The 57468-nt window shown below is 67.8% G+C and carries 50 protein-coding genes and 1 tRNA gene (2 of these 51 running past the window's edge); 23 read left to right on the top strand and 28 right to left on the bottom strand.

From position 1 onward, the window contains the following. On the top strand, positions 1-259 hold the 3' end of the coding sequence (locus tag ACWIHT_RS22625; RefSeq protein ID WP_456169961.1) for an NERD domain-containing protein. Its footprint begins 650 nt before the window's first position; 259 of the gene's 909 nt are visible here — the last part of the coding sequence; the start codon falls outside the window, past its left edge; its stop codon occupies positions 257-259. Positions 260-323: 64 nt separating this feature from the next. On the opposite strand, the gene ACWIHT_RS22620 is transcribed toward ACWIHT_RS22625, so the two are convergent. The 9 genes from ACWIHT_RS22620 to dnaA all read right to left on the bottom strand — a co-directional run bounded on the left by ACWIHT_RS22620 (position 324) and on the right by dnaA (position 13165). Further along, positions 324-400 (bottom strand) — tRNA-Ile (locus ACWIHT_RS22620). A 136-nt stretch (positions 401-536) separates the two neighbouring features. Beyond that, entirely contained in the window at positions 537-1352 is an 816-nt protein-coding gene (locus ACWIHT_RS22615) for a DUF3566 domain-containing protein (RefSeq protein ID WP_456169960.1), read from the bottom strand. Between the two features lie 18 nt (positions 1353-1370). Next, the gene (gene gyrA / locus ACWIHT_RS22610) at positions 1371-3962 is read right to left on the bottom strand and encodes a DNA gyrase subunit A (RefSeq protein WP_456169959.1); all 2592 of its coding nucleotides are present in this window, start codon (positions 3960-3962) and stop codon (positions 1371-1373) included. 42 nt (positions 3963-4004) lie between these two features. Then, positions 4005-6065, bottom strand: a complete 2061-nt coding sequence (gene gyrB, locus ACWIHT_RS22605) for a DNA topoisomerase (ATP-hydrolyzing) subunit B (protein ID WP_456169958.1) — start codon at positions 6063-6065, stop codon at positions 4005-4007. A gap of 352 nt (positions 6066-6417) precedes the next feature. Further along, positions 6418-6954, bottom strand: a complete 537-nt coding sequence (locus ACWIHT_RS22600) for a DUF721 domain-containing protein (protein ID WP_456169957.1) — start codon at positions 6952-6954, stop codon at positions 6418-6420. After that, positions 6951-8072: a DNA replication/repair protein RecF gene (gene recF, locus ACWIHT_RS22595; protein ID WP_456169956.1), complete on the bottom strand. Its 1122-nt coding sequence runs from the start codon at positions 8070-8072 to the stop codon at positions 6951-6953. Before recF ends, ACWIHT_RS22600 begins: the two co-directional genes overlap by 4 nt. Before the next feature lie 62 nt (positions 8073-8134). After that, positions 8135-9010, bottom strand: coding sequence for a phosphogluconate dehydrogenase (NAD(+)-dependent, decarboxylating) (gene gnd, locus ACWIHT_RS22590; RefSeq protein WP_456169955.1), 876 nt, complete (start codon positions 9008-9010; stop codon positions 8135-8137). Between the two features lie 150 nt (positions 9011-9160). Then, positions 9161-10291 carry a DNA polymerase III subunit beta gene (gene dnaN, locus ACWIHT_RS22585; RefSeq protein WP_456169954.1) on the bottom strand — a complete coding sequence of 377 codons (1131 nt, stop codon included), beginning with the start codon at positions 10289-10291 and terminating at the stop codon, positions 9161-9163. A 936-nt stretch (positions 10292-11227) separates the two neighbouring features. Continuing rightward, positions 11228-13165, bottom strand: coding sequence for a chromosomal replication initiator protein DnaA (gene dnaA / locus ACWIHT_RS22580; protein WP_456169953.1), 1938 nt, complete (start codon positions 13163-13165; stop codon positions 11228-11230). Between the two features lie 399 nt (positions 13166-13564). Here dnaA and rpmH point away from each other — a divergent pair, with 399 nt between their 5' ends. The 9 genes from rpmH to ACWIHT_RS22535 all read left to right on the top strand — a co-directional run bounded on the left by rpmH (position 13565) and on the right by ACWIHT_RS22535 (position 20502). Then, positions 13565-13702, top strand: coding sequence for a 50S ribosomal protein L34 (gene rpmH / locus ACWIHT_RS22575; RefSeq protein WP_006381191.1), 138 nt, complete (start codon positions 13565-13567; stop codon positions 13700-13702). Between the two features lie 21 nt (positions 13703-13723). After that, positions 13724-14095, top strand: coding sequence for a ribonuclease P protein component (gene rnpA / locus ACWIHT_RS22570; protein WP_078532680.1), 372 nt, complete (start codon positions 13724-13726; stop codon positions 14093-14095). Then, on the top strand, positions 14092-14445 hold the full coding sequence (gene yidD / locus ACWIHT_RS22565; RefSeq protein ID WP_019073355.1) for a membrane protein insertion efficiency factor YidD: 354 nt from the start codon (positions 14092-14094) through the stop codon (positions 14443-14445). The genes rnpA and yidD overlap by 4 nt, the downstream gene beginning before the upstream one ends. 3 nt (positions 14446-14448) lie before the next feature. After that, on the top strand, positions 14449-15741 hold the full coding sequence (yidC, locus tag ACWIHT_RS22560) for a membrane protein insertase YidC (RefSeq protein WP_456169952.1): 1293 nt from the start codon (positions 14449-14451) through the stop codon (positions 15739-15741). Positions 15742-15756: 15 nt separating this feature from the next. Beyond that, a complete protein-coding gene (locus ACWIHT_RS22555; protein WP_200716169.1) occupies positions 15757-16272 on the top strand; it encodes a Jag family protein in 516 nt (171 codons plus the stop codon). A 135-nt stretch (positions 16273-16407) separates the two neighbouring features. Continuing rightward, positions 16408-17124 (top strand): 16S rRNA (guanine(527)-N(7))-methyltransferase RsmG, encoded by a 717-nt coding sequence (gene rsmG, locus ACWIHT_RS22550; RefSeq protein WP_456169951.1) that lies wholly within the window; start codon positions 16408-16410, stop codon positions 17122-17124. A gap of 263 nt (positions 17125-17387) precedes the next feature. Then, entirely contained in the window at positions 17388-18461 is a 1074-nt protein-coding gene (locus tag ACWIHT_RS22545) for a ParA family protein (protein WP_366433287.1), read from the top strand. Next, positions 18458-19558 carry a ParB/RepB/Spo0J family partition protein gene (locus ACWIHT_RS22540; RefSeq protein WP_399121243.1) on the top strand — a complete coding sequence of 367 codons (1101 nt, stop codon included), beginning with the start codon at positions 18458-18460 and terminating at the stop codon, positions 19556-19558. Before ACWIHT_RS22545 ends, ACWIHT_RS22540 begins: the two co-directional genes overlap by 4 nt. 326 nt (positions 19559-19884) lie before the next feature. Next, positions 19885-20502 carry an N-acetyltransferase family protein gene (locus ACWIHT_RS22535; protein WP_456169949.1) on the top strand — a complete coding sequence of 206 codons (618 nt, stop codon included), beginning with the start codon at positions 19885-19887 and terminating at the stop codon, positions 20500-20502. Between the two features lie 83 nt (positions 20503-20585). Here ACWIHT_RS22535 and trxA read toward each other — a convergent pair whose 3' ends face one another. The 7 genes from trxA to ACWIHT_RS22500 form a co-directional block, all read right to left on the bottom strand. Then, on the bottom strand, positions 20586-20918 hold the full coding sequence (trxA, locus tag ACWIHT_RS22530) for a thioredoxin (protein WP_456169948.1): 333 nt from the start codon (positions 20916-20918) through the stop codon (positions 20586-20588). Positions 20919-20960: 42 nt separating this feature from the next. Beyond that, positions 20961-21929, bottom strand: coding sequence for a thioredoxin-disulfide reductase (gene trxB, locus ACWIHT_RS22525; protein ID WP_456169947.1), 969 nt, complete (start codon positions 21927-21929; stop codon positions 20961-20963). Positions 21930-22100: 171 nt separating this feature from the next. Beyond that, entirely contained in the window at positions 22101-23039 is a 939-nt protein-coding gene (locus ACWIHT_RS22520) for an anti-sigma factor family protein (RefSeq protein ID WP_456169946.1), read from the bottom strand. Beyond that, positions 23036-23761: an RNA polymerase sigma factor SigM gene (sigM, locus tag ACWIHT_RS22515; RefSeq protein ID WP_456169945.1), complete on the bottom strand. Its 726-nt coding sequence runs from the start codon at positions 23759-23761 to the stop codon at positions 23036-23038. The genes ACWIHT_RS22520 and sigM overlap by 4 nt, the downstream gene beginning before the upstream one ends. 27 nt (positions 23762-23788) lie before the next feature. Next, on the bottom strand, positions 23789-25507 hold the full coding sequence (locus tag ACWIHT_RS22510; protein WP_456169944.1) for a serine/threonine protein kinase: 1719 nt from the start codon (positions 25505-25507) through the stop codon (positions 23789-23791). 118 nt (positions 25508-25625) lie between these two features. After that, positions 25626-27878: a murein biosynthesis integral membrane protein MurJ gene (gene murJ / locus ACWIHT_RS22505; RefSeq protein WP_456169943.1), complete on the bottom strand. Its 2253-nt coding sequence runs from the start codon at positions 27876-27878 to the stop codon at positions 25626-25628. Positions 27879-27924: 46 nt separating this feature from the next. Next, positions 27925-30333, bottom strand: coding sequence for a DUF6049 family protein (locus tag ACWIHT_RS22500; RefSeq protein WP_456169942.1), 2409 nt, complete (start codon positions 30331-30333; stop codon positions 27925-27927). 258 nt (positions 30334-30591) lie between these two features. On the opposite strand from ACWIHT_RS22500, the gene ACWIHT_RS22495 reads away from it, so the two are divergent. Next, positions 30592-32058 carry a CCA tRNA nucleotidyltransferase gene (locus ACWIHT_RS22495; protein ID WP_456169940.1) on the top strand — a complete coding sequence of 489 codons (1467 nt, stop codon included), beginning with the start codon at positions 30592-30594 and terminating at the stop codon, positions 32056-32058. A gap of 103 nt (positions 32059-32161) precedes the next feature. Here ACWIHT_RS22495 and ACWIHT_RS22490 read toward each other — a convergent pair whose 3' ends face one another. The 4 genes from ACWIHT_RS22490 to ACWIHT_RS22475 form a co-directional block, all read right to left on the bottom strand. Beyond that, entirely contained in the window at positions 32162-32704 is a 543-nt protein-coding gene (locus ACWIHT_RS22490; RefSeq protein ID WP_456169939.1) for an LppU/SCO3897 family protein, read from the bottom strand. A gap of 121 nt (positions 32705-32825) precedes the next feature. Next, positions 32826-34103, bottom strand: coding sequence for an MFS transporter (locus ACWIHT_RS22485; protein ID WP_456169938.1), 1278 nt, complete (start codon positions 34101-34103; stop codon positions 32826-32828). A gap of 75 nt (positions 34104-34178) precedes the next feature. Next, positions 34179-35261, bottom strand: coding sequence for an inositol-3-phosphate synthase (locus ACWIHT_RS22480; RefSeq protein WP_456169937.1), 1083 nt, complete (start codon positions 35259-35261; stop codon positions 34179-34181). A 44-nt stretch (positions 35262-35305) separates the two neighbouring features. Beyond that, on the bottom strand, positions 35306-35992 hold the full coding sequence (locus ACWIHT_RS22475; RefSeq protein WP_456169936.1) for a helix-turn-helix transcriptional regulator: 687 nt from the start codon (positions 35990-35992) through the stop codon (positions 35306-35308). A gap of 741 nt (positions 35993-36733) precedes the next feature. On the opposite strand from ACWIHT_RS22475, the gene ACWIHT_RS22470 reads away from it, so the two are divergent. Together ACWIHT_RS22470 and ACWIHT_RS22465 are read left to right on the top strand one after the other, a co-directional pair. Next, positions 36734-38980, top strand: coding sequence for a transglycosylase domain-containing protein (locus ACWIHT_RS22470; protein ID WP_456170060.1), 2247 nt, complete (start codon positions 36734-36736; stop codon positions 38978-38980). Positions 38981-39108: 128 nt separating this feature from the next. Continuing rightward, positions 39109-40617 carry a glycosyltransferase family 87 protein gene (locus ACWIHT_RS22465; RefSeq protein WP_456169934.1) on the top strand — a complete coding sequence of 503 codons (1509 nt, stop codon included), beginning with the start codon at positions 39109-39111 and terminating at the stop codon, positions 40615-40617. 81 nt (positions 40618-40698) lie between these two features. Here ACWIHT_RS22465 and ACWIHT_RS22460 read toward each other — a convergent pair whose 3' ends face one another. The 3 genes from ACWIHT_RS22460 to ACWIHT_RS22450 all read right to left on the bottom strand — a co-directional run bounded on the left by ACWIHT_RS22460 (position 40699) and on the right by ACWIHT_RS22450 (position 43428). After that, positions 40699-41730, bottom strand: a complete 1032-nt coding sequence (locus ACWIHT_RS22460; RefSeq protein ID WP_456169933.1) for an alanine racemase — start codon at positions 41728-41730, stop codon at positions 40699-40701. Between the two features lie 83 nt (positions 41731-41813). After that, positions 41814-42935: a peptidoglycan bridge formation glycyltransferase FemX gene (gene femX, locus ACWIHT_RS22455; RefSeq protein ID WP_200713266.1), complete on the bottom strand. Its 1122-nt coding sequence runs from the start codon at positions 42933-42935 to the stop codon at positions 41814-41816. 178 nt (positions 42936-43113) lie between these two features. Continuing rightward, complete coding sequence (locus tag ACWIHT_RS22450) at positions 43114-43428, bottom strand: hypothetical protein (protein WP_456169932.1); 315 nt, start codon at positions 43426-43428, stop codon at positions 43114-43116. 279 nt (positions 43429-43707) lie between these two features. On the opposite strand from ACWIHT_RS22450, the gene rpsF reads away from it, so the two are divergent. The 4 genes from rpsF to rplI all read left to right on the top strand — a co-directional run bounded on the left by rpsF (position 43708) and on the right by rplI (position 45452). Continuing rightward, on the top strand, positions 43708-43998 hold the full coding sequence (gene rpsF / locus ACWIHT_RS22445) for a 30S ribosomal protein S6 (RefSeq protein ID WP_006604399.1): 291 nt from the start codon (positions 43708-43710) through the stop codon (positions 43996-43998). Positions 43999-44075: 77 nt separating this feature from the next. Next, positions 44076-44693, top strand: coding sequence for a single-stranded DNA-binding protein (locus tag ACWIHT_RS22440; protein ID WP_456169930.1), 618 nt, complete (start codon positions 44076-44078; stop codon positions 44691-44693). A 57-nt stretch (positions 44694-44750) separates the two neighbouring features. Further along, the gene (gene rpsR / locus ACWIHT_RS22435) at positions 44751-44987 is read left to right on the top strand and encodes a 30S ribosomal protein S18 (protein WP_006381652.1); all 237 of its coding nucleotides are present in this window, start codon (positions 44751-44753) and stop codon (positions 44985-44987) included. Positions 44988-45005: 18 nt separating this feature from the next. After that, entirely contained in the window at positions 45006-45452 is a 447-nt protein-coding gene (rplI, locus tag ACWIHT_RS22430) for a 50S ribosomal protein L9 (RefSeq protein ID WP_019073380.1), read from the top strand. A 133-nt stretch (positions 45453-45585) separates the two neighbouring features. On the opposite strand, the gene ACWIHT_RS22425 is transcribed toward rplI, so the two are convergent. After that, positions 45586-46923, bottom strand: a complete 1338-nt coding sequence (locus ACWIHT_RS22425; protein ID WP_456169929.1) for an MATE family efflux transporter — start codon at positions 46921-46923, stop codon at positions 45586-45588. Positions 46924-47383: 460 nt separating this feature from the next. On the opposite strand from ACWIHT_RS22425, the gene dnaB reads away from it, so the two are divergent. Together dnaB and ACWIHT_RS22415 are read left to right on the top strand one after the other, a co-directional pair. After that, on the top strand, positions 47384-48862 hold the full coding sequence (gene dnaB / locus ACWIHT_RS22420; RefSeq protein WP_200713270.1) for a replicative DNA helicase: 1479 nt from the start codon (positions 47384-47386) through the stop codon (positions 48860-48862). An 85-nt stretch (positions 48863-48947) separates the two neighbouring features. Beyond that, positions 48948-50333: a serine hydrolase domain-containing protein gene (locus ACWIHT_RS22415; protein ID WP_456169928.1), complete on the top strand. Its 1386-nt coding sequence runs from the start codon at positions 48948-48950 to the stop codon at positions 50331-50333. A gap of 54 nt (positions 50334-50387) precedes the next feature. Here the strand turns inward: ACWIHT_RS22415 and ACWIHT_RS22410 are convergent, their stop codons facing one another. Continuing rightward, entirely contained in the window at positions 50388-50840 is a 453-nt protein-coding gene (locus ACWIHT_RS22410) for an N-acetyltransferase family protein (protein ID WP_456169927.1), read from the bottom strand. A gap of 37 nt (positions 50841-50877) precedes the next feature. Continuing rightward, positions 50878-51336: a MarR family winged helix-turn-helix transcriptional regulator gene (locus tag ACWIHT_RS22405; RefSeq protein WP_456169926.1), complete on the bottom strand. Its 459-nt coding sequence runs from the start codon at positions 51334-51336 to the stop codon at positions 50878-50880. Between the two features lie 141 nt (positions 51337-51477). On the opposite strand from ACWIHT_RS22405, the gene ACWIHT_RS22400 reads away from it, so the two are divergent. Together ACWIHT_RS22400 and ACWIHT_RS22395 are read left to right on the top strand one after the other, a co-directional pair. Continuing rightward, the gene (locus ACWIHT_RS22400) at positions 51478-52686 is read left to right on the top strand and encodes an MFS transporter (protein ID WP_456169925.1); all 1209 of its coding nucleotides are present in this window, start codon (positions 51478-51480) and stop codon (positions 52684-52686) included. Between the two features lie 124 nt (positions 52687-52810). Next, complete coding sequence (locus tag ACWIHT_RS22395; RefSeq protein WP_456169924.1) at positions 52811-53233, top strand: GlcG/HbpS family heme-binding protein; 423 nt, start codon at positions 52811-52813, stop codon at positions 53231-53233. Positions 53234-53302: 69 nt separating this feature from the next. Here the strand turns inward: ACWIHT_RS22395 and ACWIHT_RS22390 are convergent, their stop codons facing one another. Continuing rightward, complete coding sequence (locus ACWIHT_RS22390) at positions 53303-54178, bottom strand: GNAT family N-acetyltransferase (protein ID WP_456169923.1); 876 nt, start codon at positions 54176-54178, stop codon at positions 53303-53305. Positions 54179-54372: 194 nt separating this feature from the next. Between ACWIHT_RS22390 and ACWIHT_RS22385 the strand changes: the two genes are divergently transcribed. Continuing rightward, complete coding sequence (locus tag ACWIHT_RS22385) at positions 54373-55008, top strand: HAD family hydrolase (RefSeq protein WP_456169922.1); 636 nt, start codon at positions 54373-54375, stop codon at positions 55006-55008. Between the two features lie 283 nt (positions 55009-55291). After that, positions 55292-57031, top strand: coding sequence for a globin domain-containing protein (locus ACWIHT_RS22380; protein ID WP_456169921.1), 1740 nt, complete (start codon positions 55292-55294; stop codon positions 57029-57031). A gap of 16 nt (positions 57032-57047) precedes the next feature. Here ACWIHT_RS22380 and ACWIHT_RS22375 read toward each other — a convergent pair whose 3' ends face one another. Beyond that, positions 57048-57468 carry the 3' portion of an NUDIX domain-containing protein gene (locus tag ACWIHT_RS22375; RefSeq protein WP_019073392.1) on the bottom strand. It continues 62 nt past the right edge of the window, so the window shows 421 of its 483 coding nt (coding positions 63-483); its start codon lies off the right edge, out of view — the gene reads right to left on this strand; the stop codon is at positions 57048-57050.

The following is a 57468-nucleotide window of genomic DNA, read 5'->3' as shown; positions in this document are numbered from 1 at the left end:
CGCCAGGGCGAGCAAAGCAGAGGCTGCCTACGTCCAGGGCGTGTTGGAGCGGCACTGCGGTTTCCCCGTCCCGGTGGAACCGGTCCTCGTCTTCGTCGGCGTGACCTCACTGCACCGCGCCGCGACGCAGTACACCGTACGGATCTACCAGGAGCGCGAGGTGTCCGCGCTCGGTCCCCTCACCGGCAGGCTGACGGCCAAGCAGATCGAGCAGGTCTACGCCGTCGCGCGACACCGCCGCGTCTGGCTGCGGTCCTGACCCGCGGTTCAGCGGCCGTAGACGCCAAAAACCCCCAACCACGACTGGCTGGGGGTCTTCGTGCTGGTGGGGCTAACAGGATTTGAACCTGTGGCCTCATCCTTATCAGGGATGCGCTCTAACCAACTGAGCTATAGCCCCGCCGCGCTCTGCGGAGTGTGTCCCGCGCGCTGACTCCTGAAGATTAGCGCACGACATGGGCAGTCCCAAAATCGATAGTCACAGGACCGCCGACGGAGGTTTCAACCCCCGTACACCCGCGTTCTCGTCCGACTTCTCACTCGTCCTCGGCGAGCGTCAGCTCGATGCCGCCGACGAAGCCGGCGGAGAGGTTGTAGATGAACGCGGCGAGCGTCGCGAGGGCCGTCGCCAGGACGACGTCGATGACCGCGATGATCCCCGAGAAGGTCAGGACGTGCGGGAGGGACAGGAAGGACTGAAGGTCGAAGCCGTTCGACTCGTTCGAGCCGGTCGCCTCCGAGATCGTGCCGCCGACCGTCGAGAAGACCCCCATCGCGTCCATGACCATCCACAGCACCGCGGACGCCACGACCGTGCAGATGCCCAGCGCGATGGAGAGCAGGAAGCTGACCTTCATCACCGACCACGGGTCGGCCTTCGCCACCCGCAGCCGCGCCTTGCGGGTGCGCGGCGCGGTGCGCGCGCCCGTGCGCGGACGCCGTACGGCACCGCTCTGGGCGGCGGCGGGCGGCTGCGTGGGGTAGGCCTGCGGCGGGTGGTACGGCCCGGCCGCCTGCTGCGACTGGCGCTCACCGGGCAGCGGCGAACCCGGCAGCGGGGACGCCGTCGGCGGTGCGGGCGGCTGGGGCGCCTGCTGCCCCTGGGCCGGAGCCTTGGCGCCCGCCCCGGCCGACTGCTGCTGCTGCTGCTGAGTGCCCGGACCTCGGGTGTCCGTCACGGTTCCCCCCTGGGATCCCTGGGATCCATGTGCGTCGGGCGCGTGCGAGTCGGCCTTCTTCACGTCGATCGCACGCAGTTGGGTCGTGTGCGGATCTGTCGCGTTCGCGGCGGAGCCACGGCCGCCGCCGTCCGTGTCCGTACCGGTCGATCCGGCGCCCGTGGCTCCGCTCACGATGACTCTCTCCTCGTGCTACTCGACCGAGGGTGCGTCACCCTCGTCAGTGCCGGTGGTCGCGACACCCTCGGCGGTCTCGTCGACGGCTTCGTCGCCGACGACTTCCTCCGCCTCGGATCCCGCCTCGGCGTTACGAGCGATACCTACGACGGCATCGCGCTTGCCCAGGTTGATCAGTTGGACGCCCATGGTGTCACGGCCCGTCTCCCTGACCTCGTTGACTCGCGTACGAATCACACCGCCGGACAGCGTGATGGCGAGGATCTCGTCGGTCTCCTCGACCACCAGCGCGCCGACGAGAGAACCGCGGTCCTCGACGATCTTGGCGGCCTTGATACCCAGGCCGCCGCGACCCTGGACGCGGTACTCGTCGACGGCGGTCCGCTTCGCGTACCCGCCGTCTGTGGCAGTGAACACGAACGTACCGGGTCGAACAACATTCATCGAGAGAAGCTGGTCGCCCTCGCGGAAACTCATGCCCTTGACACCGGAGGTGGCACGCCCCATGGGGCGCAGGGCGTCGTCGGTCGCGGTGAACCTGATCGACTGTGCCTTCTTGCTGATCAGCAGCAGATCGTCCTCGGACGAGACGAGTTCGGCGCCGATCAGTTCGTCGTCGGAACCGTCCTCCGTCTCACGGAGGTTGATCGCGATGACACCGCCGGAACGGGGCGAATCGTAATCCTTCAGAGGCGTCTTCTTCACCAATCCCCCCTTGGTCGCGAGGACCAGGTAGGGCGCCGCCTCGTAGTCACGGATCGCGAGGATCTCCGCGATCGCCTCGTCCGGCTGGAAGGCGAGCAGGTTCGCCACGTGCTGGCCGCGCGCGTCGCGGCCGGCGTCCGGGAGTTCGTACGCCTTCGCGCGGTAGACGCGGCCCTTGTTGGTGAAGAACAGCAGCCAGTGGTGGGTCGTCGACACGAAGAAGTGGTCGACGATGTCGTCTTCCTTGAGCTTCGTGCCGCGTACGCCCTTGCCGCCGCGCTTCTGGGAGCGGTAGTCGTCCGCCTTGGTGCGCTTGACGTAGCCGCCGCGCGAGATGGTGACGACGATGTCCTCTTCGGCGATGAGGTCCTCGATGGACATGTCGCCGTCGAAGGGCACCAGCATCGTCTTGCGGTCGTCGCCGAACTTCTCGACGATCGCCGCGAGTTCCTCGCTGACGATGCCGCGCTGGCGGACCGGGGAGGCCAGGATCGCGTTGTACTCGGCGATCTTCGCCTGGAGTTCGTCGTGCTCCTGGATGATCTTCTGGCGCTCCAGGGCGGCCAGTCGGCGGAGCTGCATCTCCAGGATCGCGTTCGCCTGGATCTCGTCGATCTCCAGGAGGCCCATCAGGCCCGTGCGCGCGATGTCCACGGTGTCGCTGCGCCGGATCAGCGCGATGACCTCGTCGATGGCGTCCAGGGCCTTCAGGAGGCCACGCAGGATGTGCGCCCGCTCCTCGGCCTTGCGCAGCCGGAACTTCGTACGGCGGACGATGACCTCGATCTGGTGCGCCACCCAGTGCCGGATGAACGCGTCCAGGGAGAGGGTCCTCGGCACGCCGTCGACCAGGGCCAGCATGTTGGCGCTGAAGTTCGACTGGAGATCCGTGTGCTTGTAGAGGTTGTTCAGTACGACCTTGGCGACCGCGTCCCTCTTGAGGACGATGACCAGGCGCTGGCCGGTACGGGACGACGTCTCGTCGCGGACGTCCGCGATGCCGCCGACCTTGCCGTCCTTCACCAGGTCGGCGATCTTCTGCGCGAGGTTGTCGGGGTTGGTCTGGTAGGGCAGTTCCGTGACCACCAGGCACTGGCGGTTCTGGATCTCCTCGACCTCGACGACCGCGCGCATGGTGATCGAGCCGCGCCCGGTGCGGTACGCCTCCTCGATGCCCTTGCGGCCGACGACGAGCGCGCCGGTCGGGAAGTCGGGGCCCTTGATGCGCTCGATCAGCGCGTCGAGCAGCTCCTCGTGGGAGGCCTCGGGGTTCTCCAGGCACCACTGGGCGCCCGCCGCGACCTCACGGAGGTTGTGCGGCGGGATGTTGGTGGCCATGCCGACCGCGATGCCCGCCGAGCCGTTGATCAGCAGGTTCGGGAAGCGGGCGGGCAGGACGGTCGGCTCCTGGGAGCGGCCGTCGTAGTTGTCCGTGAAGTCGACGGTCTCCTCGTCGATGTCACGGACCATCTCCATGGACAGCGGCGCCAGCTTGCACTCGGTGTAGCGCATGGCGGCGGCGGGGTCGTTGCCCGGGGAGCCGAAGTTGCCGTTGGAGTCCACCAGCGGCATCCGCATCGACCACGGCTGCGCGAGGCGGACCAGCGCGTCGTAGATCGAGGAGTCGCCGTGCGGGTGGTAGTTGCCCATGACGTCGCCGACGACACGGGCGCACTTGTAGAAGCCCTTCTCGGGCCGGTAGCCGCCGTCGTACATGGCGTACAGGACGCGGCGGTGGACGGGCTTGAGGCCGTCCCGGACGTCGGGCAGGGCGCGCGACACGATGACGGACATCGCGTAGTCGAGGTACGAGCGCTGCATCTCCGTCTCAAGCCCTACGGGCTCGACGCGCTGGGTGATGACGCCCTCTTCAGGCGTGCTGGGAGTGTTCTCGTCGGCCATTGCTGGTGAAGATCCTTCCTGATGCGGTCAGCTGAGACCGACTCAGATGTCGAGGAAGCGGACGTCCTTGGCGTTGCGCTGGATGAACTGGCGGCGCGCCTCGACGTCCTCGCCCATGAGGACCGAGAACAGGTCGTCGGCCTGCGCGGCGTCGTCCAGGGTGACCTGGCCGAGGACGCGGTGCTCCTGGTCCATCGTGGTGATGCGCAGCTCCTCGGCGTTCATCTCGCCGAGACCCTTGAAGCGCTGGATCGAGTCTTCCTTGATGCGCTTGCCGTTCTGTCGGCCCAGCTCGATCAGGGCGTCGCGCTCGCGGTCCGAGTACGCGTACTCGAAGTCGTCACGGCCCCACTTGATCTTGTAGAGCGGGGGGCGCGACAGGAACACGTGCCCGGCCTCGACCAGCGGCCGCATGAAGCGGAACAGGAAGGTCAGCAGCAGGGTGCTGATGTGCTGTCCGTCGACGTCGGCGTCCGCCATCAGGATGATCTTGTGATAGCGCAGCCTGGCGATGTCGAAGTCCTCGTGGACTCCGGTGCCGAAGGCGGAGATCAGTGCCTGGATCTCCTGGTTCTGAAGGATCTTGTCGATCCTGGCCTTCTCGACGTTGAGGATCTTGCCGCGGATCGGGAGGATCGCCTGGTACTGCGGGTTACGGCCGGACTTGGCCGAGCCGCCGGCGGAGTCGCCCTCGACGATGAAGATCTCGCACTTGGTGGGGTCGTTCGACTGGCAGTCGGACAGCTTGCCCGGCAGGGACGCGGTCTCCAGGAGGCCCTTGCGACGGGTGAGGTCGCGGGCCTTGCGGGCCGCCACGCGCGCGGTGGCCGCCTGGATGCCCTTGCGGATGATGTCCGAGGCCTCGTTCGGGTTGCGGTCCAGCCAGTCGTTCAGGTGCTCGTAGACGGCCTTCTGTACGAAGGTCTTTGCCTCGGTGTTGCCGAGCTTGGTCTTGGTCTGGCCCTCGAACTGCGGCTCGGCCAGCTTCACCGAGATGATCGCGGTCAGACCCTCGCGGATGTCGTCGCCCGTGAGGTTGTCGTCCTTCTCGCGGAGCAGCTTCTTGTCGCGCGCGTACTTGTTGATCAGTGACGTCAGCGCGGCCCGGAAGCCCTCTTCGTGCGTGCCGCCCTCATGCGTGTGGATGATGTTGGCGAAGGAGTACACACCCTCGCTGTAACCACTGTTCCACTGCATGGCGACCTCAAGGGAGAGGCTCTTCTCCCTGTCCTCCGCCTCCAGGTCGATGACCGTCGGGTGCACCACGTCTCCCTTGCGGGAGTTGAGGTACGTCACGTAGTCGACGATGCCGCCCTCGTAGTGGTACGTGACGGTCTTTACTTCGTCCTTCTCGTCCGCACCCGCCTCGTCGGCACCGGCCGTGGCCTTGGCCAGCTCGCGCTCGTCAGTGAGTTTGATGGTCAAACCCTTGTTGAGGAACGCCATCTCCTGGAAGCGCCGCGACAGCGTCTCGAAGGAGTACTCGGTGGTCTCGAAAATGTCCGGGTCGGCCCAGAAGGTGACCGAGGTGCCGGTCTCGGACGTGGCCTCGTGCTGCGCGAGCGGGGCCGTGGGGACGCCCAGCTTGTAGTCCTGGGTCCAGCGGTAACCGTCGGTCCTGACCTCGACGGCGACCCTGCTGGACAGCGCGTTCACTACGGAGACGCCCACGCCGTGCAGACCGCCGGAGACCGCGTAGCCGCCGCCCCCGAACTTGCCGCCCGCGTGCAGCACGGTCAGCACGACCTCGACGGCGGGCTTGCCCTCGGACGGGACGATGCCCACCGGGATGCCGCGGCCGTTGTCGATGACGCGCACGCCGCCGTCGTGAAGGATCGTGACGTCGATCGTGTCCGCGTGGCCGGCCAGCGCCTCGTCGACGGAGTTGTCGACGACCTCCTGCACCAGGTGGTGCAGGCCTCGCTCACCGGTCGAGCCGATGTACATACCGGGTCGCTTGCGGACCGCGTCCAGCCCTTCGAGGACGGTGATCGCGCTGGCGTCGTACGAGCCGGTGACCTCGCCGTTCGAGGAGTGAGCCTCGCCGTCGGCGCCGGCGTCGGTGGACGGGATGTTCTCGTTGGGGTTGCCGGAATCGGCCACGAAGCGCCCTTTCTGGCACAGCACAAGCCAGGCTCAGGCTGGTGGCCGGAGCGGCTGCGGCGTGTTGCGTTGGTAAGCCTTAGTCAGCGTTGCTCGGTGTCTGTCCCACAAGTGGGGCGGGATTGCTTCCAGTCTACCGGTAGCGCCGACAGTGATGGGGGTTTGCCGGTACCTGAGTCCGCATGTGCCGCCCTCAACCGGTCTCTCCCGACTCCCCATATGCGGAACGGGGCTCAAAGAGGCTCACAGCGGCACTCAGCGCTTCCGGGTATGAACCCTTTGCTACTCCTGGGTCAGGTCGCTATTCGCAACCGCGTCCGGTCGCCCGCCGACACCCGCGCTGTGATGTCAGTCACCCGTAGGTGTCGCCGGGACCCGTGCTGCCCGGAGCCCGCAGCGGGCCGTAGCGGCGGGGCGGTCCACCGGGGTTGAGCACCTTGATCATCCGTACGGTGCCGTGCCCCAGATCCTCGTTCAGCCTGGCCACGAGCGTGGGCGTGAGGTGCCGCAGCTGGGTCGCCCAGGCCGTCGAGTCGCACTGCACGACCAGCACCCGCTCGTCCTCGTCGTACCGCTCCGGTACGCAGTGCTTGGCCAGGTCCTCGCCGACGATCTGCGGCCAGCGGCCCATCACACCGCCCACCGCGGCCGGTGTCTCCCAGCCGCGTTCGTTCAGCAGCCGGTTGATCGCAGCACCGAGCGCCATCGGGTCGCGGCCGTCGGCGCGCGCGCCGGAGCGCAGGCCCCCGCGCCGCGCCTGCTTCTTCTGCTGCGCCGCGTCCCCACGCGCGCGTGCCTGTTCCTTCGCGGCGCGCAACGCCACGCGCGCGAGGTCGACGCCGGAGGGCTCGACGGCCTTCGGGGGTACAGGTTCGTCCTCGGTGCTCATACGCGCTCCACCGCCCCCTCCGCCACTCTGTACCGCGTCCCCGCCAGTACGTGCGGTACGTCGTCGTCGACCGCGGCCGTCACCAGCACCTGCTCGCCGGGCGCCACCAGCTCGGCCAGCCGCTCCCGGCGGCGCGTGTCCAGCTCGGCGAACACGTCGTCGAGCACGAGCACCGGCTCATTGCCCTCGGCCCGAAGCAGGTCGTACGACGCGAGCCGCAGCGCCAGCGCGTACGACCAGGACTCCCCGTGCGAGGCGTACCCCTTGGCCGGCAACTGACCGAGTTTGAGAATCAAATCGTCCCGATGCGGTCCTACGAGGGTGACGCCCCGTTCGATCTCCTGCTTGCGCGCCTCCGCGATCGCCGCCATCACCTGCTCGTAGAGGTCCTCGCGGGTGTGCGCCTCACCGGGCGCCGACGGCTTGTACTCCAGGGCCACCGGGCCGCCGCCGGGCGCCAGTTGCTCGTACGCCTTGTCCGCGAGGGGCTGCACCGCGGCGATCAGATCGAGCCGCTGGGCGAGCAACTCGGCGCCCACGCGCGCGAGATGCTGGTCCCACACGTCGAGCGTGGACAGGTCCATCGACCGCCCGCCGTGCCGCCGTGCCAACGCGGCCGACTTCAGCAGGGTGTTGCGCTGCTTGAGCACCCGCTCGTAGTCGGACCGCACACCGGCCATACGCGGCGACCGCGCGGTGATCAGCTCGTCCAGAAAACGCCGCCGCTCCCCGGGATCCCCCTTCACCAGGGCGAGATCCTCGGGCGCGAACAGCACGGTCCGTACGATGCCCAGGATGTCCCGGGGCTTGGACGGCGAGGAGCGGTTGATACGGGCCCGGTTGGCGCGGCCGGGGTTCAGCTCCAGCTCGACCAGTTGCTGCCGCTCGCCCTGTCTGACCTGCGCCCGGATGATCGCGCGGTCGGCGCCCACCCGGACCAGCGGGGCGTCGGTGGAGACGCGGTGGCTGCCCAGGTTGGCGAGATAGCCGATGGCCTCGACGAGGTTGGTCTTGCCCTGGCCGTTGGGGCCCACGAACGCGGTGACGCCGGGGTCGAGTGGGACGTCGACCCCGGCGTAGGAGCGGAAGTCGGCCAGCGACAGATGCGTGACATGCATGGTCGTTCACCGACCTCCCCCAGGTTGTGGATCCACGGGCCCGGGGCCTGTGGATCTGTGGATTACTTGGTCTCGACGGCGTGGCCGCCGAACTGGTTGCGCAGGGCCGCGACCATCTTCATCTGCGGCGAGTCCTCCTGGCGGGAGGCGAACCGCGCGAAGAGGGAGGCCGTGATCGCGGGCAGCGGCACGGCGTTGTCGATGGCCGCCTCGACGGTCCAGCGGCCCTCGCCGGAGTCCTCCGCGTAGCCCTTGAGCTTGTCCAGGTGCTCATCGCTGTCGAGGGCGTTGACGGCCAGGTCGAGCAGCCAGGAACGGATGACGGTGCCCTCCTGCCAGGACCGGAACACCTCGCGCACGTCGGTGACGGAGTGGACCTTCTCCAGGAGCTCCCAGCCCTCGGCATAGGCCTGCATCATGGCGTACTCGATGCCGTTGTGGACCATCTTCGAGAAGTGCCCGGCACCGACCTTCCCGGCGTGCACGAACCCGAACTCGCCCTCCGGCTTGAGCGCGTCGAAGACCGGCTGCACCTTGGCGATGTTCTCGGCGTCGCCGCCGACCATCAGCGCGTAGCCGTTCTTCAGGCCCCACACACCGCCGGAGACACCCGCGTCGACGAAGCCGATGCCCTTGGCACCCAGCTCCTCGGCGTGCTTCTCGTCGTCCGTCCAGCGCGAGTTGCCGCCGTCCACGACGACGTCACCGGGCTCCAGGAGTTCGCCCAGCTCGTCGACGGTCGACTGGGTGGCGGCACCGGCCGGGACCATCACCCACACGACGCGGGGGCCCTTGAGCCTGTCCACAAGCTCTCCCAGGCTGTGGACATCGGCGAGGTCCGGGTTGCGGTCGTATCCGATGACGGTGTGGCCTGCGCGGCGGATGCGCTCGCGCATGTTGCCGCCCATCTTGCCGAGGCCGACGAGACCGAGCTCCATCAGTTGTTCCTTAGGGTGCGACGTGGCATGAGGGCACTTGCGTACCTGTGTCCGAGCCTAAACCCGGACGGTCATGCACACCTGTGGGCATACGCGCTCATAAGAACCGGGCGGTATGCCCCGACCTGCGGTTGTTCTCGTCGGTACGGGTCAGCCGCTGAGGCGGACCGGCATGATCAGGTACTTGTAGGCCTCGTCCGCCTCGGCGTCCAGGGCAGGCCTGCCGCTGAGCAGCGCGGGCTTGGTCGAGGTCGTGAAGGACAGCTGGGCCACCGGGGAGTCGATGGCGCTCAGGCCGTCCAGCAGGAACGTCGGGTTGAAGGCGATCGACACGTCGTCGCCCTCAAGGTTCGCGTCGACGCGCTCCACAGCCTGTGCGTCGTCGCTGGAACCGGCCTCCAGGATCAGCACGCCCTGCTCGAAGCTCAGCCGCACCGGAGTGTTCCGCTCGGCGACCAGGGCCACGCGCTTGACGGCCTCCACGAAGGGGGCTGTCTCGATCACGGCGATGGAGTTGAACTCCGTCGGGAACAGCGAGCGGTACTTCGGGAGGTCGCCCTCCAGGAGACGGGTCGTCGTACGACGCCCGGCACCCTCGAAGCCGATGAGGCCTTCTCCCGCGCCCGAGCCGGACAGCGCCAGGATCACGCTGTCGCCGCTCGTGAGGGCCTTGGCGGTGTCCAGGAGCGTCTTGGCGGGCACCAGGGCGACCGCGGACGCCTCCGGGTCCTCCGGCTTCCACAGGAACTCGCGGACCGCGAAGCGGTAGCGGTCGGTGGACGCCAGCGTCACCGTGTCGCCCTCGATCTCGATGCGCACACCGGTGAGGACGGGCAGCGTGTCGTCGCGCCCGGCGGCGATGGCCACCTGGGCCGCGGCCGAGGCGAACACCTCACCGGGGACGGTGCCGGTCGCGCCCGGCATCTGCGGCAGCGCCGGGTACTCCTCCACAGGGAGTGTGTGCAGCGTGAAGCGCGAGGAGCCGCAGACCACCGTCGCCCGTACACCGTCTGTGGAAATCTCCACCGGCCGGTTGGGAAGGGCTCGGCAGATGTCGGCGAGCAGCCGGCCGGAGACGAGGACGGTGCCCTCCTCCTCGACCTCCGCGTCGACCGACACGCGCGCGGAGACCTCGTAGTCGAAGCTGGACAGGCTCAGCTGCCCCTCCTCCGACTTCAGCAGGAGGCCGGCGAGGACCGGCGCCGGCGGACGGGCCGGGAGGCTGCGTGCCGCCCAGGCAACTGCCTCCGCGAGTACGTCGCGTTCCACCCGGATCTTCACTGTTGCCGCCTCCTGCTGTTGCCGGCGCTTCTCGGCCTGCCTGGCTTCGTCGTCTGTCTCGGTGTCATCGGTCCCTGTGAGGGGAAGGACAACCGGGGAACAGTCTGACGCACAGCACTGACAGTAGGTGCCGCTCGGGGTCAAGTCGTGACGAGGGGCGGTCGGGCGACGAAGCGAGAGTTGTGCACAGGCCCCGCTTCGAAACGGTTTCCCAGCTCTCTCTAGTTGCTAGTAGTAGTAGGGGCTGTGGATACCGTGGATAACCCCGTTTTCCCAGCTCAGAGCGGGAATTTTGTCCACCGGTCCTGTGGGTGACGGCGGTGGACAACCTCGGGTTTCTGTGGAGAACGGAAAGTTCTGCACACCCCATGCACAGCCGAGGGCCACTTCTCCCCAGCGCCGTCCCCAGCTTTACCCACCTTTCCCACAGCCCAACCCGGCACCTTCGTGTGACGCCTTTCACTCGACACGGTGAGGTGGCGCGTCGCGTTGCCGAACAGTGGACAGCGGTGTGGAGAAGCTGGAGATCGCTGGGGACAACCGGCCCCAGCCTGTGGGTTGTCGGTGGACAACTCCGTCCCCAGCCTGTGGATCACGGATTTGTCCACAGCCTGTGGAGATCTTTTGTCCACGAATCCACAAGCACCTGACCTGGACTGATGGTCTCTCACCCGCGAGGCCTGTGGACACGTTCTGGACAACTTCGCGGTCCCCAGGATGTGGACGGAAGAAAGTCACCAAATCTGTGGAGGGCGGCCGTAACCCGGCGGGTATTCGAACAGCGGGTGGTCTGCGCACAGCTGTGGATGAGCGACGGACACGTCCGGGATCGGCTCCGGAGGCCTCTGAAAGCGGCTCAGGAGTCGCCTCCCGGCATGACGAAGGGCGCCCAGGGAGAGATCCCGGGGCGCCCTCGGCGTCGTAACTCCGCTGCTGTCAGCCGTTCTTGATGCGGTTGGTCAGTTCGGTGACCTGGTTGTAGATCGACCGTCGCTCGGCCATCAACGCCCGGATCTTCCGGTCGGCGTGCATCACGGTCGTGTGGTCGCGCCCGCCGAACTGCGCGCCGATCTTCGGCAGGGAGAGGTCGGTCAGTTCGCGGCACACGTACATGGCGATCTGCCGGGCCGTGACCAGCTGGCGACCGCGTGAACTGCCGCACAGGTCCTCGACCGTGATGCCGAAGTAGTCGGCGGTGGCGCCCATGATCGCCGACGCGGTGATCTCCGGGGTCGAGTCCTCGCCGCCCGGGATGAGGTCCTTGAGGACGATCTCGGTGAGACCGAGGTCCACCGGCTGCCGGTTGAGCGACGCGAACGCCGTCACCCGGATCAGCGCCCCCTCCAGCTCGCGGATGTTCCGCGAGATGCGGGAGGCGATGAACTCCAACACCTCCGGTGGGGCGTTGAGCTGCTCCTGCACCGCCTTCTTACGAAGGATGGCGATACGGGTCTCCAGCTCGGGCGGCTGGACGTCCGTGGTCAGGCCCCACTCGAAACGGTTCCGCAGCCGGTCCTCCAGCGTCACCAGCTGCCTGGGCGGCCGGTCGGAGGACAGCACGATCTGCTTGTTGGCGTTGTGGAGCGTGTTGAAGGTGTGGAAGAACTCCTCCTGCGTCGACTCCTTGTCCGCGAGGAACTGGATGTCGTCGACAAGAAGGATGTCCATCTCGCGGTACCGCTTGCGGAAGCTGTCGCCCTTGCCGTCGCGGATCGAGTTGATGAACTCGTTGGTGAACTCCTCCGAGCTGACGTACCGCACGCGCGTGCCGGGGTAGAGGCTCCGCGCGTAGTGCCCGATCGCGTGCAGCAGGTGCGTCTTTCCGAGCCCCGACTCCCCATAGATGAAAAGGGGGTTGTACGCCTTCGCGGGCGCCTCGGCGACGGCGACCGCGGCCGCGTGCGCGAAGCGGTTGGAGGCACCGATCACGAACGTGTCGAAGAGGTACTTCGGGTTCAGTCGCGCGGTCGGCTCACCCGGGCCGGCCGCGGGCGCGGGCTTCGAGCCCAGCGGTCCCGGCGACCCCGGTCCGCCGCGGTGCAGATGACCGGAGTTCGACGACGAGCGCGAGTCGGACAGATCGCGGCGCGCGTCGCGCTGGTTGTACTCCGCGCGGGACTTCTCGTACTCGGCCCGCGACTGCTCGTACTCCGCGCGCTGCTGCTCGTACGACGGACGTTCCATCGACTGCGGGCGGTACTCCTGCCCCGGCGGGGCGTACTGGTCCTGCTGCGGCTTGTAGGAGTCCTGGGGCGGTGCGCCGTACTGGTCCTTCGATGGACCTCCGTACTGGTCCGCGGGCGGCGGGCCGTACTGGTCCTGCGACGGTGACGCGTACGGATCCCGCTCGGGGAAGCCGAGCCGTTGCTGCTGCCAGCCGTAGTCGTCCTGCGGCGGCCGCGGCCAGGCGCCGGGCTCGGGCCGCTGGTACTCCGACGGGTAGGCGGGGCGGGCGGTGGGCAGTTGGTCGCCGGGGCCGCCCGGGAGCGGTTCGGCGCGATGACGGCCGTAACCGCCCTCGTAGGGGTCCCGGTTCTGCTCGGGTTCCTCGTAGCGGCGGGGCGGGGCGGGGGGTGCCGGCGGGCCCGGTGGCTCGCCCGCGGAGTCGTCGACGGTGATCGCGATACGGATCGGCCGGCCGCACTCGCGGCTCAGGGTCTCGCTGACGATCGGCGCGAGGCGGCCTTCGAGGACGCCCTTCGCAAATTCGTTCGGTACGGCGAGCAAGGCGGTGTCTGCGACGAGTGCCAGGGGCTGGCAGCGCCGGATCCAGTGCTCGTCCTTGGTCTCGACACCCTGCCCACGCCCCTCACCGAGAAGTTGCTCCAGCACTCGTGGCCACACTGCGGCAAGATCGGCAGGTACGTCAGCCACAGGGCACGCTCTCTCACGGGTCCCACGAACGTGTGGTTCGCGGACGGGACGGGATGTAAATCGGGTGGGACGCAGGGGAAAAAGGCGTCGGGGCAGGGGACAAAGGAACGAATCAGAGTCCAGCCACGGTAGTCAGGGCGACGGGTGCGGTTCAAGTTGTTGTCCCCAGCCTGTGGATAGTGTCTCGCTGTGACCGCTGGTTTGACCGGATGGCGTAGCCCCGCGTACCGTGACCAGGTCGAGTTGTCGATGGCTGCTGCCGCCTGCCTCCGATGGGCACAGATCGCATGTGGGTGATCGGTCAGCGGTGCACTCGGGCGTTACTGCGAGCTACTCGTGGGCGCACGGTGACAGCCAGGACGGCACCCGCAACCACCGATTTATTTCTGGAGCCCTCTCGTGAGCAAGCGCACCTTCCAGCCGAACAACCGTCGTCGGGCCAAGACCCACGGCTTCCGCCTGCGGATGCGTACCCGTGCCGGTCGCGCGATTCTCGCGAACCGTCGTGGCAAGGGTCGCGCCAGCCTGTCCGCCTGATCCCGATCAGGTCATGACGTCGTGCTGCCTACCGAGCATCGGCTGAGGCGGCGCGAAGACTTCGCGACCGCGGTACGACGGGGTCGCCGGGCCGGCCGCCCGCTTCTCGTCGTCCACTTTCGTAGCGGTGCCACGGACCCGCACGCGCCAGGGGAGAGCGCTCCCCCGACGCGTGCGGGTTTCGTCGTCAGCAAGGCAGTGGGCGGCGCCGTGGTGCGCAACAAAGTGAAGCGCAGACTTCGCCATCTGATGCGTGAGCGAGTCGCTCTGTTTCCCCCCGGTAGCCTGGTAGTCGTACGAGCGCTGCCCGGAGCGGGCGACGCCGACCATGCACAGCTGGCCCAAGACCTGGATGCCGCCGTTCAGCGGCTGCTGGGAGGGGGCGCGCGATGAAGTACCCACTACTGGCACTGATCAAGCTGTACCAGTGGACGATCAGTCCACTCCTGGGTCCGGTGTGCAAGTACTACCCGTCGTGCTCCCACTACGGCTATACGGCCATCGACCGGCACGGCGCGATCAAGGGCACCGCGCTCACGGCCTGGCGCATCCTGCGGTGCAATCCGTGGTCGCTCGGCGGTGTGGACCATGTCCCGCCGCGCAAGCGTCCGCGGTGGCACGAGATGCTGCGGGGCGCACGGCGCGCAGACAAGGGCGGGACCTCCGCCGCCGAAACGGCCACTGAAGGGCTGAGTCCTTCGAGCCCGGCCGCAGAGACACCGTCCCATGCCCAAGGAGCATGATTAGTGGACACGATTGCCAGTCTTTTCAGCTTCATCACGACACCCGTTTCCTGGGTCATCGTCCAGTTCCACTCGGTGTACGGGAAGGTCTTCGGTCCCGACACGGGCTGGGCCTGGGGCCTGTCCATCGTGTCCCTGGTGATCCTGATCCGCATCTGCCTGATCCCGCTCTTCGTGAAGCAGATCAAGGCGACCCGGGCCATGCAGACCCTGCAGCCCGAGATGAAGAAGATCCAGGAACGCTACAAGAACGACAAGCAGCGTCAGTCCGAAGAGATGATGAAGCTGTACAAGGAGTCGGGTACCAACCCGCTCTCCTCGTGCCTTCCCATCCTGGCGCAGTCCCCGTTCTTCTTCGCCCTGTACCACGTGCTCAACGGCATCGCGACGGGCTCGACGATCGGCGTCATCAACGACTCGCTGCTCGCCAGCGCGCGTAAGGCGCACATCTTCGGCGCCCCGCTGGCCGCGAAGTTCACGGACGGCAGCAGCAAGGTCGAGGCGCTCGGCGCCACGCTGACCGACGTCCGGGTCGTCACCGCGATCATGATCGTGATGATGTCGGCGTCGCAGTTCTACACGCAGCGCCAGCTGATGACGAAGAACGTCGACACCACGGTGAAGACCCCGTTCATGCAGCAGCAGAAGATGCTGATGTACGTCTTCCCGGTCATGTTCGCCATCTTCGGCATCAACTTCCCCGTCGGTGTCCTCGTCTACTGGCTGACCACGAACGTGTGGACCATGGGCCAGCAGATGTACGTCATCCGCAACAACCCGACCCCGGGTTCCAAGGCCCAGGCCGCATACCTGGAGCGCCTGACCAAGCACGTCACGCACCACGAGAAGACCCGCAGCCGTGGCGAGCGTGCCATCGTCAAGGCGATCGTCTCCAAGGGCCGCGACCGCAACGAGTTCGAGCGCAAGTTCATCAACAGCCTCACCAAGGTGAGCCTCGTGGCCCAGCCGGACGGGACTGTGGTGAAGGGCGAGGCCGCGGTGGAGTCCGAGGACGGTACGCCCACCACGACCGCTCCCCGGCGCCAGCAGCCCAAGCGGCAGACCAAGTCCCAGCGCCAGTCCACCGCCGCGAAGCCGGGCGACGACAGTGCCGACACCACGGCCGACGACGCCGAGCCGAAGACCTCGCTGAGCAAGTCGGACGAACCCGAGGACGCCAAGCCCGCCACCGCTGCCAAGAAGGCCGCCCCGAAGCCCGCCGGCGGCACCCGCAGCAAGGCCCAGTCCGGACAGCGCAAGGGTCCGCAGCGGCCCAAGTCCCCGTCCAAGAAGTAAGAAGGAGTCCATCCCGTGACGGAAGGCACCACCACCTCCGCCGCCGCCGAGGGTGCAGACACCCTGTCCCGCCTGGAGCAGGAGGGCGAGATCGCGGCGGACTACCTTGAGGGTCTGCTGGACATCGCGGATCTCGACGGCGACATCGACATGGATGTCGAGGCCGACCGCGCCGCTGTCTCGATCATCAGCGACAGCAGCGGCCGCGATCTCCAGAAGCTCGTCGGCCGTGACGGTGAGGTGCTGGAAGCACTCCAGGAGCTCACCCGCCTCGCCGTGCACCGGGAGACCGGGGACCGCAGCCGGCTGATGCTGGACATCGCCGGCTACCGCGCCAAGAAGCGCACCGAGCTCTCCGAGCTGGGCGCCAAGACGGCGGCCGACGTGAAGAACACCGGCGAGCCGGTGAAGCTGAACCCGATGACCCCGTTCGAGCGCAAGGTCGTGCACGACGCCGTCAAGGCCGCGGGACTGCGCAGCGAGTCGGAGGGCGAGGAGCCGCAGCGCTTCGTCGTCGTGCTTCCCGCCTGATCGGTACCTACGTTCCACCGGCCCCGTCTGTTGAGCAGACGGGGCCGAATTTTGTCAGCCTGATAGTCCTGTAGTTCTGGTGGTCCTGATGGTCAGCGCCCCATGCGCTCTTGCGGTACGGAAGGACGGTCCCCCGTGACGGAGGCAGCGGAGCTTCCCCCTGCGCCCGAGGAGGCGCGTGAGGTGTTCGGCGATCGCTTCGAGGATGCGGTCCGATACGCCGAGCTGCTCGCCGACGCGGGCGTGCAGCGTGGTCTCATCGGCCCACGCGAGGTGCCCCGCCTGTGGGAACGGCACATCCTGAACTGTGCGGTGCTCTCGGAGGTCGTGCCGGAGAGCGTGACCGTCTGCGACGTCGGTTCGGGTGCCGGCCTGCCGGGCATTCCCCTGGCACTGGTCCGGGAGGACCTGAAGATCACGCTGCTGGAGCCCTTGCTCCGGCGGACCAACTTCCTCGCCGAGGTCGTCGAGTTGCTGGGCCTGGACCATGTGACCGTTGTGCGCGGTCGGGCCGAGGAGGTCATGGGCAAGTTGCAGCCCGTCCATGTGGTCACGGCACGAGCCGTGGCCCCGCTGGACCGGCTGGCCACCTGGGGCATCCCGTTGCTGCGTCCCTATGGAGAGATGCTCGCCCTCAAAGGCGACACTGCCGAGGAAGAGCTCAAGGCGTCGGCAACGGCCCTGAGCAAGCTCGGTGCCGTGGAGACGTCGATCCTCCATGTGGGCGAGGGCATCGTGGATCCGCTGTCCACCGTCGTGCGTGTCGAGGTGGGGGAGAGTCCCGGTGGGGTCCGTTTCGCCGCCAAGCGTGCGAAGGCAGCCCGTACTGGGCGGACCCGCCGTCGTCGCTGATCCGTCCTGAGGACGAGACTTACTCCACACAAGCTGCCTAACCTACGCATGCCGGAGTGTCGCGGACAGTTCGGCCTCGGCTGCTGTGCATCGTGTTTCACGTGAAACGTCGCTCACTGCTCCACGGCATCATCAGCCGCAGCCGCGCGGCCGAACCCCGCGATCGGAAGCCTCTCGGATCACTCGGAGAGGGCACGGAGTTGTCCACAGAGGTGGAATTCTCCACAGAACAACAGGCCTCACTGGTTCACGACCCTGAAGACATGGGAGGCTCTGTTCATTGCGAGCCTGAAGTCGAGGAGAGTGAATCCTTGCGGTCCGACGCCAACATCGCGGGACCGATGACCGATCCGGTCCCCGGTCCCCGTACCGAGTCGATGGGGGAGGATGTTTCACGTGAAACACCGCCCCCTATGGACGACACTCCCATCGGTCGTGCTGCCCAACTGGCTGTGGAAGCCCTAGGTCGTGCCGGCGAGGGCCTGCCACGACCCGAGCAGACCCGAATCATGGTTGTTGCCAACCAGAAGGGCGGGGTCGGCAAGACGACGACGACCGTCAATCTTGCCGCTTCGCTGGCACTGCACGGTGCCCGTGTTCTGGTGGTCGACCTCGACCCACAGGGCAATGCCTCCACGGCGCTGGGGATCGACCATCACGCGGAAGTTCCTTCCATCTATGACGTGTTGGTCGACAGTAGGCCTCTCTCCGAGGTCGTTCAGCCGGTTGCCGATGTCGAGGGTCTCTTCTGTGCCCCTGCCACGATCGATCTCGCCGGTGCGGAGATCGAGCTGGTGTCCCTGGTGGCGAGAGAGAGCAGATTGCAGCGGGCGATTCAGGCCTACGAGCAGCCGTTGGACTACATCCTCATCGACTGTCCGCCCTCGCTCGGCCTGCTGACGGTCAATGCGCTGGTCGCCGGCGCGGAGGTTCTCATCCCGATCCAGTGCGAGTACTACGCGCTGGAGGGCCTCGGACAACTGCTCCGCAATGTCGACCTGGTCCGGGGACACCTCAACCCCAACCTGCATGTGTCGACCATCCTGCTCACCATGTACGACGGCCGGACGCGTCTCGCGTCGCAGGTCGCGGACGAGGTGCGCAGCCACTTCGGCGACGAGGTACTGCGGACGAGCATTCCCCGCTCGGTCCGTATCTCCGAGGCGCCGAGTTATGGGCAGACGGTACTGACCTACGATCCCGGATCGAGCGGTGCCCTCTCCTACTTTGAAGCAGCAAGAGAAATCGCACTGAAGGGTGTGGGCGTCAGCTACGACGCACCGCATGCGCACATCGGCGCGCAGAGCGACCAGAGCATGGTGGAGGGCATCCAGTGAGCGAGCGACGGAGGGGTTTGGGCCGTGGGCTCGGCGCACTGATCCCCGCAGCCCCGACCGGGGAGAAGACGGTGGCTCCGGCCGCCATGGGAGGCGGCTCCGCATCCGCGTCCCCCACGGCCGTTCCGGTCATCACCGGCGACCGAGGAGTGGCCGCGGCGAAGGTCACCACCTTGCCGCCGGTTTCCTACGACACCGAGGAGTCGTCGTACGGCGCCGTGGAGACGTTCGCGCCTCCCATCGGTGCCCACTTCGCCGAGCTGCCTCTCGACTCCATCACGCCGAACTCGCGTCAGCCGCGTGAGGTCTTCGACGAGGACGCGTTGCAGGAGCTCGTCACCTCCATCAAGGAGGTCGGTCTCCTCCAGCCCGTCGTCGTACGGCAGATCGCTCCGACGCGCTATGAGCTCATCATGGGCGAGCGGCGCTGGCGGGCCTGCCGTGAGGCAGGGCTTGAAGCGATCCCGGCGATCGTGCGGGCCACGGACGACGACAAGCTTCTCCTGGACGCCCTCCTGGAGAACCTGCACCGCGCCCAGCTGAACCCGCTCGAAGAGGCGGCTGCCTACGATCAGTTGCTCAAGGACTTCAACTGCACGCACGACCAGCTGGCGGACCGGATCGGGCGTTCCCGCCCGCAGGTCTCCAACACCCTGCGTCTGCTGAAGCTCTCGCCGTCGGTCCAGCGCCGTGTCGCGGCCGGAGTGCTCTCCGCCGGCCACGCCCGGGCACTGCTCTCCGTCGACGACTCGGAGGAGCAGGACCGGCTGGCTCACCGGATCGTGGCGGAGGGGCTCTCCGTGCGGGCCGTCGAGGAGATCGTGACCCTGATGGGTTCACGGCCCCAGACCGCTCAGCGCTCCAAGGGACCGCGGGCCGGGGCCCTGGTCTCCCCGGCGCTGTCCGACCTCGCCACCCGCCTCTCGGATCGCTTCGAGACCCGGGTGAAGGTCGACCTGGGGCAGAAGAAGGGCAAGATCACTGTCGAGTTCGCCTCGATGGAGGACCTTGAGCGGATCCTCGGCTCGCTGGCCCCGGGTGAGGGGCCGGTCCTCCAGAGGAGCCTGCTGGACGACGACTCGGAGGACGAAGCCTGAGCCGTGCGCCTACGGCATGGGTGCCGTTCGTCCCGCCTGCGGAGCGGGCCGTGTCCGGTGTGTACCGGAACACGGCCCGCTCTTTGCTTTCTGTCGGTATCGATGCAATCGCATCATGGATACGATGCGTTCGGGTATGGCGCATCCACCTGGCAGCACCTCTTAGGGGAGGCAGGGGCCATGCGAACGGTGAGCCGCACCGGACTGGTGAGCGCGGGTCTGGGCCTGGGGGCGGTCGGCGGGTTCGTCGGCAGTCTGCTCAGGGAACGCAGCGCTCTGACAGCCGCCCGCGACGCTGCGGGCGAAGGAAGCGAGGATCAGCCTTCATGGGGCGTCGGCTCGTACCGCTCACGTTGGACAACCTCCCGGATATTCCCCAGCGTTGCCGGTCGTGCGTCTTCTGGGAGCTGGACCCCGTCAGAGGCCAGGCCGCGGTAAAAGCGGGCACGACAGCCCTGGAGAAGGAAGCCTGGATCTCCGCCGTCCTACTGGACTGGGGCTCCTGCGGGCGGGTCGTCTACATCGATGACGTGCCGGTGGGCTTCGTCCTCTACGCGCCCCCCGCCTACGTTCCTCGTTCTACGGCGTTTTCCACGAGCCCTGTCTCGCCGGACGCTGTGCAGCTGATGACGGCGTTCATCATGCCGGGCTATCAGGGACAGGGGCTGGGCCGGGTCATGGTGCAGACGGTCGCCAAGGACCTGCTGCGACGGGGCTTCAAGGCGATCGAGGCCTTCGGTGACACCCACTGGAATGAGCCTGCCTGCATACTGCCCGCCGATCATCTGCTCGCGGTGGGCTTCAAGACGGTCCGCCCGCATCCCGCCCATCCGCGAATGCGGCTGGAGCTGCGTACAACGCTCTCCTGGAAGGAAGACGTGGAGCTGGCGCTCGACCGGCTCTTGGGGGCCGTACAGAAGGAACCAGCCCTGCGACCGCTCTAGAAGCAGCCAGGACAGCTGGGGACCACTTCAAAGCAAATGGGCCGACTCCGGGGAGTCGGCCCATCCATGTTTCACGTGAAACATCACTCGGAGATGAAGTCCTCAAGGTCGCGGACGATCGCGGCCTTCGGCTTCGCACCGACGATGGTCTTGGCGACCTCGCCGTCCTGGTAGACGTTCAGGGTCGGGATGGACATCACGCCGTACTTGGCAGCCGTACCCGGGTTCTCGTCGATGTTGAGCTTGACGATCTCGATCTTGTCGCCGTACTCGGCGGCGATGGCTTCGAGAGACGGAGCGATCTGACGGCACGGACCGCACCAGGCGGCCCAGAAGTCCACGAGGACGGGCTTGTCGCTCTTGAGGACGTCCTGCTCGAAGGAATCGTCGGTCACATTCTTCAGAGTGCCGGCCACGGCGGGCTCCTTAACTTGATCGTGCGGTGGGGCGGATGGGGGTCAGACGGTGGTCTTCGCGGGCTCTGCCTTCTCCTCGTCCGCGAGGGCGGAGAGGAAACGCTCGGCGTCGAGAGCCGCGGAGCAGCCGGTACCGGCGGCGGTGATCGCCTGGCGGTAGGTGTGGTCGACGACGTCACCGGCGCCGAAGACACCGGTCGCGTTGGTGCGGGTCGAGGGCGCCTCGACCTTGAGGTAGCCCTCGCCGTCCAGGTCCAGCTGGCCCTTGAAGAGCTCCGTGCGGGGGTCGTGGCCGATCGCGATGAACAGGCCCGTCACCGCGAGGTCGGAGAGTTCCCCGGTCTTCAGGTTGCGCAGCTTGAGGCCGGCCAGCTTCGGGTCGCCCTCGATCTCGGCGACTTCGCTGTCCCAGACGAACTTGATCTTCGGGTCGGCGAAGGCGCGTTCCTGCATCGCCTTGGAGGCACGCAGGCTGTCCCGGCGGTGGACGATCGTCACGGACTTGGCGAAGCGGGAGAGGAAGGTCGCTTCCTCCATCGCAGTGTCACCGCCGCCGATGACGGCGATGTCCTGGTCCTTGAAGAAGAAGCCGTCACAGGTGGCACACCAGGAGACACCCCGGCCGGAGAGCGCGTCCTCGTTCGGCAGGCCCAGCTTGCGGTGCTGCGAGCCGGTGGTGACGATGACGGCCTTCGCCTTGTGCACGGTGCCGGAGGTGTCCGTGACGGTCTTGATCTCACCGGTCAGGTCGACGGAGACCACGTCGTCCGGGATCAGCTCGGCGCCGAAGCGCTCGGCCTGGGCGCGCATGTTGTCCATGAGCTCGGGGCCCATGATGCCGTCCTGGAAGCCCGGGAAGTTCTCGACCTCGGTGGTGTTCATCAGCGCGCCACCGGCGGTGACGGCGCCCTCGAACACCAGCGGCTTCAGCGACGCGCGCGCGGTGTAGAGCGCCGCCGTGTAGCCGGCAGGCCCGGAGCCGATGATGATCACGTTTCGGACGTCGCTCACGGCTTGGTTCCTCGTCTCTGGACTGCGTCAGTACGACCGGTGGGAGCCCCTGTCAGAGCCTCCACCCCACCCAACGGATCCTACGGGGCCCGCATTCCCGGTGTGTCCGGGCACACGGAGACGGCATACAGGAGGGAAGTACCACGCTGGCCGGCGATGAGACGTCCGGAGTCAGGGATGCGCGTACGACTGCGTCAGAAGGACCTTGCCAGGGGTGGATGTCTGCCCACCGACACAGGCCGCGTCGACGATGTAAGCCGTGACCCGGCTGTTGTCGGAAGCGTCGGGCAGCACCACGAGATAGACGGCGGTTCCGTCGTAGGTGCCTTGTTTGGAACCGAGGACATCCTCGTTGCCACGGTTGATGCCCTGCCTGATGCAGGTAGGGATGGGATCCGAAGGCTGGATGAGCGTCTTGGTGGACGGCTCTCCGTTGCCGGGTACGGTTTCGGCTTTATAGGGCCGACCGCTGCCGCTGGTGCCTTGACTCGTGGCCGTCCTGGTGGACAGCAGATCCGAGACCTCGCTCTCCAGCTTCCCCTTCGAGAACGTGTCCGCGGCACTGGTCGGGTTCCCATGACCCGCCTCGGACGTCTTGTGGTCCCCCAGCGACTGGAGGAACAGGGAACCTGCTCCGAGAACGGCCGCGGTGAACACGGCTCCCAGGACGATCCTCCCGCGACGACCGCTGCGACTCCGGTCCTTGCGTCCGGGACCGGTCGCCGCATGCGCACGTCCTGACGGGCGGTCCGATGGAAGCGATGTTTCACGTGAAACATGCGTCCCCGTGTCCTCGCCGGACACCGATCGGGACGCGCTCACCAAGGTCGGCACGGCCAGGGTCTCAGGGGTCGTGGCGCCAAGCAGAGCCTCCGCGGCGAGGGCCGCGTCGATACGGGTCGCGATCTCTGCGGGCATCGTCAGGGGGCCGGGCAGTGTGCCCAGCAGTCCCCGGATCTCCTCCAAGGAGTCATGGACATCGGCACAGAGCTCGCACTCGTCCAGATGCTGTCGTACCTCAGTCGTGCGGGACGGCGGGAGGAGGCCCTCGGTGAGGTCGGAGATCTCCGCGACGTCCGGGTGCCCGGCCGTGTCCGTCGTGGATGTCACGCTCGCCCACCTCCGCCCTTCACAGCAGCTGAATCGCTCGGCCCTGTATCCCTGGGACCCGATTCGCGCGGTCCCGCTGCCGGTGGGACGGATGTCCCCTGCGCCCGGTTCCGTCGTGCGCCCGGTTCCTCGTCGTCAGCGGCTCTTTCCGGCCGCAGATGGGTGAGGAGCGGAAGCAGTCTGGCTCTACCGCGGGCGCAGCGGCTCTTCACCGTGCCCGTCGGAACATCGAGAATGCGGGCGGCCTCCGCGACCGGGTAGCCCTGCATGTCCACGAGGACGAGGGCGGCGCGCTGGTCGGGCGGGAGGGTGCCCAGGGCTTCCAGCAGTTGGCGGTGCAGGTCGTTGCGTTCCGCAGGGGCGGCGGCCGACTCGTGCGGTTCCAGGAGCTGTTCGAGGCGCTCGGTGTCGTCGACCGGGGACGTCTTCCTGGAGGCGGCCTTGCGGGCGCGGTCAAGGCAGGCGTTCACGGTGATCCGGTGCAGCCAGGTCGTGACGGCCGACTGACCGCGGAAGGTGTGGGCGGCCCGGTAGGCGGAGACCAGGGCGTCCTGGACGGCGTCCGCGGCCTCCTCGCGGTCGCCCAGCGTGCGGAGGGCCACGGCCCAGAGACGGTCCCTGTGACGCCGTACGAGCTCACCGAAGGCGTCCGGGTCGCCTTCGACATGACGGGCGAGCAGGTCCTGATCGCTCGTGCCGTCGTGTCCGGCGCCTTCCGCCATCGGACCCCCTCCCCCTCCGGTGAGACGTCAGCCCGTGAACTTCACGTCGGTGATGGCCTGCTTGTAGCCGGCACCGCTGTAGCCGTCGCTGGGCGCCATCGGCACATCGGTGATCCACAGCAGTACGTACTGCGTCTTCAGCGACTTCGTCGCCTTCACCGTGAGAGAGGTTCCGCTGGTGGTGGCGGTTCCGATCTCGGTCATGTCGTCGACTCCTGTTGAGGGGGTCAGCGAGTCGGTGGCGTAGAGATGGATCGTGGTGTGGTTGCCGGTGTAGCGGAGCCCTATCGAAGCGGCCGAGATCTTTTTGGCCGAGCCGAGGTCGTAGACGATACCTACGCCGGGCTTGTACGGCGCCAGTTTCGGGCCGGAGTTGTAGCGCTTGGTCCGCCAGTAGGTGGTGCTGTCACCGTCGTACGTCTTGGCGACGTCGTCCGGTGCCTGGGCGTCCCCGCTCGCGACGTACTCCTTCGCGCCCTCGATCGTTATGGCCGCGACCGGCTTGGTCTTGCCGCCGCTCTTGTCGTTCCCGTCCGTCGGCTGCGTCTGCTTGGTGTCGTCGGACTTGTTGCCCTGATCCATCAGAGCGTCCGCGAGCTGCCAACTGCCCAGGCCCAGTGCGGCGATCAGCAGCGCGGACACGGCCCACTTGAGTGCCTTGCCGGTGCGGCTCTGTAGTGGGGGCGGCGGGGCCGGCATCGCCTGGGTGGCACCGGGACGCGGCGCGGGGCGGCCGTACGTGCCCTGTTGGTAGGTCGTGCGCTGGTATTCGGGAGGCGCGGTGAACGCGGGCTCCGGCGGGCGGATGCGGGGCATCTCGCCGATCGCCTTCACCAGTTCCTCCGGAGTGGTGCACGCCGATTCGTGCCGGGAGGCCGTGGCACCGTCGTTGGCGAGCGCGCGCATGGCGAGCTCCGAGAGACCCCGGTGGACACCCGCGCGCACCTGGTCGGGGGCGATGAGACCGACGCCCTTGGGTAGCCCGGACAGGCCGTAGGCGTCGCTCTCGTACGGCCAGCGCTGGGTGAGCGCGGCGTACAGCAGGGCGCCGATCGCCTCCGTGTCCGTGCGCTGCGGGGTGTCCGAACTGATGCCCCGCAGCGCGGCGTTGACGGCCAGGCCCCGGATGCGCCACTGGCCGGACGAGGTGCGCAGCACGGCGTTCGGGTTCAGGCGCAGATGGGCGAGGCCCTCGCGGTGGGCGGCGGCCATGGCCGAGGCGATCTGGCTGACCATCTGGTAGGCGTCGTGTGCTTCCAGCGGGGCGGGCGCCAGAAGCGCCGTCAGTTCCGTGGCGTCGGGCAGCCATTCGTGCACGACGTAGACGAGGTCGTTCTCCTCCACGGCGTCCAGGACCTGGACGAAACGGGGATCACCCAGCAGCGCCGAGGAGCGGGCCGCGGCCAGCACCGAGCGGGCCCGCGCATGGTCCGCGGGCAGGATGTGCACACCGACGGCACGGCGGAGTTTCTCGTCCACCGCGCGCCAACTGCTGAAGCCGTCCAGACGGGTGACGCACTCTTCGAGGCGATAGCGTCTGGCGAGCTTGTGCCCGCTGTGCAGTTCGGGAGGTGAGGCCTTCTCGGTTTCCTCGATCCCGCCACTCCCCTGTGCCTCGTCGCTGTCCGTGTCCCGCTCCGGGTTCTGGGCCACCCCGTCGGCCGTGGACTGGTCCGCCTTGGCGGTCAGCGGCTCGTCGCCGCTGTTGTCTGCCACGTCGACGGCAGCCGTGCTCCGTTCCGCCACCGCCGCTCCTGCCTCCCCATCCGTTGCACGCTGTCCGACGCCGAAACCAATTGTGCCCACAGTCTGCCGCTATGCACGACACACAGGGGCGGCCGATGGTTGTGCATGTGCCTCCGCCTCAGCGCCCCAAGCGCCCGCGCACCATGCCGACGAGGGAGTTGAGCTCCTCGATACGCATGCGACGTGCGGCGACATAGAAGACTCCGAGCAGTACGGCACCGCCCACCAGAAGCGCGGCGAACGAGCCGACGACACCCTGGCCGAGCGTATGTCCGATCCCGTAGCAGGCGGCACCACTGAGCAGTGCGGCCGGCACCGAGGCGATGCAGAGCCGAGCGTACGTCCGCAGCACCCGAGCGCCGTCCAGGTCGCCGTTGAGCCGCTTGCGCAGCCGGTTCCAGGCGACACCGACACCGGTCGCGTACGCGAGGCCGTACGAGGCCGACATGCCGACCACGGCCCAGCGGGCCGGGAGCACGAAGTAACAGACCGCCGAGGCGCCCGCGTTGACCGCGGCGACGATGACGGTGTTGTAGAAGGGCGTCCGGGTGTCCTCGTAGGCGTAGAAGGCGCGCAGGACGACGTACTGCACCGAGTACGGGATCAGGCCGAGGGCGAAGGCCATCAGCATGAAGCCCATGTTCGTGGCTGAACTGGTGCCGGAGGAGCCGAAGATGAGGGTGCAGATCGGGATGCCGAGCGCCAGGAAGCCGAAGGCGACGGGCACGATCGCGACGGCCGTGGTCCGCAGGCCCTGCGAGATGTCGTCGCGGACGGCGCCTCCGTCACCCTCGGCGGCCGAGCGCGAGATGCGCGGCAGCAGGGCGGCCATCAGGGACACGGTGATGATCGCCTGCGGCAGACCCCAGATCAGCTGGGCGTTGGCGTAGGCGGCGAAACCGGTGCCGTCGACCTTCGTGTCGTTGCCCGCGGCCGTGGAGAGCTGGGTGACGACCAGCGCGCCCGCCTGGTTGGCCAGGACGAACAGGACCGTCCACTTGGCGAGCATCGCGGCCTTGCCGAGGCCGTGACCCTTCCAGTCGAAGCGCAGCCGCAGCCGGAAACCGGTCTCCCGGAGATACGGGATCATCGCGAGGGACTGGACGACGAGACCGAGGAGAACCCCGATGCCGAGGAGCCGTTGCCCCTCCGGCGGGATCGTCGTGACCTGCATACCGGAGTTCGCCGCGCTGCCGTAGACCCAGATGAACATGCCGAGCGTCACGATGATGACGACGTTGTTCAGGACCGGGGTCCACATCATCGCGCCGAACTTGCCGCGCGCGTTGAGGATCTGGCCCATCACCACATGGATGCCCATGAAGAAGATCGAGGGCAGGAAGTAGCGGGTGAAGGTGACGGCGACCTCGTTGGCGGCCGGGTCGTTGGCGACCTTCACCGACAGCAGGCGGACCAGGAGGGGGGCCGCGAAGACCGCGAGCGCGGTCAGGGCGCCCAGCGCCACCATCACCAGGGTCAGCAGCCGGTTGGCGAACGCCTCGCCGCCGTCCTCGTCCTCCTTCATGGCGCGCACGAGCTGCGGCACGAAGACGGAGTTGAGCCCGCCGCCGACGGTCAGGATGTAGATCATCGTCGGCAGCTGGTAGGCGACCTGGAAGGTGTCACCGAGCAGGCCGACACCGAGGGCCGAGACGATCAGCGCGGAGCGGACGAAGCCGGTCAGCCGGGACACCATCGTGCCCGCCGCCATCACGGCACTCGACTTCAGGAGCCCGCCGGCCTTCCCGGCCTTCTTGGGAGCGGCCGACGGCGCGGGTGCCGTCGGGGTGAGCTGCATCGTGGCGTCGGACATCGGCGCCGGGGACGGCGCGACGGGCGCCTGGCCCGAGGGCGGTGCCGGGGACGGACCGGGGACCGCCGGGGGATCCATCGACGGGCGTCCGCCGCCCTGTCCCTGGTCCCGGAAGAGATGGGCGAAGGCGTCCGGCTCCTGATAGTCCTCGCCGGCCCCGGTCACCAGGTCGTCGACGCCCACGAACCGGGTCGTGCGCGCGTCGTCGCCGTAGGGCAGATACTGGGTCGGACCCTCGGGCTCGGGCGCCGGGGTCTGCGCCCACACCCGAGGGTCGGGGGCGTACGGGGACTGGGGTGGCTGGGCGTAGAGCGGGGGCTGCGGCTGGTACGTGCCCGGAGGCGGCGGGGGGTGGGCGGCGCGGTCGTAGAGCGCCTCGGCGACCGGGTCCTGGGCGGAGAGGTCCTGCGCCCGGTAGGGGTCCTGGTCGTAGGCGTCCTGGAGGTACATGTCCGCGGGGGGCTGCGGCGGCACCTGGCCGTGTTCGGGCGGCGGGCCCTCGGGGTAGCCCGAGCCGCCCGCGCCCTGACCGCGGTCACCGTCGTACGGCGCGTTCATGGTTACCCCACCTCATCGTCCCCGGGCCCACCGGCCACGACATCGCTCAACGGTCCACTCTCTCACCCGTGCCGGACGGGTCGGCGCTTTCCGGTGCGGTGTCCGGTGTCGGGTCACTCGGCTGCTCCGGGTCGTCTGCCCGGGACGGAGTGCCGGACTCCTCCGTGAGACGGTCCTGGGGGCCCTCGGGGCTCTCCGGCCCGTCGGGATCCTCGGCCGCCCCGTCGTCGGGCCCCTCGGGGCCCTCCTCCTCGGCCTGGCGGGCGACGGCGCGCTTGCGGTGGGTGTACATCCGGAAGCCGGCCAGGACGAGCAGCAGGACACCGCCGCCGATGACCAGCATGACGGTGGCCGTGACCTCGGTGACCTTCACGTCGAACCGGACGGCCTGCCCGTACTGCTGGCCGTCCTCCGTGTACAGCTGGGCGACCACCTCGACCTTGCCGTTGGCGTTGGCCGTCGTGGTGAACTTCACGGACTGGCTGTGCCCGCCGTTGACCGTGACCCGCTGCTCCGTGTAGGCCTCGCCGCCGATCTTGAGGCGCGTGGGGTTCGTCGAGGTGAGGCGGAGGATCAGGTGGTCGACGCCCTGCACGAGGTTGTTCTGCACGGTCACGGGGATCGTGGCGCTGCGGCCCGAGAGTTTGGTCTCGGACTTGTCGATCAGTTTGACCTGATCGGTGAGGTCGTCGAGATAGCCCAGCACGCTCTGGCGGAAGTTCTCCGCCTCACCGGCCCTTCCGCGCCACGACGTGGACATCTCGCGGTTCATGGCCCGCCCGAAGGGGGTCACCACGCGGGACTCGTTGCTGAGGATCACCTGGAAGTTGTCCAGCTTGTCCTGAGTGGTCGCGATCTCCTCGAAGGCCGACCTCGGCAGCTCCTGCTTGCGCAGCGAGGAGGGGTACCTGGAGGACGACGGGATCTTCGTGGTGGCACCCGGGTCCGGCTTGGCCTTGGCCGCCGCGGCGAGATCCTGCGACTCGGTCCAGGTGCTGCCCTGAAGGGTCGTCACTGCCTCGGCCATCGCCTGGGCCTGGCTCGCGGTCGGCATGCGCTGCGGGGCGACGACGATGCTGCGCTGCTTGTCCGTCTGGAGGTCGAGCGTCAGGCTCTGGGCCAGGAACTGCTGCTCGGCGAGCGTGGCCGCCCCGGCCTTCGTCAGATCGCCCTCGAACGCCGTCGAGAGGCGCGCGTCGGCGACCACCGCCGTCGTACCGCCACCGATGGGCCGGGCCGCGGAGGGCGTGTACGGCAGGCCGCCGGTCTCCTGGAGGCTGTCACTGCGGGCGATCACCTTGTCGGCGCCCGCCGAGGTGGCGACCTTGATGATCGACGGGTCCACGGCGCCGCTCACCGGCCACGCGAAGTCGGTGGTCGGTGTCACGTGGAGCACTGTTTCCACGGTGGTCGCGGCGACGTCCGTGGCGTCCTTGAGGTGGCTCAGCGAGCCGGTGACGCTGGTGCCGTTGTGGGCGAGGGACGCCAGGTCCGGATCGGCGAAGGGGAGGGCTACGACCTCCTTGCCCGCCACCGCGGACTGGAGCGCGGCCAGCCACGCCTTGGCGACCGCCTGGTGGGTGCCGGTCGTGGTGGTGTCGCCGTCGCCCTGGATCTTGTAGCTGCGGGTCATCGCGTCGACGGAGGCCAGCAGGTCGGGGTCGATCACCCAGGTGACGTCGAGGTCCTTGCCCAGGGACAGCATCTGGTCGAGCCGACCGCCCGGGGCGATCTCCTTGGCGAGGTCGTCGTTGAGGAAGACCGGCGTCTGCTGTTCGTTGGAACCCGTCTGTGCCGTCATGTGGACGCTGGAGACGAGCGGCCACAGATACGTCGTCTTCGTCTTCGTCTTCGTGTCCGCGTCGTCGGGCTGCCACGGCAGGAACGTCCGCTGGATGCCCAGCACCTGGTCCCACGGCTGGGCGGAGGTCTGACCGGAGAGCGAGACACCGAGCGGGTAGACGCCGTCGTCGCCGAGGTCCAGTTTGTCGACCGGCACGGAGAGGGTGAAGGGTTCGGCGACGCCCGGAGTGAGCTTGGAGAACTTCTGTGTGTACTTGTCGTCGATCTCCGAGCCGTCGACACCCTGGAGGAAGTCGGTGCGCCGGGCGACGGTGTCGATCGCCGAGCGGGTGCTCAGCGCCTGTCCCAGGCGCAGGCCCACGTGGGCGTCGGTGACCGCCTGCTTGCCGTTGTTCGTCACCGTCCCGGAGACGGTCAGGGTGTCGCCGTCCGTGGGGATGCCGGGGGTGAGTGTGTCCACGGAGACGGACACCGTCTGCGAACCGGAGGCGGCCCGCGCGGAGGTCTGCTCGGTGGCACCGGCGGGCGCGGCGACGGACATCTGGAGGAGGCCGGCCAGCAGAGGCGCCCCGGCGAGCAGTGCGCCGGTGCGCCGCAGCCACCGGCGGGCAGGTGAGGGACACGTCCCCTGGAAGTCTGCCGCCTCGGCCACGCGCTCGCCCGTCCCTCGTCATCGTCAGTGGTCGTCGCAATGTGCGTCCACGCATGGTAACGATGCCCGCTGAGGGGAAGTGCCGCGGACTGCTCCACAAGATCGCAGATCGATATCGATGAGTCCTGTATATGCACGTATAAAGGGGGGAACTCAGGTACGTCACAAGGGCCGTGTTTGCACAGGTATCCACGGATGCATCCGTGGACGTTTAATGGAGGCGCTCACGGTCGCCCGGGCCACGTACCCTTTTCTGTTGTGCCGAACGCCAACGAAGACAACCCCAGTGCCCTGAGCCAGGTGCAGCAGCGCGCGGTGCGCGAACTGCTGCGGGTGGCTCCCGTCGCCGACGACCTCGCCCGCCGTTTCCAGGAGGCCGGGTTCTCCCTCGCCCTGGTCGGCGGCTCGGTCCGCGACGCGTTGCTAGGCCGGCTCGGCAATGACCTGGACTTCACGACGGACGCGCGGCCCGAGGACGTACTGAAGATCGTCCGTCCGTGGGCAGACGCCGTGTGGGAGGTCGGGATCGCCTTCGGGACGGTGGGGGTGCAGAAGGACGCCCGCGTCGGAGACGTCGACCGGCGCTTCCAGATCGAGGTGACCACCTATCGGTCGGAGGCGTACGACCGGACCTCGCGCAAGCCTGAGGTGTCGTACGGCGACTCCATCGACGAGGACCTCGTCCGGCGCGACTTCACGGTGAACGCGATGGCTGTCGCACTCCCGGAGAAGGAGTTCATCGACCCGCACGGCGGTCTCGGTGACCTCGCCGCCGGCGTGCTGCGTACCCCGGGTACTCCCGAGGCGTCCTTCTCGGACGATCCCCTGCGGATGATGCGGGCGGCCCGCTTCGCCGCGCAGCTCGACTTCGAGGTCGCCCCCGAGGTCGTCACGGCGATGAAGGAGATGTCCGGGCGGATCGAGATCGTCTCGGCCGAACGGGTGCGCGACGAGCTGAACAAGCTGATCCTCTCCGCACACCCCCGCAAGGGCCTGACACTGCTCGTCGACACTGGTCTCGCCGACCATGTCCTGCCCGAGCTGCCCGCCCTGCGCCTGGAGAGCGACGAGCACCACCGACACAAGGACGTCTACGAACACACGCTGATCGTGCTGGAGCAGGCGATCGAACTGGAGGAGAACGGTCCCGACCTGACCCTCCGGCTGGCCGCGCTGCTGCACGACATCGGCAAGCCGCGCACCCGCCGTTTCGAGAACGACGGCCGGGTCTCGTTCCACCACCACGAGGTGGTCGGCGCGAAGATGACCAAGAAACGCATGCTGGCGCTCAAGTACTCCAACGAGCTGGTGAAGGACGTCTCACGTCTCGTCGAACTCCACCTGCGTTTCCACGGCTACGGCACCGGCGAGTGGACCGACTCGGCCGTCCGGCGCTACGTCCGTGACGCCGGCCCGCTCCTCGGCCGACTCCACAAGCTGACCCGGTCGGACTGCACCACACGGAACAAGCGCAGGGCCGCCGCACTGTCCCGTGCGTATGACGGGCTGGAAGAACGGATCGCGCAGCTTCAGGAGCAGGAGGAGCTGGACTCGATCCGTCCCGACCTCGACGGCAACCAGATCATGGAGATCCTGGGCGTCACGCCGGGGCCGGTGATTGGTCGCGCTTACAAGTTCCTGCTGGAACTGCGGCTGGAGAACGGGCCGATGGAGCATGAGGCGGCGGTGGCCGCACTCAAGGAGTGGTGGGCCTCGGAGAGCTGAGGCCTTGGAACGGGGTCATGTTTCACGTGAAACATGACCCCGGACAGCATCAGGGGCGGTGTTTCACGTGAAACATGAGACACCGCCCCGCACTGCAACTGCCTTACTTCTTGTAGTCCTTCAGGCAGAGCAGGAAGTCGCTGCCGTCACCGCTCTCGGTGTACGAGTACTGGAAGTCCTTCGCGGCTGCCGAGCACTTGGCGTCGGCCTCGCTCGCGGAGTACTTGCCGCTGATCTTGGCCAGCACCGTGTACTGGGCCTTCGTGTCGCTGCACTTCACGACCTCAAGGTCCGGGTTGGTGTCGCTGGTGCTGCCGCGGTGCATGCAGTCGCCGACCTTCGCCGTGTCGGCGTCGTTCTGGCTCGATATGACGCCGTAGATGGCGGCGCCGATACCTATCACGATGATGATGGCGAGCCGGATCAGCTTGGGGCTGAACCGGCGCTTCGGCTGCGGCGGGGCCGGGGCGTACGGGGCAGCACCCTGGGGCGGGAATCCGGGCTGACCGGGCTGCTGCGGGTAGCCGCCCTGGGGCGGGTACGGGGCTTGGTCCTGCGGCGGGTACGGGGCCTGCTGCTGAGGCTGGCCGTAGGGCTGCTGACCCTGGGCGTATGGGTTCGGGCCCTGAGGCGGCGGAGTTGTCATTCGGGGTCCCCCCTGGAACGTGGGCGCATGCCGCGGCATGGGCACGCGGCATGGTGCGAAGTAAGACGCACGTAAGTTACCGGCACCCACTGACACCGCTGTGACCCGGATCGACTCCGTGTCAGTGATGTGACACTTTCCGGCGCTCAAAGCGGGCCATAGCCGCAGCAACCGCCGAGTAGATAACGGCGACCGTGACCACCAGCGTCACCGAGCGGCCGTCCGGTGGCAGCAGCAGGGCGGCCATCGCCGCCGCGCCGACGAAAGCGACGTTGAACAGCACGTCGTAGACGGAGAAGATCCGGCCGCGGAAGCCGTCGGCCACCAAGAACTGCACGATCGTGTCCGTGGCGATCTTCGCGCCCTGTGTGGTCAGGCCCAGGACGAAGGCCGCCGCCAGCATCGGGGCGGTGCTGAACGGGAGGCCGAGGGCCGGTTCGAGGACCGCGGCGCCCGCGGCGCACACGGCGATCCAGCGGCCGGGGCCCAGTCGCCCGGCGGCCCAGGGTGTCACCACGGCCGCCACGAAGAAGCCCGCGCCGGAGACCCCCAACGCCAGCCCCAGCAGGCGCAGTCCGTCGTCCGGGGTCGACGACAGGGCGTACCGGCAGAGCATCAGCAGCAGGACCGTCAGAGCGCCGTAGCAGAAGCGCATCAGTGTCATCGCGAGGAGAGCCCGGACGGCCTCCCGGCGCTGCGGTGCGGCGAGATGCCGTAACGCAGCGTTGAGGTCCCGGGCGGTGCCGGCGAGGGCGGTTGCCAGTCGGGGGCGGGTCAACGCGAAGTCCGGGCCGAGGAGTTCGGGGGCCATGCGCAAGGAGGTGAGGGCCGCGCACAGATACAGGGCGGCGCCCAGCAGGACCACCGTGGCGTCGGTGTCCGCGACCAGCAGCCGGACGGCGAAGGCGAGGCCGCCGCCCGCGGTCGCCGCCAGTGTTCCGGCCGTTGGGGAAAGGGAGTTGGCGAGGACGAGCCGCTCGTCGTCGACCACGCGAGGGAGCGCGGCGGACAGGCCGGCGAGGACGAAGCGGTTGACGGCGGTGACGCACAGCGCGGAGACGTAGAAGAGCCAGTCCGGGACGTGGCTCACCATCAGGACGGCCGTCAGCGCGGCCAGCAGGGCGCGCAGCAGGTTGCCGTAGAGGAAGACCTGGCGGCGGCGCCAGCGGTCCAGGAGGACGCCGGCGAAGGGGCCGACGAGGGAGTACGGGAGGAGCAGGACCGCCATCGCGGAGGCGATCGAGCCGGCCGAGGTCTGTTTCTCCGGGGAGAAGACGACGTAGGCGGCGAGTGCGACCTGGTAGACGCCGTCCGCGCCCTGGGAGAGGAGCCGTACGGCGAGCAGGCGCCGGAAGCCCTGGAAGCGCAGAAGGACGCGCAGGTCATGGACGACGGCCATGGGCACAGCCTCACATACGAGGAGGGTCCCCGGGCGGAATGCCCCGGGGACCCTCGACGACCGAACCAGCAGGTCCTAGCGCTCGACCTCGCCCTTGATGAACTTCTCGACGTTCGCGTAGGCCTCGTCGTCGAAGTACTGGACCGGCGGGGACTTCATGAAGTAGCTCGACGCCGAGAGGATCGGGCCGCCGATGCCGCGGTCCTTGGCGATCTTCGCGGCGCGCAGCGCGTCGATGATGACACCAGCGGAGTTCGGGGAGTCCCAGACCTCCAGCTTGTACTCCAGGTTCAGCGGGACGTCGCCGAAGGCACGGCCTTCGAGGCGGACGTAGGCCCACTTGCGGTCGTCGAGCCACTGGACGTAGTCCGACGGGCCGATGTGGACGTTCTTCTCGCCCAGGTCGCGGTCCGGGATCTGCGAGGTGACGGCCTGCGTCTTCGAGATCTTCTTGGACTCCAGGCGGTCGCGCTCCAGCATGTTCTTGAAGTCCATGTTGCCGCCGACGTTGAGCTGCATCGTGCGCTCAAGGCGGACACCGCGGTCCTCGAACAGCTTCGCCATCACACGGTGCGTGATGGTGGCGCCGACCTGCGACTTGATGTCGTCGCCGACGATCGGGACGCCAGCCTCGGTGAACTTGTCCGCCCACTCCTTGGTGCCGGCGATGAAGACCGGGAGGGCGTTGACGAAGGCGACCTTGGCGTCGATGGCGCACTGGGCGTAGAACTTCGCCGCGTCCTCGGAGCCGACGGGCAGGTAGCAGATCAGGACGTCGACCTGCTTGTCCCTGAGGATCTGGACCACGTCGACCGGGGTCTCGTCGGACTCCTCGATCGTCATGCGGTAGTACTTGCCCAGGCCGTCGAGAGTGTGGCCGCGCTGGACCGTGACGCCCTTGTTCGGGACGTCGCAGATCTTGATGGTGTTGTTCTCGCTGGCACCGATGGCGTCGGAGAGGTCGAGGCCGACCTTCTTCGCGTCGACGTCGAAGGCGGCCACGAACTCGACGTCACCGACGTGGTACTCGCCGAACTGGACGTGCATCAGACCCGGGACCTTGGCCGCCGGATCGGCGTCCTTGTAGTACTCGACGCCCTGTACCAGTGAGGCGGCGCAGTTGCCCACGCCGACGATGGCTACGCGAACCGAACCCATTCCGGTTGCTCCCTGTGTGTGCGAGGTGAGGCCCTGACTGGACCTCATGTGGTGGTGTCATCGGACGGATCCGGCCCGGGGGTGGCACCCCCGAGCCGGGGCAGGCCGCCCGACTCCCCAGATGTGCTGTCCTGCTGAGCGGTGCCGTCCGGAACGGGACCCTTCAGGTCACGTCCGGCCCGCTCACTCTCGATGAGCTCGTTCAGCCAGCGCACTTCGCGCTCCACGGACTCCATTCCGTGGCGCTGGAGCTCAAGGGTGTAGTCGTCGAGGCGCTCCCGGGTCCGCGCCAGGGAGGCACGCATCTTCTCCAGACGCTCCTCCAGCCGGCTGCGGCGGCCCTCCAGTACGCGCATGCGTACGTCGCGTGACGTCTGCCCGAAAAAGGCGAAACGAGCGGCGAAATGTTCGTCCTCGTACGCGTCGGGCCCCGTCTGCGAGAGCAGCTCCTCGAAGTGCTCCTTACCTTCCGCCGTCAACCGGTAGACGATCTTGGCGCGACGCCCCGCGAGTGTGGCCGTGAGGGCGTCCTCAGGAGTGTTCCCCGCCTCCTCGATCAACCAGCCGTTGGCGACCAGCGTCTTGAGGCAGGGATAGAGCGTCCCGTAGCTGAACGCACGGAACACACCCAGTGATGTGTTGAGTCGTTTCCGCAGCTCGTAGCCGTGCATCGGGGATTCACGGAGCAGGCCGAGGATGGCGAACTCAAGGATGCCGGAGCGCCGGCTCATCGTCGCCTCCTCCCTGTCCGCGGTCCGACCGTGACGGTCTTTATGCCGAGCTGATGTATCGACTCGATACATCCAGACGATAGAACGGCCTTCCGGATGCGACAAGTGGGGAGATGGTGAGCGGCGTCACATCACTGATTCGTTGGAAGCAAGTTGCCTGATTTGGGGTGAACTTCGGGGCTAAGCAGGTTTTGACGGTGCGTAGTCTGTGCGGCATGCACACCACCGGGAACCAAGTGACGCGTGGGGGCGTCAACGTCCCCGGTGCGGTACGGATGAATGCAGAACCGACCACATCCGTACTTCGGGGGGACCGGAAACCAGCCGCCGTTTCCAGGCGCGCACGGGTGCGCCTGCCCGAGGAGTAATCGTTCGATGAGCGAGCACCGTCGCAAACCGCCGCAGCCGCAGGGAGGCGGACGTGCCGCGGACCGACGCGGCCAGTCCGGACCGACCTCCGGCCGCCGCGCGGCACCGCGAGGCGCCACCACCGGGTCTCCATCCGATTCCTATGGGTCCAACCCCGCCGACGCGGGGGGTGACGACCGCCAGTACGGCAGCCGTGCCGAAGCCCGTCGGGCCACGCAGAGAGGCGGCGGCCGTCGTAGAGGGGCCGAGCCCGCAGGCCGCGGTCCCAGTGGCCCGAACGGGCCGGGCCGGGGCAGAGGACGCGGTCCCGCGCCCGGCAAGAAGAGGTTCATCGACTATCCGCGCTTCGACAAGTACGGATGGCGCCGCTGGATGCCCTCCTGGCGGCTTGTCTCCGGCCTGTGCCTGTTGTTCTTCGGCAGCCTCGTGGCCGCGGTCGGTGTCGGCTACGCGATGGTCAGCATCCCCAGCGAGAACACCGCCGCCAAGTCGCAGAACAACGTCTACTACTGGGCCAACGGCGACCAGATGGTCGCCACGGGCACCGGTGCGAACCGTCAGAACATCACCATCGACCAGATCCCCAAGGCCATGCAGTGGTCGGTGATCTCGGCCGAGAACAAGAGCTTCTACACGGACTCGGGCGTCGACCCCATGGGTATCGCCCGGGCCCTGGTCAACATGGCCCGGGGCGGTCAGACGCAGGGTGGTTCGACGATCACCCAGCAGTTCGTCAAGAACACCTACCTGAGCCAGGAACAGACGGTCAGCCGTAAGTTCAAGGAGATGTTCATCTCCATCAAGGTGGGGACGTCGCTCAGCAAGGAGCAGGTCCTCCAGGGCTACCTGAACACCTCGTACTACGGCCGCGGCGCCTACGGCATACAGGCCGCCGCGCAGACCTACTACGGCGTGGACGCGGTCAAGCTGACGCCCAGCCAATGCGCCTTCCTGGCCGCCCTGTTGAAGGGCCCGACGTACTACGACCCGATCGGCGCCACGAACATCGACTCCGCGGCGACTCCCGCCGCCAACCGCAAGCGCTCCGAGGCCCGCTGGAGCTGGATCCTTGAGCAGATGCACGACGACAAGCGCATCACGGACGCCGAGTACCAGACAGCCATCAAGAAGTACCCCACGCCCCAGGGCCTGAAGGCGACCAAGGGCATGACCGGCCAGATCAGCTACCTGGTCGACACGGCCAAGAAGTACGTCCTGAACCACTCGAACATCTCGCAGACCGAGTTCGACCAGGGCGGCTTCCAGATCTACACGACCTTCCAGAAGGACAAGGTCAACGCGCTGAGCGCGGCCGTGAAGAAGATCCAGAAGGACCGGATCGATCCGAAGAAGCGCGACCTGGACAAGTACGTCCAGTTCGGCGCGGCGTCGGTGGTGCCCAAGGACGGGGCGATCGTCGCCCTCTACGGCGGTGACGGCTACGAGAACGGCCACTTCACCAACAACGCCGACACCTCGGGCGTCCCCGTGGGATCGACCTGGAAGCCGTTCGTGCTCGCCGCCGCCATGGAGTACGGCACGTACAAGACCGACGGCGTCGGTATCTCGCCGCTGAGCAAGTACAACGGCGACGACCATCTCAAGGTCAGAAACCAGGACGGCACGTACGTCCTGAACAAGGACAACTCGATCTTCTACCAGAACAACGAGAGCAACTACCCCTGGGGTTACATCTCGCTGCGCAAGGCGATGGAGCAGTCCATCAACACGCCGTACGTGCAGTTGGGCATGGATGTGGGACTCACGCGCGTACGCGATGTCGCTCAGGCGTCCGGCATCCTGCCCGACAGCATGAAGCAGAGCCTGAACGCGTCGTTCGCCATCGGTACGGCCACACCCAGTGCGATCCGCATGGCCGACGCCTACGCGACGTTCGCCGCCTCGGGCAAGCAGGCGGACCCGTACTCGGTGACCGCCGTCAAGCGCGACGGACAGCCGGTGACCGGCTTCTCCAAGCCGGCGGTCAAGCAGGCGATGCCGGAGAACGTGGCGAACAACGTCACGAACACCCTGGAGAACGTCATCCAGAACGGTACCGCCAAGAACGCCAAGGCTCTGGGCCGCACGGCGGCCGGCAAGACCGGTACCACCGACAGCAACAAGTCGGCCTGGTTCGTCGGCTACACCCAGCAGCTCTCGACGTCGATCGCGATGTTCAGGGAGAACCCCACGGATGCCAAACTGCTCTCCATGAACGGTACGGCGGGTGTGCCGTCCATCCATGGTGGTGACATCCCGACATCGGTGTGGACCGAGTACATGGAGGCCGCGCTCAAGGGCAAGTCCGACCTGGGCTTCCCGGACGCCACCAAGATCGACAAGGTCCAGAACGAGGACGGCGCACCGTCTCCCTCTCCGACGCCCGTGGTGACGCCGAGCGAGACGCCCAGTGAGACGCCGAGTTCGACGCCCAGTGAGACGCCGAGTTCGACGCCATCGGCATCCGAGTCCTGCCGGTTCAGCCAGCAGTGCAGTGACGATGGCGGCACCGACGGAGGCACGACGTCCACACCGACGGACACCGCTACTGCGACGGAGTCCAGCGGCACCAATAACGGCAACGGCAATGGGGGCATCTTCGGAGGCTCAACCGGTTAGCCGCCAAACCGTCCGTGATGGGTGTTTCACGTGAAACATCCAACACGGGGTGTTTCACGTGAAACAGGGGCCGCCGCAACCATCGGGTTGCGGCGGCCCTCGGCGTACTCCTAGGTGTGTACGGCAGGATGTGCCCCATGCCCAGTGCAGAACTGACGCCCACGAGCGTGCACGAGCCGGATCCGGTAAAGCCGACCAAGGTTGACCAGGTCGCCGCCGCCGGTAGCGAACTGATCGGTGGCCCCATCGGCCGACGCGCCCTCCTCGGGACGTCCTGGTGGACTCCCGTACGGGTCATCGCGCTGGTGGCGATCGGTATGTTCGCCCTCGGCCTGGTCCAGAAGGCGCCCTGCTACACCAGCGGTTGGTTCTTCGGCGCGAGTTCGCAGTACACGCACGCGTGCTACTCGGACATCCCGCACCTCTACCAGGGGCGCGGCTTCGCCGACGGGCTCGTCCCGTACTTCGACAAGCTCCCCGGCGACATGCAGTACCTCGAATACCCGGTGCTGACCGGTGTGTTCATGGAAGTGGCCGCCTGGCTCACACCGGGCAGCGGCAGCATCCAGCACCAGGAACAGTGGTACTGGATGGTCAACGCCGGGATGCTGATGGTGTGCGCGGCCGTCATCGTCGTATGCGTCAGCCGTACGCACGCCCGCCGGCCCTGGGACGGACTGCTGGTCGCCCTGGCGCCCGCCTTCGCGCTCACCGCCACGATCAACTGGGACCTGCTGGCCGTCGCTCTGACGGCCTCGGCGATGCTGATGTGGTCCCGGGGCCGATCCCTCGCTTTCGGCGTCCTCTTGGGCCTTGCCACGGCCGCCAAGCTGTATCCCGTCTTTCTCCTCGGCCCGCTGTTCCTGCTGTGCTGGCGCGCGGGCAAGTGGCGGGACTTCGGGAAGGCGTTCGGCGGAACCGCCGTCGCCTGGCTGGCGGTGAACCTGCCGGTGATGCTCTTCGCCTTCGACGGCTGGTCGAAGTTCTACACGTTCAGCCAGGAACGGGGCGTCGACTTCGGGTCGTTCTGGCTGATCCTGGCCCAGAACTCCACCGATCCGCTCAGCACCGACACCGTCAACACGTTCGCCACGCTGCTGATGCTCCTGTGCTGTGGAGCCATCGCGGCGCTCACGCTGACCGCTCCCCGCCGGCCGCGCTTCGCCCAGCTGGCCTTCCTGATCGTCGCGGCGTTCATCCTGACCAACAAGGTCTATTCGCCGCAGTACGTGCTGTGGCTGGTCCCGCTGGCCGTGCTGGCCCGCCCGAAGTGGCGGGACTTCCTGATCTGGCAGGTGTGCGAGGTGGCGTACTTCCTGGGGATCTGGATGTACCTCGCGTACACGACCAGCGGAGACGCCCACAAGGGCCTGCCGACCGACGGCTATCACTGGGCCATCGGTCTGCACCTCCTGGGCACGCTCTACCTGTGCGCCGTGATCGTGCGCGACATCCTCATGCCGGAGCGGGACGTGGTGCGCCTGGCGGGCGACGACGACCCCTCGGGCGGGGTGCTCGACCGGGCGGAGGACGTGTTCGTGTTCGGAGCCGCGGCCCGTCCGGGACGGCATGCGGCCCCCTTCGACGGACCGCAGGTGGAATGGGGCGGCGACGGGATGGCCGACCGTTCGCTCTGAGCGAACAGGGCCTGGCCAGGGCATGCGAAAGGCCGTACGCGGAAGGTTCCGTGTACGGCCTTTCGGATGTTCCGGGGAGGCTCAGCGATCGACGATGCGGTCGAACTGGGTTGTGGTGTGCCGCAGATGGGCCACCAGCTCCTCGCCGACCTTCGGCTCGGCCGCTTCCGAGGGCACGAACAGGATCGAGACCTGCATGTGCGGGGGCTCGGCGAACCAGCGCTGCTTGGCGTCCCAGACGAACGGGGAAAGGTTCCGGTTCACCGTGGCCAGGCCGGCGCGGGCGACGCCCTTGGCGCGCGGCATGACGCCGTGCAACGCCTTGGGGGCCTCCAGGCCCACCCCGTGCGACGTACCGCCCGCCACGACCACCAGATAGCCGTCCGACGCCGCCTTCTGCTGCCGGTAGCCGAAGCGGTCGCCCTTGGAGACCCGGGTGACGTCCAGGACCGCCCCGCGGTACTGGGTGGCCTCGTGGTCCCCCAGCCACAACCGGGTGCCGATGCGGGCGCGGAAGCGGGTCTGCGGGAACTGCTGCTGAAGCCGGGCGAGTTCCTCGGCCTTGAGGTGGCTGACGAACATCGTGTGCAGCGGCAGCCGCGCGGCCCGCAGCCGGTCCATCCAGCCGATGACCTCCTCGACGGCGTCCGAGCCGTCGGTGCGGTCCAGCGGGAGGTGGATGGCGAAGCCCTCCAGGCGGACGTTCTCTATGGCCGAGTGCAGCTGCGGCAGTTCCTGCTCGCTGACGCCGTGCCGCTTCATCGAGGACATCACCTCGATCACCACACGGGCGCCCACGAGGCCGTACACACCGTCGATGGACGACACCGAGCGGATCACCCGGTCCGGCAGCGGAACGGGCTCCTCGCCGCGGCGGTACGGCGTCAGCACCAGCAGGTCGCCCCCGAACCAGTCCTTGATCCGGGCGGCCTCGTACGTCGTGCCGACGGCGAGGACGTCCGCGCCCAGACGCGTCGCCTCCTCCGCGAGCCGCTCGTGCCCGAAGCCGTAGCCGTTGCCCTTGCAGACCGGGACGAGCCCCGGGAACTGCTCGGCCACGTGCTTGTGATGCGCCCGCCAGCGCGCAGTGTCGACGTAGAGCGTGAGCGCCATGGCCGGACCTGGAACCTTTCGGGTGGCTGCGGTGTATCAGGAGTGTGAGAACTGTCGACGCTATCGAAGCGAGGACCGTCTGGTCAGCGGCGCGACATGTAGATGTCGAGCGCCTTGTGGAGCAGCTTGTTCAGCGGGAAGTCCCACTCGCCGAGGTATTCGGCGGCCTGCCCGCCGGTACCCACCTTGAACTGGATCAGACCGAAGAGGTGGTCGGTCTCGTCCAGCGAGTCGGAGATGCCGCGCAGGTCGTACACGGTGGCGCCGAGCGCGTAGGAATCACGGAGCATCCGCCACTGCATCGCGTTCGAGGGCCGGACCTCACGCCCGATGTTGTCGGAGGCGCCGTAGGAGTACCAGACGTGTCCGCCGACCACGAGCATCGTCGCCGCCGACAGGTTCACCCCGTTGTGGCGGGCGAAGTACAGCCGCATCCGGTTGGGGTCCTCGGTGTTGAGGGCCGTCCACATGCGCTGGAAGTACGACAGCGGGCGGGGCCGGAAGTGGTCGCGCACGGCCGTGATCTCGTACAGCCGCTGCCATTCCTCAAGGTCGTGGTAACCGCCCTGGACGACCTCGACACCGGCCTTCTCGGCCTTCTTGATGTTGCGGCGCCACAGCTGGTTGAAGTTCTTGTGGACCTCTTCGAGCGAGCGGTTCGCCAACGGCACCTGGTAGACGTAGCGCGGCTGGACGTCGCCGAAGCCGGCGCCGCCGTCCTCGCCCTGCTGCCAGCCCATACGGCGCAGCTTGTCGGCCACCTCGAAGGCGCGCGGCTCGATGTAGTCGGCCTCGATGTCCCGCAGCCGCTTCACGTCCGGGTTCTGGATGCCCGCCTTGATGGAGGTGGCCTCCCAGCGCCGGATGATGACCGGCGGGCCCATCTTCACCGAGAAGGCGCCCTGCTGCTTGAGGTGGGCCAGCATCGGCTGGATCCACTCGTCCAGATTCGGCGCGAACCAGTTGATGACCGGGCCCTCGGGCAGATAGGCCAAGTAGCGCTTGATCTTGGGGAGTTGCCGGTAGAGGACCAGGCCCACGCCGACCAGCTCGCCGGTCTTCTCGTCGAACCAGCCGAGGTTCTCGGAGCGCCACTCCGCCTTCACATCAGCCCATGCCGGGACCTGCATGTGGCTGGCCGACGGCAGGCTCTGGATGAATGCCAGATGCTGCTCTCGGCTGATGGTCCTCAGGGTCAGGCTCATTCGGGGCGCTCCTCGGGCTGGTGTGTCCCCATGGGTACAGGGGCTCCGGCTCTCGCGCCGAAGCCTACTGCGCCTTACGAGCGCCCCGACTGGGCGTATGCAACCTTCGCCTCGGCCTGTGGGGCGCCGAGGCGTTCCGTGGTGTTTTACGCGGTGTTCGGACCGTGGTGCCGGAGTGTCAGCTGATGACGCCGCCGAACAGTCCGCCGTGTGCCATGCCGAGGAAGAACCCGACACCCGCGGCACCGAGACCCAGGATCAGGCCGAAGCGTTCCCTCGTCGTCTCCGAGATCCACTGTCCGTAGGCGCCGGTGAGGATCCCCACCAGGCCGGTCCATGAGCTGAGCAGATGCAGGTTGTGGAAGAAGCCCGTGACGAACGCGATCAGCCCGAGCACCACGGTCACCGCGAGCAGCGTGTCCTGGAGCGGATGGGGCTTGCCGTCCGTCGCGAAAAGGGAACCGGCGGTGTTGGGTCGCAATGCCTGTGCCATGTGGCACCTCCTGCGGAAGGCGGCGCGTCGTCGCGCCGGACACACCCGATGTGTACAGATTGACGCTCTCCGCCACCGGATTTCAACCGGAAGCCGGTGTGCGGGTACTCTGTACCCTCTGCACTGGTGTCTGCCCACGTCGTCACGGATCGGAATCCCCGCAAGGGGCACCCGATGTCAGTGGCGGCTGTTTTACTGGCACACACTGTTGCTTACGCATCACAACCCTCCTGCCACGGATCGACCGTGGCCGCTGAGTCCAAAGGAGGTGGGTTCCACATGCGTCACTACGAGGTGATGGTCATCCTCGACCCCGATCTGGAGGAGCGCGCTGTCTCCCCCCTGATCGAGAACTTCCTCTCCGTCGTCCGTGAGGGCAACGGAAAGGTCGAGAAGGTCGACACCTGGGGCCGTCGTCGTCTCTCGTACGAGATCAAGAAGAAGCCCGAGGGCATCTACTCGGTCATCGACCTGCAGGCCGAGCCTGCGGTCGTCAAGGAGCTCGACCGCCAGATGAACCTGAACGAGTCGGTCCTCCGGACCAAGGTCCTCCGCCCCGAGACCCACTGAGCATCCTGCTCAGCTGATCTCGGGATTCGAGTAGCAGCACCAAGCAGCCAGCAGCAAACCCGCCGAGAGGTTCCCCCATGGCAGGCGAGACCGTCATCACGGTCGTCGGCAATCTTGTCGACGACCCCGAGCTGCGCTTCACCCCTTCCGGTGCGGCGGTCGCGAAGTTCCGTGTCGCGTCCACTCCCCGCACCTTCGACCGCCAGACGAACGAGTGGAAGGACGGCGAAAGCCTCTTCCTCACCTGCTCGGTCTGGCGGCAGGCGGCGGAGAACGTCGCCGAATCGCTCCAGCGAGGCATGCGCGTCATCGTGCAGGGCCGGCTGAAGCAGCGGTCCTACGAGGACCGTGAGGGCGTCAAGCGCACGGTCTACGAACTGGACGTCGAAGAAGTCGGCGCCAGCCTGCGCAGTGCCACGGCCAAGGTCACCAAGACCGCCGGTGGCGCTCGCGGTGGCCAGGGCGGCGGCTTCGGCGGCGGCGGTGGTGGCGGCCAGGGTGGCGGCGGCTGGGGTGGAAACTCCGGCGGCGGTCAGCCGGCCGGCGGCGCTCCCGCCGACGACCCGTGGGCTACCAGCGCTCCCGCTGGTGGCAGCCAGGGCGGCGGCGGTGGCGGTGGCGGCTGGGGTGGAAACTCCGGCGGCGCCAGCGGTGGCGGCGGTGGCGGCGGCTACTCGGACGAACCCCCCTTCTAGGCCTTCGGGCCGAGGGTGGGTCGTACCCACACTTCTTGATCACACAGGAGATACACCATGGCGAAGCCGCCTGTGCGCAAGCCGAAGAAGAAGGTCTGCGCATTCTGCAAGGACAAGGTCCAGTACGTGGACTACAAGGACACGAACATGCTGCGGAAGTTCATTTCCGACCGCGGCAAGATCCGTGCCCGCCGCGTGACCGGCAACTGCACGCAGCACCAGCGTGACGTCGCCACGGCCGTGAAGAACAGCCGTGAGATGGCGCTGCTGCCCTATACCTCCACCGCGCGATAAGGGAAGGGTGACCGACCAATGAAGATCATCCTCACCCACGAGGTCTCCGGCCTCGGTGCCGCGGGCGACGTCGTCGACGTCAAGGACGGTTACGCTCGCAACTACCTGATCCCGCGGAAGTTCGCTATCCGCTGGACCAAGGGTGGCGAGAAGGACGTCGAGCAGATCCGTCGTGCTCGCAAGATCCACGAGATCCAGACCATCGAGCAGGCCAACTCCGTGAAGGCCCAGCTCGAAGGCGTCAAGGTTCGTCTGGCCGTCCGCTCCGGCGACGCCGGTCGTCTCTTCGGTTCCGTCACCCCGGCCGACATCGCTTCGGCGATCAAGGCTTCCGGTGGCCCCGAGGTCGACAAGCGTCGTATCGAGCTGTCTGCCCCGATCAAGACGCTGGGCGCCCACGAGACGTCCGTGCGTCTGCACCCCGAGGTTGCCGCCAAGGTCAACATCGAGGTCATCGCGGCCTGACCGCTGCGCTCGGCATAGCTGAGAGAGGGGCCGCACCCGTTGGGGTGCGGCCCCTCTGCTGTGTTCAAGGCGATGCTACGGCCCGCATGTTTCACGTGAAACGTGGCGGCGCGCGGTGTTTCACGTGAAACGGTCAGCGGGTCGCGCCCGTGACGACCCACCGGCCCGAGCGGGTGCGAAGCAGGAGGGTCAGCATGCGCACCGTCATCATCAGGGTCATCGCTCCCCAGAGAGCGGTCAGTCCGGCACCGAAAGCCGGTACGAGCAGAGCCACCGGGACGAAGACTGCCAGGGTCACCAACATCGCTCCTGCGAGATACCGCCCGTCTCCCGCACCCATCAACACCCCGTCCAGGACGAAGACGACACCGCAGATGGGCTGTGAGAGCGCCACCATGATCAGGGCGGGCAGAGCAGTGTCCTTCACCGTGGAGTCACTGGTGAACAAGGGGAGGAACAGTGGCCGGGACACGATCACCAGGAGACCGAGCACCACTCCGACGGCGATGCCCCACTGCACCATGCGGCGGCAGGCGGCCCGGGCGCCTTGTGGATCGTCCGCACCGAGGTAGCGGCCGATGATGGCCTGGCCCGCGATGGCGATGGCATCGAGCGCGAAGGCCAGGAGAGACCACAAGGACAGGATGATCTGGTGGGCGGCGATGTCGGCATCCCCGAGGCGGGCGGCGACCGCCGTCGCGATCAGGAGGATCGCTCTCAGGGAGAGCGTGCGCACCAGGAGAGGGGCGCCCGCCTGTGCCGAGGCTCGGATCCCTGCCGTGTCGGGTCGGAGTGAGGCTCCGTGTCGGCGAGCCCCTCGGACGACCACGACGAGATAGACGGTGGCCATCCCCCATTGAGCGATGACGGTTCCCCAGGCGGAGCCGGCGATGCCGAGGTCGGCGCCGTAGACGAGCCCCAGGTTGAGGGCGCCGTTGGCGACGAAGCCTGTGATGGCGACGTACAGCGGTGTCTTTGTGTTCTGTAGTCCGCGGAGGACTCCGGTGGCGGCGAGTACGACCAGCATGGCCGGGATGCCGAGGGAAGAGATCCGTAGATAGGTCGTCGCGTAGGGGCCTGCCGTGTCCGAGGCGCCGAAGAGGTTGACGAGGGCGGGTGCCGAAGAGAGGACGACGGCGATGACGGTGGCACCTATCAGGAGGGCGAGCCAGATGCCGTCCATGCCCTGGCGGATGGCCGCCTGGAGATCGCCCGAGCCGACACGTCGGGCGACGGCCGCCGTGGTGGCGTAGGCGAGGAAGACAAAGACGCTCACGGCTGTCGTCAGGAGGGCGGAGGCCACGCCGAGTCCGGCCAGTTGTGCTGTGCCGAGATGGCCCACGATCGCGCTGTCGGCCATGACGAAGAGGGGCTCGGCGACGAGTGCGCCGAAGGCCGGGACGGCCAGCATGACGATCTCGCGGTCGTGCCGGCGTCGGGTGGCCCTGGTGGTCGCGGGAGCCTGTGTCATGAGCACTAATCTAATCGTCCACAGGTAAGAGATGCAATTGCTGTGTGACCCTTACCTCCGGTCTCGCCCCGTGTCCTCTCGCGCACTGTTCGAAGCGATCTTGGTCCGAGTGAAGAAGTTTTTCTTCTGCACAGCCGGTGGACGGGAAAACAGCAGGTCAGATAGGTCACGCTCGGAATGGGGAGGTCTTGTTCACAGGGCTGTCCACCGGGTCGTGCACAGGTTTTGGCGGGTTCTCCACAGCATCCGGGCCGTCGTCCACATGGCCTGTGGATAACCAGATTGGCTGACGGTGCCCGCGGGCCTACGGTGGACCGGCGCCCGCTCCTTCCGTCGGCCTGAAAACCATCACAAAACCGACGCGCCCGTACCGGAGTTGGGCGTCTCATTTGTCAGTGCCGTGCCGTAGAAATGAGGGGCACGGCGAGGTCCGCTCGGCGGACGGGAGGAGGTGGCTCGGTTGAGTATTTCCGAGCCCTTGGACGACCCGTGGGCCGAGAGCGGTCCAAGTGATCGTCTGCCCGCTTCCCGACGGCGCGGAGACGGCGGCCGGGGTCGCGACGAACAGCACGACCGCGGCCGGGAAGGCGGCGAGTGGGAGGGCGCGGGCTCGGCCTTCGAACGTGTGCCGCCGCAGGACCTCGATGCCGAGCAGTCCGTACTCGGCGGCATGCTCCTGTCCAAGGACGCCATCGCCGACGTCGTCGAGGTCCTCAAGGGCCACGACTTCTACAAGCCCGCCCACGAGACGATCTACCAGGCGATCCTCGACGTCTACGCCAAGGGCGAGCCGGCCGACCCGATCACCATCGCCGCCGAACTCACCAAGCGCGGCGAGATCAACAAGGTCGGCGGCGCATCGTATCTGCACACGCTCGTCCAGACCGTGCCGACGGCGGCGAACGCGGAGTACTACGCGGAGATCGTCCACGAGCGTGCGGTCCTGCGCCGCCTGGTCGAGGCTGGTACGCGCATCACGCAGATGGGATACGCGGCCGACGACGACGTCGACGAGATCGTCAACCGGGCCCAGGCCGAGATCTACGCGGTCACCGAGCAGCGGACCAGCGAGGACTACCTTCCGCTCGGCGACATCATGGAGGGCGCGCTCGACGAGATCGAGGCGATCGGCTCACGCAGCGGCGAGATGACGGGTGTGCCCACGGGTTTCACGGACCTCGACTCGCTCACCAACGGTCTGCACCCGGGCCAGATGATCGTCATCGCCGCCCGTCCCGCCATGGGCAAGTCCACGCTCGCGCTGGACTTCGCGCGTGCGGCATCGATCAAGCACAACCTGCCGAGCGTCATCTTCTCCCTCGAAATGGGGCGCAACGAGATCGCGATGCGCCTGCTGTCCGCCGAGGCCCGCGTCGCCCTGCACCACATGCGTTCCGGCACGATGACCGACGAGGACTGGACCCGGCTGGCGCGTCGGATGCCCGAGGTGTCGTCCGCTCCGCTCTACATCGACGACTCCCCGAACCTGTCGATGATGGAGATCCGCGCGAAGTGCCGCCGGCTCAAGCAGCGCAGCGACATCAAGCTCGTGATCATCGACTATCTGCAGCTGATGCAGGCCGGTGGCTCCAAGCGCCAGGAGAGCCGTCAGCAGGAGGTCTCGGACATGTCCCGAAACCTCAAGCTCCTGGCGAAGGAACTGGAGGTGCCGGTGATCGCGCTCTCACAGCTGAACCGTGGTCCCGAGCAGCGCACGGACAAGAAGCCGATGGTGTCCGACCTGCGTGAGTCCGGCTCCATCGAGCAGGACGCCGACATGGTGATCCTGCTGCACCGCGAGGACGCCTACGAGAAGGAGTCACCGCGCGCGGGCGAGGCGGACATCATCGTGGGCAAGCACCGTAACGGCCCGACGGCGACGATCACCGTCGCCTTCCAGGGCCACTACTCACGCTTCGTGGACATGGCGCAGACCTGACCGGGCGACCATGGGCGGCCGACCCGGTGCCGTGTCCGAGGAAATGTGCTCGACGTACTCCCGTCCCGCCGGATGGACTGGGGGCATGACGACATCTCAGGACGATTTGCTTCCCGCTACCCGCCGGGCGCTGCTGCATCGGATCGCCGTGGCTCAGACCGAGGGGCGGGCACCGTCGTTGGTCGCCGCGGTGGTGCGGGACGGGCGGGCGGTGTGGCACGGAGCGCGGACCTCGGTGGACGGGCACGGGCCGGACGAGAACGTGCAGTACCGGATCGGCTCGATCACCAAGACGTTCACCGCCGTCCTGGTGCTGCGGCTGCGGGACGAAGGCGTCCTCGATCTCGGTGACCCCCTGGAGAAGCATCTGCCGGACACCGGCGCGGGGGAGGCCACCATCGCCCAACTGCTCGCGCACACAAGCGGGTTGGCGGCCGAGTCACCCGCGCCCTGGTGGGAACGGACGCCTGGTTCGCTGCGCCCCGAACTCCGCGGTGTGCTGGGCGAGCAACCCCTGCTGCATCCGGTCGGCCGCCGGTTCCACTATTCGAACCCCGGATACACGGTGTTGGGCGCGCTCGTCGAGGAGCTGCGCGGTGCGTCCTGGGCGGACGTACTCCGGCGGGAAGTGCTCGAACCCCTGGGCCTCCATCGCACGAGTGCTCAGCCCCAGGCGCCCCACGCGGGCGCCTGGGCGGTGCATCCATGGGCCGACGCACTGCTGCCGGAACCCGTCGAGGATCTCGGCCTCATGGCGCCGGCCGGTCAACTCTGGTCCACCACGGATGACTTGGCGCGGTTCGCCGTCTTCCTGGCCAACGGCGACGACCAGGTCCTGAGTGCGGAGTCCGTGCGGGAGATGCGGACCCCCGCGGCACCGGCAGAGGCGCCCGATGTCGTGGACGGCGCCGCCTACGGTCTCGGCGTGCAGATCCAGCACCGCGACGGCCGACTGCTCATCGGCCACTCCGGATCGCTGCCCGGCTTCCTGGCGAACCTCACCATCAGCCTGGAGGACGACGTCTCGGCGGTGGTGCTGGCCAACTGCACCTCCGGACCGCTGTTGTCATCGGTGGGCGCGGACCTCGTCCGTATCGTCGCCGAGGCCGAACCGAGGATTCCCGAGCCATGGCGCCCGATGCCCGAAGTCGACGCCTCCGTACTGGAGTTGGCCGGGCAGTGGTACTGGGGTACGCACGGGTTCGCCCTGCGGCTGACGGCAGATGGAAGGGCCTCGCTGGAGCCATTGGCGGGCACGGGCCGCCGCTCACGTTTCCGGGCCAACGGTGACGGCACCTGGACCGGCCTGGAGGGGTACTACGCCGGAGAGCTTCTACGGCCCGTACGGCGCCCGGACGGGTCCGTGAGCCACCTGGACCTCGGATCGTTCGTCTTCACGCGTCAGCCGTACGACGAGAGTGCTTCTGTGCCGGGTGGGGTGGACTCGGAGGGGTGGCGGGGGATCCGCTAGCCGGGACGAGCGGGGAGGCGTCGTGTTTCACGTGAAACACGACGCCTCTCTTCTTCAGAGCGACAGCTTGAAGCCCACATGCGAGGCCGTGAAGCCGAGTCGCTCGTAGAACCGGTGGGCGTCGGTGCGGGTGGCGTCGGAGGTCAGCTGGACCAACTGGCAGCCCTGGCGGCGCGATTCGGCGATCGCCCACTCGATGAGCTGTGTCCCCAGGCCGCTGCCCCGCTCGTCCGTGTGGATGCGTACGGCCTCGATGATCGAGCGTGTGGCGCCCTTGCGGGACAGCCCGGCGACGACCGTGAGCTGGAGGGTGCCGACGACGTGTCCCTCGCGCACGGCGACCACCACGTGCTGGTTGGGGTCGGCGGTCAGACGTTCCAGCGCGGCCAGATATGGCGTCAGGTCGTCGGGCGACTCGCGCTGGGAGCCCAGGGGGTCGTCGGCGAGCATGTCGACGATGGCGGGGACGTCTTCGGTGACCGCGGCTCGTATCTCAAGATCTCCCATGGACCCACCTTAGGCAGCGGTGTGCGGCGGGGACGGGTCACGCGGGCGCGTGCATCGACTCCACGACACGGACCAGTGGCGCCAGCTCGGGGTTTCCGGCCGCTGCGTCGAGCGCCTCCCGCAGGGCGGTGTCGTTCGTGGGTCGGGCCTCTTCGAGCAGGGCGAGGCCGGCCTCGGAGACGTTCGTGTAGATGCCCCTACGGTCGGTCGGGCACAAATACCGGGCGAGCAGGCCGCGGTCCTCAAGTCGGGTGACCAACCGGGTGGTGGCGCTCTGGCTGAGAACGACCGCGTCGGCGACCTGCCGCATCTGTAGATGGCCCCCGTCACCGTCGTGCTGCCTGCTGAGCACGTCGAGCAGGGAGTACTCCCGGATGCTCAGGTCGTGCTCGGCTTGCAGGGCGCGCTCGATGTGCGCCTCGATCCTCCCGTGCAGCAGGGAGAGGGCGCACCAGCCCTGGGCAAGGGCGGTGAGTGCGGGGTCCGTCGCTGTCATTGGCGTTTCCTCCGTCCCGGAGCGGCTGAACCCAGGATAGAGCACAGATGAAATAGTCCGCGCTTGCATATAGCCCGCGTCTGCAACTATTGTGAACGCACGCAAAGCGCTCCTGCAATCTTCTGGGAAGGGTACATCCCCATGCCTCTCGCGCTTCTGGCCCTCGCGATCGGGGCCTTCGGAATCGGAACGACCGAGTTCGTGATCATGGGCTTGCTGCCCCAGGTCGCGGGTGACTTCGGGGTCTCCATCCCCACCGCCGGCCTGCTGGTCACCGGCTACGCCCTGGGTGTGGTGATCGGTGCCCCGCTGATGACCGTCCTCGGCACCAAGATCCCCCGTAAGCGGATGCTGATGCTGCTGATGGGCCTGTTCATCGTCGGCAACCTGCTCTCCGCCGTCGCCCCCAGCTTCTCGGTGATGCTGATCGGCCGTGTGGTCGCCTCGCTCGCCCACGGCGCCTTCTTCGGCATCGGCTCGGTCGTGGCGGCCGAGCTCGTCGCCCCGGACAAGAAGGCCGGAGCCATCGCGATGATGTTCACCGGGCTGACCGTCGCCAATGTCGTCGGCGTACCGCTGGGCACTCTCGTCGGGCAGTCCGTCGGCTGGCGCGTCACCTTCGCCATCGTGGCGGGGCTCGGCCTGATCGGCCTGGTCGGCATCGCCGAGCTCGTGCCCGATCTGCCCAAGCCCGAGGGTGTGCAACTGCGGCACGAGCTGGCCGCCTTCAAGAACACCCAGGTGCTGCTCGCCATGGCGATGACCGTCCTCGGTTTCGGCGGTGTCTTCGCGGCCATCACCTACATCGCGCCGATGATGACCCACGTCGCCGGCTTCGCCGACGGCTCCGTCACCTGGCTGCTCGTCCTCTTCGGCCTCGGCATGGTCGGCGGCAACCTCATCGGCGGCAAGTTCGCCGACCGCGCCCTGATGCCCATGCTGTACGTCTCGCTCGGCGCCCTGGCCGTGGTGCTCGCGCTCTTCACCGTCACCGCGCACAACAAGATCGCGGCAGCCGTCACCATCGCGCTCATCGGCGCCCTGGGCTTCGCCACCGTGCCACCGCTACAGAAGCGGGTCCTCGACCAGGCGCACGGCGCCCCGACGCTCGCCTCGGCCGTGAACATCGGTGCCTTCAACCTCGGCAACGCGCTCTCCGCCTGGCTCGGCGGCATCGTCATCACGGCCGGCCTCGGCTACACCGCCCCCAACTGGGTCGGTGCCGCCCTCGCCGCAGCCGCCTTGGTTCTCGCGATCCTCTCGGCCGCCCTGGAGCGCCGCACCGGCGCCCACGGCACGGTCGTGACGGGCGCCCTGCCGAGCGAGCAGCGGACCGCCGTCCACCACTGACCCCGCCGGACAGCGGCAGGGAGTCACGGGGCCAGGGCCGTCCCTGTGACTCCCGACCGCACCGGTCCCGCCCGATCCGTCCTTCCGACACCACCAACAGCAACATCCGCAAGGAGAAACCCTGATGAGCACCACCACCGCCGTAGCCCCGCTGACCATCCAGGACGCCGAAGCACTCGTGGACCACGCTCGCCGTGCAGCTGAGGCCGCCGGAGTCACGGTCAGCGTCACCGTGCTGGACGCGGGCGGTCATCTGCTCGCCTTCCGTCGCGACGACCGGGCCGTGCTGATCTCCGGGGAGACCAGCACCCGCAAGGCGTACACCGCGCTTCAGCTGAACGCGGCCACCGCCGACCTCGTCGACGCCGTCCAGCCCGGAGGCCTCTTCCACACCCTGCCGACAGCGCTCGACCGACCGCTGCTGTTCATCGCGGGCGGCCTCCCGGTGCACCGCGACGGACGGCTGATCGGAGCGATCGGGGTCGGTGGCGGCGCGCCGTCGCAGGACCACGGTTTCGCCCAGGCCGCCCTGGAGGCACTCGTCTGACGTCCGAAGACGGCTGAAACGCCGGTTCCCGATCATGTCGGGAGCCGGCGTTCTCCATGCCTGGAGGTGTCAGCCGGCCGCGACCGTTAGGGGCGCGAACCGCCGGGTCCAGTCGCCGGGCAACTCCGTGATGCCGTACGTCATCACGGAGTTGGAGGCGCAGTACTCCAGGCCACGTGCCTTTGCCCAGGACAGCAGGTCTTCGTGGCGTGCGTCGATGTCGGTGCGCAGGGGACGGTCGGTGCGGGCGGCGAGTGAGGCGAGGAGAGCCTTCGCCGTCTCCGAGTCCTGTGCGATCAGTGGCCCTACGACCTGTGTGTCCATGTTGGGCCAGGCCGCCGCGTACCCGATGATCCGGCCGTTGTCCTGCGCCACCCGCAACTGGTCGGCGAAGGCGGGCAGCCGTGTGATGAGGAGCGTGCGGTCGGCGCCGAACACCTCCTCGTCGAGCCGGAGAATGCCGGTGAGGTCCTCCGCCGTGGCCGCACGGGTGGCGATCCGGGACTCGGGTCCAGCGGATCCGGCAGGCGTGAAACGACCGCGCAGCATCTCGGCCCGACCGGTCACCTTGAAACCGAGTTCTTCGTAGAGCGGGAGGCCGTTCGGGGTCGCGTGCAGGGTCAGTGGCGTGGGGCTCAACACGGACAGCAGATGGCGCATCAACCGGCGTCCCACGCCTTGGCGGGCATGGCGTTCGGCGACCAGGACCATGCCGATGGCGCCCAGATCCGGGCGGTCCTGCGGGCCGTACTCCGTGACGACGCACGCCGCGCCCAGACCACCTTCCGGGCTGTCGATGCCGTACCCCGTCCCCGCACTGAGAAGGAAGCCCCACTTGTGTTCCTCGCGTGGCCACCCCCGGTCCTCGGACAGGTCGGCGCAGGCGATGCGATCGCGGAGCGTCAGCCGGCGGATGGGCACAGCGGCGAGGGAATGAGTCGGCACGCAGGTCAGGCTGTCTGACTGCGTTGTCGGCGTCCACCCGTTTCCGGGGAGACGTACCTGCTTTTGGCCATGTCGTGGCCCACTGCACAACAGCTCGGCGGAAGCCGGATGTTTCACGTGAAACAGTGGCGAACGGTCAGCATCCGGCAGGCTCGCGGACGGTGTCACAGTTCCGCCCACTAACCTCGTGGCCCATGGCGAGACTTCATCTCTTCGACCTCGACGGCACTCTGCTGCACGGAACCAGCGCGCCCCTGGAGATCTCACGTCAACTCGGTCTGGAAGCCGAGACAGTGGCGGTTGAGCAGGAGATTTCGGCCGGGCTGATCGGACCGCCGGAGTATGCGACCCGTGTGTACGCGCTCTGGGCGGATCTCACGGAGGCGCATGTGGCGGCTGCCTTTGAAGGGGCCCCTTGGTTGGCGCGGATCCGTGAGGTCTGGGCCGAGATCAGGAGCGCCGGTGAATACTGCGCCGTCGTATCGCTCTCGCCGTCCTTCTTCGTGGAACGGCTCACGGGCTGGGGTGCGCACGCGGCACACGGATCGCTGTTCCCGGCCGTGCCCTTCACCGAGCCTTCGATGGATCTGGGCGGAGTCCTCAATGCCGCCGCCAAAGTGGTGATCGCGGATCGGCTGTGTGAGGAGTTCGGGGTGACGAGGGCGGATTGTGTCGCCTATGGCGACTCGATGTCGGACAAGGATCTGTTCGGCGCCGTGCCCGTCTCTGTCGCGGTGAACGCGGATGGACATCTGGCGGGCCTTGCCACCCACTCCTATGCGGGACGGGATCTGTGGGATGCCTACGAATTGGTGCGCGGCGCCCGGTAGTTGAGGGAATTGATGGTTCGCCCCTCCGCCTGTTCACGGGGGAGCAAGGCGGGACTTGTGCGCGTACCGAGGGCCGGTATGGTCGACTCCGGTTCTGGTCCGCAGCCGGGCGCCGCAGGAGAGTACTGCGGGCAATGTCACACTCTCGCCTACTTGTCCGTACGCAACGGGAATGTGGGTTGGATATGGCTGCATTGGCCGCTTGAGCGAACGGGGAAAAGCAAGCAGTCCGCGCGGAAAGCAGGCAGCTTCCGATGGGGGAAGCACGCCGACCGACCGAAAGATGTTCGAGGCGAGGCACACCATGGACGCTCCGACCACCACGTCGGCCGACAACGGCCCGTCCGGCGGCGGCAGCGGCGGAGGCGGCTGGTTCACGCCACGCAAGCAGCCGGAGGTGCCTCCGGGCGAAGAGCGGGAGACGACAGGGGTACGGCGTCCGGCCGTGATGCGACCGGTTCGCAGGTCCGCGGCGGGTATCAACGAGCCTCCGCCCGCAGCGAGTTCGGAGCGGTCCGCGCAGAGCGCAGAGGGCGCCGCGCCGGAGCCCCACGGCCATGGTTCACAGCAGACGGGCCCGCCCGGCCAGCAACGAATACCGCCGACGCCGACCGCCCCCCAGCCCTTCACCCCGGCTCAGCCTGCGTCTGCCGTACCTCCGCAGCCCTTCGTTCCCGCTCAAGCCTCGGCTCCCGCACCTCCGCAGCCCTTCGCCCCTGCTCAAACCCTGCCTCTCGCACCCCCATCGCCCGCACCCCCGTCACCCGCGCGGCCGTCACTCTCCACGACCGCTCAGGCCCTGGCTCCCGCGCAGTGGTCGGCCGCACCCGTGCCGCCCGTCGCAGTGAAGGATTCGGCCGTCGTGCATGTGCCCGCCCAACGGTCCTTCGGCACCGTCACCGAGAACGCGTCCCCGGATGCCGTGCTCATCCGCCGGACCATGGCCGAAGTCGCCCCGGTGGCCGACAAGGTCACCTCGTACTTCTATGCGCTGCTCTTCGTACGCCACCCCGAGCTGCGCTCGCTGTTCCCGGCGGCGATGGACACCCAGCGGGACCGGTTGCTCAAGGCGCTGCTCACCGCGGCCGAGCACATCGACAACACCGAGGTCCTCGTCGCGTATCTGCAGAACCTCGGCCGTGGGCACCGTAAGTACGGCACCCGGCCCGAGCACTACCCGGCGGTCGGCGAGTGTCTCATCGGCGCGCTGAACAAGTACGCCTCCGGTGTCTGGGACGCCGGGACGGAGGCGGCCTGGGTCCGGGCGTACACGACGATCTCGCAGGTCATGATCGACGCGGCCGCCGCGGACGAACTGCGCGCCCCGCCCTGGTGGCACGCGGAGGTCGTCACCCACGACCTGCGGACCCGGGACATCGCGGTCGTCACCGTCCGCCCCGACCAGCCCTATCCCTTCCTCGCCGGGCAGTACACGAGCCTGGAGACGCCCTGGTGGCCGCGGATCTGGCGGCACTACTCCTTCGCCTCGGCACCCCGCTCGGACGGGCTGCTGACCTTCCATGTGAAGGCCGTCCCGGCGGGCTGGGTCTCGAACGCGCTGGTACACCGCGCCCGGCCCGGTGACGTCATCCGGCTCGGTCCGCCGACCGGCTCGATGACCGTGGACCACACCACCGACAGCGGGCTGCTCTGCCTGGGCGGTGGCACCGGCATAGCGCCGATCAGGGCACTGGTCGAGGACGTGGTCGAGCACGGCGAGCGGCGGCCGGTGGAGGTGTTCTACGGGGCCCGTACCGACCACGACCTCTATGACATCGACACGATGCTCCGGCTCCAGCAGGCGTATCCGTGGCTCACGGTCCGAACGGTCGTCGACCAGCAGGCGCATCTCCAACTCCCGGACGCCATCCGGGCGTACGGGCCGTGGGGCGGATACGACGCCTATGTCTCGGGCCCGCCGGGAATGATCCGCAGCGGTGTCGATGCGCTGAAGGACGTCGGCATCCCGGCGGAGCGCATACGGCACGACTCGGTCGAGGAGCTGGTGGCCGCCGGGGACTGAGCCGGAGCCGGAGCGGTCAGCCGAGGTCCGGGGCGTGCATCGCGCGGACCCCTTCGATGTTGCCGTCCAGATAGTGCCGCAGGGACAGGGGCACGAGATGGACGGACGCGATGCCCACCCGGGTGAACGGGACTCTGACGATCTCGTACTCGCCGAGGGGAGCGTCCACTTCGGGGCCGTGGCGCAGCGCCGGGTCCATGGACTCCAGGTGGCAGACGAAGAAGTGCTGGACTTTCACGCCGGTCGCCGTGGCGTCCGCGCCGATGTGCTCGACGGTGTCCACGAAGCAGGGAACGACGTCAGTGATCTTGGCGCCGAGCTCCTCGTGCACCTCGCGGTGCAGGGCATCGACGACGGTGGTGTCCTCGGGCTCGACTCCACCACCGGGCGTGACCCAGTAGGGATCCACGCCGGGCTTGGTGCGCTTGATCAGGATC

This window comes from Streptomyces sp. NPDC002276, assembly GCF_053891435.1.
Note: the sequence above shows the minus strand (reverse complement) of the source record. Positions and strands in the feature narration are given on the sequence as shown.

Excerpts from the sequence above, each read along its gene's own strand:
- ACWIHT_RS22480 (WP_456169937.1), bottom strand. The coding sequence starts at position 35,261 with ATGGGTTCGGTTCGCGTAGCCATCGTCGGCGTGGGCAACTGCGCCGCC.
- ACWIHT_RS22460 (WP_456169933.1), bottom strand. The coding sequence starts at position 41,730 with ATGGCGCTCACGCTCTACGTCGACACTGCGCGCTGGCGGGCGCATCAC.
- murJ (WP_456169943.1), bottom strand. The coding sequence starts at position 27,878 with ATGAACGCGCCGTACGACGGTGACCGCGGTCAGGGCGCGGGCGGCTCG.
- ACWIHT_RS22405 (WP_456169926.1), bottom strand. The coding sequence starts at position 51,336 with ATGACAGCGACGGACCCCGCACTCACCGCCCTTGCCCAGGGCTGGTGC.
- ACWIHT_RS22385 (WP_456169922.1), top strand. The coding sequence starts at position 54,373 with ATGGCGAGACTTCATCTCTTCGACCTCGACGGCACTCTGCTGCACGGA.
- rpsF (WP_006604399.1), top strand. The coding sequence starts at position 43,708 with ATGCGTCACTACGAGGTGATGGTCATCCTCGACCCCGATCTGGAGGAG.
- ACWIHT_RS22400 (WP_456169925.1), top strand. The coding sequence starts at position 51,478 with ATGCCTCTCGCGCTTCTGGCCCTCGCGATCGGGGCCTTCGGAATCGGA.
- rpsR (WP_006381652.1), top strand. The coding sequence starts at position 44,751 with ATGGCGAAGCCGCCTGTGCGCAAGCCGAAGAAGAAGGTCTGCGCATTC.
- ACWIHT_RS22600 (WP_456169957.1), bottom strand. The coding sequence starts at position 6,954 with ATGAGCACCGAGGACGAACCTGTACCCCCGAAGGCCGTCGAGCCCTCC.
- ACWIHT_RS22440 (WP_456169930.1), top strand. The coding sequence starts at position 44,076 with ATGGCAGGCGAGACCGTCATCACGGTCGTCGGCAATCTTGTCGACGAC.
- ACWIHT_RS22490 (WP_456169939.1), bottom strand. The coding sequence starts at position 32,704 with ATGACAACTCCGCCGCCTCAGGGCCCGAACCCATACGCCCAGGGTCAG.
- ACWIHT_RS22395 (WP_456169924.1), top strand. The coding sequence starts at position 52,811 with ATGAGCACCACCACCGCCGTAGCCCCGCTGACCATCCAGGACGCCGAA.
- ACWIHT_RS22470 (WP_456170060.1), top strand. The coding sequence starts at position 36,734 with ATGCCCTCCTGGCGGCTTGTCTCCGGCCTGTGCCTGTTGTTCTTCGGC.
- ACWIHT_RS22465 (WP_456169934.1), top strand. The coding sequence starts at position 39,109 with ATGTGCCCCATGCCCAGTGCAGAACTGACGCCCACGAGCGTGCACGAG.
- ACWIHT_RS22535 (WP_456169949.1), top strand. The coding sequence starts at position 19,885 with ATGGGGCGTCGGCTCGTACCGCTCACGTTGGACAACCTCCCGGATATT.
- yidD (WP_019073355.1), top strand. The coding sequence starts at position 14,092 with ATGAAGTACCCACTACTGGCACTGATCAAGCTGTACCAGTGGACGATC.
- ACWIHT_RS22475 (WP_456169936.1), bottom strand. The coding sequence starts at position 35,992 with ATGAGCCGGCGCTCCGGCATCCTTGAGTTCGCCATCCTCGGCCTGCTC.
- ACWIHT_RS22485 (WP_456169938.1), bottom strand. The coding sequence starts at position 34,103 with ATGGCCGTCGTCCATGACCTGCGCGTCCTTCTGCGCTTCCAGGGCTTC.
- ACWIHT_RS22450 (WP_456169932.1), bottom strand. The coding sequence starts at position 43,428 with ATGGCACAGGCATTGCGACCCAACACCGCCGGTTCCCTTTTCGCGACG.
- ACWIHT_RS22425 (WP_456169929.1), bottom strand. The coding sequence starts at position 46,923 with ATGACACAGGCTCCCGCGACCACCAGGGCCACCCGACGCCGGCACGAC.
- ACWIHT_RS22545 (WP_366433287.1), top strand. The coding sequence starts at position 17,388 with ATGGGAGGCTCTGTTCATTGCGAGCCTGAAGTCGAGGAGAGTGAATCC.
- sigM (WP_456169945.1), bottom strand. The coding sequence starts at position 23,761 with ATGGCGGAAGGCGCCGGACACGACGGCACGAGCGATCAGGACCTGCTC.
- gyrA (WP_456169959.1), bottom strand. The coding sequence starts at position 3,962 with ATGGCCGACGAGAACACTCCCAGCACGCCTGAAGAGGGCGTCATCACC.
- recF (WP_456169956.1), bottom strand. The coding sequence starts at position 8,072 with ATGCATGTCACGCATCTGTCGCTGGCCGACTTCCGCTCCTACGCCGGG.
- ACWIHT_RS22380 (WP_456169921.1), top strand. The coding sequence starts at position 55,292 with ATGTTCGAGGCGAGGCACACCATGGACGCTCCGACCACCACGTCGGCC.
- ACWIHT_RS22415 (WP_456169928.1), top strand. The coding sequence starts at position 48,948 with ATGACGACATCTCAGGACGATTTGCTTCCCGCTACCCGCCGGGCGCTG.
- femX (WP_200713266.1), bottom strand. The coding sequence starts at position 42,935 with ATGAGCCTGACCCTGAGGACCATCAGCCGAGAGCAGCATCTGGCATTC.
- ACWIHT_RS22410 (WP_456169927.1), bottom strand. The coding sequence starts at position 50,840 with ATGGGAGATCTTGAGATACGAGCCGCGGTCACCGAAGACGTCCCCGCC.
- gnd (WP_456169955.1), bottom strand. The coding sequence starts at position 9,010 with ATGGAGCTCGGTCTCGTCGGCCTCGGCAAGATGGGCGGCAACATGCGC.
- rplI (WP_019073380.1), top strand. The coding sequence starts at position 45,006 with ATGAAGATCATCCTCACCCACGAGGTCTCCGGCCTCGGTGCCGCGGGC.